Origin of the sequence: Stenotrophomonas sp. SY1, assembly GCF_021202945.1 — a bacterium.
Classification (GTDB): domain Bacteria; phylum Pseudomonadota; class Gammaproteobacteria; order Xanthomonadales; family Xanthomonadaceae; genus Stenotrophomonas.
Genome location: NZ_JAJOYR010000001.1, coordinates 1,318,975 through 1,375,150 on the forward strand (window position 1 = coordinate 1,318,975; position 56,176 = coordinate 1,375,150).

The following is a 56,176-nucleotide window of genomic DNA, read 5'->3' on the forward strand; positions in this document are numbered from 1 at the left end:
TCTGCGCAAGGGCATGTGGCCGCTGCTGGCGCACCTGGTGATCCGCAGCGCCACGCTGGCCGGCGTGGCCTGGCTGGCCTGGCGTTATGGGCAGCTGCAATGGCAGGCGGCGGCGTTGCTGGCCCTGGCGCTGCTGACGCCTTCAACCGGTTTCATCATGGATTCGCTGTCGCAGCTTGGTCTGGACGAGGCCGAACGGTTCTGGGTGAGCAGCAAGGCCATCGCTGGCGAACTGCTGGCGCTTGCAGCTTTGTTCGTGGTGCTGCAGGCCGGTGATCCGGTGCACCTGACGCTGTCGAGCATGGCGTTGCTGGCGATGATCGTCGGCCTGCCGCTGTTGTTCATCGGCCTGGGCCGCTGGGTGGCGCCGCATGCGCCGGGCTCGGAATTTTCGCTGCTGGTGATGGTCGGCATGCTTGCCGCGTACATCACCTATGCACTGGGCGTGTACTACCTGGTGGGTGCGTTCATCGCTGGTCTGGTGGCGCGCCTGCTGCAGCAGCGCATGCCGTCACTGGCCTCGCACGAGAACCTGCATGCGTTGCGTCTGTTCGCATCGTTCTTCGTGCCGTTCTACTTCTTCAACTCGGGCACCAAGGTGCCCAGTGAGGCGTTGAGCTTCGAAGCACTGGGGCTGGGCTTGGTGATCACGCTGGTGGTGCTGCCGCTGCGTATCGCGGTTATCTGGCTGCAACGGCGGATGCTGTTCGGTGAGAGTTTCCGCTCCAGCCTGCGCGTGGCGCTGGCGTTGTCGCCGACCCTGATCTTCACCCTGGTGCTGGCCGCGATCATGCGCGAGCGCTTCGAAGTGCCGGCAGTGCTGTTCGGTGCGTTGCTGCTGTACGCGGCACTGACCACGTTGCTGCCATCGCTGGTGTTCCGTCGGCCGATGGATGTGGATCCGCTGCGCAGTGACGCCGCTGATACGGCCGAGCAGCCCGTTGATATCGAAAACGTAAGAGATTCCGGTAATGCGACGCACGGCGAAGAACCTGAGACGCAACGGCACTGAATCACGCTGAGACCCGACTATCATCGGCCCCGGAAGCGCGGCACAGCAACGTCGCGCGCAGGGGAAACCGGTGGATCGCGACAGCTGGCAGCAGGTGCGGGAACTATTCGATGCCGTGTGCGAACTGGATTCGTCGCAATGGCGGACCGAGCTGGCGCGCCTGAGCGCCGATCCGGCCGTCATCGCTGAAACCCTGGAGTTGCTGCACGCCCAGACACTGGATCTGGGCAATGCACGTGAGCCGCTGGAGCGCATGCTGGCCGAGCCGATGGGCTCGGAACTTGTCGAAGGCGACAGCGTCGGCCCGTGGCGGTTGTGCGAACAGCTGGCAAGTGGCGGCATGGGCATCGTGTTTCGTGCCGAGCGCGCCGATGGTCTGTACGCACAGGAAGTGGCCATCAAGTTCCTGCGCGGGAAGCCCGGGCCACGCGTGGCCGAACGTCTGGCTGCGGAGCGACGCATCCTGGCCGCCCTGCATCATCCCAACATCGCGCGCCTGTACGACGGTGGCACCACGCCGGCAGGGCATCCGTATCTGGTGATGGAATATGTGCGCGGCGAGCCGTTGGACGTGCATTGCGCGCGGCAGCGGCTGGATCTGCAACAACGCGTGACGCTGTTCCTGAAAATCTGCGGTGCGGTGCAGGCCGCACATGCGCGGCTGGTGCTGCATTGCGACCTCAAGCCGTCCAACATCCTGGTGCGCGCCGACGGCGAGCCGGTGCTGCTGGATTTCGGCGTCTCGCGTTTGCTGGAAGGCGAGGACAAGGCCAACCGCGCGCGCTTCTTCACCCCGGCCTATGCCGCACCGGAGTTGCAGGCCGGGCAGGATGTTGGTGTCACCAGCGATGTGTTCAGTCTGGGCATCGTGCTGGCCGAGCTGCTGGCCGGCAGCGGTGGCAAGCGCCAGGCAGCGGCCGCCGGCCATGCTGCGCAGGCGCCCAGCACGCTGGCCGTTGCCGACTGCACCTGGGCACGCGCGCTGCGTGGTGACCTGGATGCCATCGTCGTGCGCGCCGGTGCCTTGCCGCCGGAACAACGTTATCCGTCGGTGGAGGCCTTGGCCGCCGACATTCGTCGCTGGCGGCAACATCGGCCGGTGCAGGCGCGCAACGGCGGCCGGTTCTATCGCGGCGGCCGTTGGCTGCGCCGCAACTGGAAGGGCTGCGGTGTGCTGCTGGGCGCGCTGTTGCTGGCCGGCGCTTTCGTCTGGCGCCTGGCGCAGGCGCACGCTGCGGCAGAGCGCGAGGCCAAGGTGGCCGAACAGGTCAGCGCGTTCCTGGTGAGCATGTTCGAAGCGGCCGATCCACGACAGAAGGGTGCGCGTGCCGGTGAGGATATTTCCGCGCGCGAAGTGCTGGACCGCGCCGCTGACCGTGTGGACACCGAGCTGGATGCGTCGCCGGAAGTGCGTGCCCGGCTCAAGGGCGTGATCGGTCTGGCCTACCGCAACGCTGGTGATCTGGTGCGCGCGCAGCCGATGATGCTGCAGTCCGCCGAGGCACTGGCCAAGGCCGGTGGCGAGAAGAACCTGGACGAAGCCGCCAAGCAGTTCAATCTGCTGGCCGGCAGCTACGCCAACAACCGCAATGGCATTGAGGGCGCGAAGATGGCGCGGCGCGCGTTGGCGCTGCTGGGCGAACAGCCCGCCGATAGTTTCCGTGTCGCCCAGTCTTACAACTCGCTTGGCCTGTCGATGCTGTCCGAACAGCGTTATGACGAGGCCGAAGCCGCATTCCAGCAGGCGCTGAAACGGCATGAGCTGGCCCGACGCGATCAGTTCATCGGCGTGTCGTTGGACAACCTCGGCATGCTGTACCGGCGCAAGGGTGACCTGGCCGCGTCTGCGGCGGTGTTTGATCGTTCCACGCCGCTGTTCCGGCGCATGTTTGGAGAGATGTCCTATGAGTTCTGGACCAGCAACACCGAACGCGCGCTGCTGCTGCTCGACCGGGGTGATATCGACCAGGCTGTTGCCACATTGCAGGCCAATCTCGCCCGTGCACCGAAGATATTCGGGGAGCACAGCGTGTACTTCATCAGCGAAAACAACCGTCTTGCGTTGGCCTTGATCCGCAAGGGTGACTACGTCCGCGCACGCCCGTACGTGGAAACCGCATTGCGCCTGTCCGCGCAGGTCATGGGCACGGACAGTTACAACTACTCGGCCATGCTGGAAACGGCAGCGTTGCTGGCAGAGGCCAGCGGCGATGCGGCGGTCGCTGAGAGCGCCTATCGGGAGATGCTGATCACCCGCGAACAGGCGATAGGTCGCAACCACCCCGACACCCTCGACGCCACCTTGCAGCTGGGTCTGTTCCTCACTCGGCACGGCAAGGCGGAAGGCGATGCCTTGGTGGAACGCGCTCATGCGCAATGGTTGCCGCGGATTCCCGCTGACAGCGCCAACGGCGTCCGTCTACGGCTGGGTTGGGCCGAGTGGTTGATGGCCAAGGGGCGCCTGCAGGAAACGGCAGCCGCACTCGATGCGCTGCAGGAGGCTGCGCAGAACAGCCCCTATACGGCGCTCGAGCTGCAGGTGCAGCTGGCAGAGTTGACGCAACTCCAGGGCGGTGATGCTGCCAGCGTGCAACGCTGGCAGCGCGTCGTGACGTCCGCAGAAGCGCTCTACGGCAAGGATTCGGTGCTTGTGGAAGGTTGGAGGAAACGCCTGCAGGCAGCCCGGGTGCAGCCGCCTTCGCAGCAGTGATGCAGCGTGTCCTCGACGTAGCCGATGGTCGATGTTGCGCACGATGGGGAGCTCGCGCGGCCGCTGCCATTGCTTCCGCAACGGGTGCCGCAAAGTGGGCGGGCAGGGTGCCGGCGCGCCTGCCAGCTTGCCCACGGGCGGCTCGGCGGGCTAGGGTCGGTGGCATGAACATGAAACCCTTGTCCTCGATGTTGTTGACGCTGGCATTGGCCGGCAGCGTTGTTGGCGGCGCTCATGCCGCTACCGTTTCCGCCGATGCCGCGCCCGCCGACCAGTTCATGGCGGCGCTCGCCGGGCACTGCGGCCAGGCGTTTGCCGGGCGCGTGGTCGCCAATCAGCCCGCTTCCAGCACGCCGGACCCGTTCGAGGGCAAGGAGCTGGTGATGCACGTGCGCGGTTGCGACACACCAACCCGCGAACTGCGCGTGCCCTTCCATGTGGGTCAGGACCACTCACGTACCTGGGTGCTGACCCGTACCGACGATGGCCTGCGTCTGAAACACGATCACCGCCATGAAGATGGCAGCTCCGACGCGGTGACGATGTACGGCGGCGAGACCGCCGACGCCGGCACTGCGGTCCGCCAGGCGTTTCCGGTGGATGCCGAATCGGTGGCCACGTTCCAGCGCGAAGGCCTGTCCGGCTCGGTGCAGAACACCTGGGCGATGGAAATCCTGCCGAAGCAACGCTTCGTCTATGAACTCTCGCGCCCGGACGGCCGTCTGTTCCGCGTCGAGTTCGATCTCACTACGCCAGTTGCGCTGCCGCCAGCGCCGTGGGGCAGCGAGGGGGCGTGAACAGCGACGTGCCGGTAGAGCGGAGCCATGCTCCGCTGCACCGGTCGGCGATGACGCGGCAATGATCTGGACCGGGATGAAGTCCCAGCGCTCTTGTCACGCAGGATTGTTGACGCGGCCGAAGCATCGGATTCGGCATCACGCTGCAGCAGCGTGATGCCGCGAAGCGGGCAATGCATCCGCTGCGCAACACCGGCAACTGCATGAGCCGCTGACGGCGGTTGGTGGCAGCAACCAGACCATTTCGGCTTCGCGACTGATGCCGCTTCTCCAGGCAGATCTCAACCCGCGCAGCAGCCGGGACGTCATCCCGGCGTGCGCGTGCCGATGCAGCTGCCTGCTCCGATCAACGGGTGCCGAAGCGCGCCCGGCAGCCGCCGTTCACCCACAGGCTGTTGCCGTTGTAACCCCAGGTGCGGCCTTCAATGCACTGGGTGTTGGACAACTGCTGGATGACCACCGGCCGGCCCTGGCGGCGATCCCATGCGCACGAACGCATGCGATTGCCGTCGCTGGCGCACTCCACCATGTAGTTCGACCCTGACCCCCAACCACCGCTGTTGCCGCCACCCCAGCCGCCACCACTGCCTCGGCCTTCGGCGAATTCGGCGCGGCAACCACCGCTGACCCAGACCCGGCCATTGCCACTGCCCCAGTTGCGGCCTTCGATGCACTGGGTGTTGGACAGTTGCCGTACCAGCGTTGCACGGCGCCAGCCGGTGTTGCACACGCGTTGGCGGCTGTCGTTGCTCTCGCAGCGGATGGTGCCGAAATTGCCGCCGTTGCCGCCGCCCCAGCCGCCGCCACTGCCGCGACCTTCGGTGAACTCGGCGCGACAACCGCCGCTGACCCAGACACTGCCGTTGCCGCTGCCCCAGTTGCGGCCCTGCACGCATTGCGTATTGGAGAGCTGGCGTACCAGCGTGGCACTGCGCCAGCCGGTGTTGCACACGCGCTGGCGGCTGTCGTTGCTCTCGCAGCGGATCGTGCCGCCGTTGCCGCCCCAGCCACCACCGGAGTTGCCTCCACCCCAGCCGCCTCGGCCTTCGGCAAATTCGGCGCGACAACCGCCGCTGACCCAGACACTGCCGTTGCCGTTGCCCCAGTTGCGACCCTGCACGCATTGGGTCTTGGAGAGCTGGCGTACCAGCGTGGCGCTGCGCCAGCCGGTGTTGCACACACGCTGGCGGTTGTCATTGCTTTCGCAACGGATCGTGCCGCTGCCAAAGCCATCAGTGGATTGGGCGGCGGCCGGGAGGGCGCTCAGGGCCAGCGGCAGGGCCGTCAGCAGGCCAGAAAGCAGGAGTGGAAGATTCATGACGGCGGGCCTGTTCAGTTTCAGGTGCCGAACTATAGGGGCAGGCGCGCTTAAAACGGTGTGACCGCCCCGAAATTTGCCCCAGCCCCCGCTGGGCCGCAAAATACGGGGCTTGATCGGCCTCCGGCCGGTGCCAAGAAAATCTTTCCGGTTCATAGCCGGCATCCCCTGCGGAGTTTTTCCATGCGTACCCATTTCTGCGGCCTGGTCGACGAGACCCTGATCGGCCAAACCGTGACCCTCGCCGGCTGGACCGACGTGGCCCGTAACCAGGGCGGCGTCTGCTTCATCGATCTTCGCGATCACGAGGGCATCGTGCAGGTGACGGTGGAGATCGACAACGCGGAAGTGTTCGCCGTGGCCGCCTCGCTGGGCTACGAGGACGTGCTGCAGGTCGAAGGCGTTGTGCGCGCCCGCCACGCAGTCAACGACAAGATGCGCACCGGCAAGGTGGAGGTGATCGCCACCGCCATCACCATCCTCAACAAGGCCGCGCCGCTGCCGTTCCACGCCCATGAGAACCCGGGCGAGGACACCCGCCTGAAGTACCGCTACCTGGACCTGCGTCGCCCGGAAATGCAGCGCATGCAGCGCACCCGCATCAAGCTGGTGCAGGCGCTGCGCCGCCACCTGGACGCACGCAGCTTCCAGGACATCGAAACCCCGATCCTGACCAAGGCCACCCCGGAAGGTGCGCGCGACTTCCTGGTGCCGGCGCGCATGCATCCGGGCGAGTTCTACGCCCTGCCGCAGAGCCCGCAGCTGTTCAAGCAGATCCTGATGGTGGCCGGCTTCGACCGCTACTACCAGATCGCCCGCTGCTTCCGCGACGAAGCCCTGCGTGCCGACCGCCAGCTGGAATTCACCCAGCTGGACATGGAATTCGCCTTCGTGCGCGAGCGCGACGTGCAGGATTTCGTCGAGGACATGATCCGCTCCGTCTTCAAGGAAGTGGTCGACGTGGAACTGGCCGAGCAGTTCCCGCGCATGACCTGGGCCGAGGCGATGCGTCGCTACGGTTCGGACAAGCCAGACCTGCGCATCGCGCTGGAGCTGGTGGACGTGGCCGAACTGGTCAAGGGCAGCGAGTTCCCGGTGTTCACCGCCGCTGCCAATGACGCCGACGGCCGCGTGGCCGCGCTGCGCATCCCCGGCGGTGCCACGCTCAGCCGCAAGCAGATCGACGAATACGCCGCCCACGCCGCCAAGTACGGCGCCAAGGGCCTGGCTTACATCAAGGTCGCCGACAACGGCGAGATCAGCTCGCCGATCCAGAAATTCTTCGCTGAAGACGCTTTTGCCGCGCTGCTCAAGCACATCGGTGCGGGCAATGGCGACATCGTGTTCTTCGGCGCCGGCGCCTACAACAAGGTGTCCGACTTCATGGGCGCGCTGCGCCTGAAGGCCGGCAAGGACTTCGGCCTGGTCGCCGCCGGTTGGGCACCGCTGTGGGTCACCGACTTCCCGATGTTCGAGTGGGACGAGGAAGAACAGCGCTATGTGGCCCTGCATCACCCCTTCACCGCCCCGGCGGTGGACGACGTGGCCGACCTGCGTGCCAACGCCAAGACCGCCGTATCGCGCGGCTATGACATGGTCCTCAACGGCAACGAGATCGGTGGCGGCTCCATCCGTATCCACCGTCCGGAGATGCAGAGCGCGGTGTTCGAACTGCTCGGCATCGGTGCCGAGGAGGCCCGCGCCAAGTTCGGCTTCCTGCTCGACGCGCTGAACTACGGCGCACCGCCGCACGGCGGCATCGCCTTCGGTATCGACCGTATCGCTGCGCTGATGGCCGGCACCGAATCCATCCGCGATGTGATTCCGTTCCCGAAGACCACCGGTGCGCAGTGCCTGATGACCGACGCACCGTCGCCGATCGCCGATGTGCAGCTGGCTGAAGTGCATATCCAGGTCCGCCCGAAGAGCAAGGAATGAGTGGAGGAGGAGTGAGAAACGAGGGCGGGGCCGCGGCAATGCCGGGGTATGTGTGTCTGCTTGCTCTCACTTCTCACTTCTGATTCCTCGTTTCTGCCGCATGAACATCCGCCGCGCGACCCCCGCTGACGCCGCACTGCTGTGCGAACTGGCCGAACGTACCTTCGTGGAGACGTTCGGTCACCTGTACCCGCCGCAGGACCTGGCCGACTACCTGGCCAGTGCCTATCCGGTGGACTTGCAGCGGCAGCAGTTGGAATCGGGGGAGTACGCGGCGTGGCTGCTGGAAGTGGAAGGGCAGGCGACGGGCTTCGCGTTCGCCGGTCCCTGCGGCTTGCCGCATGCCGACGTGCGGCCCGGTGACGGTGAGTTGAAGCGCCTGTATGTCCTGCGCGATCAGCAGAATGGCGGCCACGGCGGGCAGTTGTTTGCCGCGGCGCTGCAATGGCTGGAGTCGCGTGGCGATGGCGCGCTGTGGATCGGCGTGTGGTCGGAGAACTTCGGTGCCCAGCGTTTCTATGGCCGCCATGGGTTTGAGAAGGTAGGCGCCTATGAATTTCCCGTGGGCAACGTCCGCGACAACGAGTTCATCCTGCGCAGGCCCGCGCCCAGGCGGTAGCGCCAAGCCATGCTTGGCAGGAGTCCGGGCAGTCCGCTTGAGCGGCCGCTGATGTCGGGATTGCGCTGAACCGCATCCCAGTCTGCAGATATCCAATCCATTGGCGCTCGCCACGCCAATCAGCCAGACTGCACCCATGTGGCCATCGCCCCCCTCGCGCCATCCTCCCGTGCTGCTGCTGCACGGCATCTGGAATACCCGCTCCTGGCTGATTCCGCTGGCGTGGCGGCTGCGTACCCAGGGTTTCAAGGTCGAGATATTTGGTTACCCGAGCGTTTCCGGCGGTCCTGGGGTTGCCGTGCCCTTGCTGGTCGAGCGCCTGCGCGGACACGGCCCGGTCAATCTGGTCGGGCACAGCCTTGGTGGGTTGGTGGCGCTGGAAGCGCTGCGCCAGGCACCGGAACTGGAAGTGCCGCGCGTGGTCTGCCTGGGGTCGCCGTTGTGCGGCAGCGGCACTGCACGCACGTTGGCCGAACACGGTTGGTCGGCAGCGCTCGGGCGCAGCAGCGAGCTTCTGCTGCAGGGCCTGCCGGAGTGGCACGGCAATGCGCAGGTCGGGTTGATCGCCGGCTCCGTGGCCCACGGCCTCGGGGCGCTGATGGGGGCTTTGCACGGGGATTCGGACGGCACCGTGGCGCTGGACGAAACCTGCCTGTCCGGGCTGGCCGACCACTGCATCGTGCCGTCCAGCCATAGCGGGCTGGTGCTGTCGCAGGACGCGGCGACATTGACCGCCGCCTTTCTGAAGCTGGGTCGTTTTCCGGCCGAGGCGGTTCGTCGCGGTACGTGACGGGCCTGGACGGGGGATCGGGTAGAATTCGCACCCTGTTCCTGACAGATGCACGGTAAATCCCATGGGTAGAGGCCCCTCCATCGAAAACCGCAAAAACGCGTCTGACGCGAAGCGCGGCAAGATTTTCACCAAGATCATCCGTGAGATCAGCGTTGCTGCTCGCGGCGGTGGAGGCGACCCCAACAACAACCCGCGCCTGCGCGTGGCCATGGACAAGGGCCTGACCGCGAACATGTCCAAGGACGTGATCGAACGGGCCATCAAGAAAGCCACCGGTGAGCTGGAAGGCGTCGAGTACGAAGAGATCCGCTACGAAGGCTACGCACCGGGCGGCGTGGCGGTCATCGTTGACTGCCTCACCGACAACCGCGTGCGTACCGTGGCCGACGTGCGTCATGCCTTCAGCAAGTGCGGCGGCAACATGGGCACCGAAGGCTCGGTGGCCTTCATGTTCAAGCGTCTGGGCGTGCTGACCTACGCACCGGGTGCCGACGAGGAAAAGATCACCGAAGCGGCCATCGAGGCCGGCGCCGACGACATCGTGGTCTACCCGGATGACGGCTCCATCGATGTCATCACCGCGCCGGAATCGTTCCAGTCGGTGAAGGACGCGATGGCAGCGGGCGGGCTGGAGCCCGACCACGCTGAAATCACCTTCCGCGCCGAGAACGACATCGCCGTGGACGCCGACACCGCGCCGCAGGTCAAGAAGCTGCTGGACATGCTCGAGGACCTGGACGACGTGCAGGACGTGTACTCCAACGTGGACCAGGCCAGCCTGGAAGGCTGACCCCGTCCCGGCAGGTGAGACGGCGCACTGCGATGCTGCGCGCCGTTTCTCCACCACAGGCCCTTACATGACCCGCATTCTCGGCATCGACCCCGGCTCGCAACGCACCGGCGTCGGCATCATCGACATCGATGCCAGCGGCAAGGCGCGGCACGTCCATCATTGCCCGCTGGTGTTGCTGGGCGCGGCGGATTTTCCGCAGCGGCTGAAGCTGCTGGCGCACGGGCTGCACGCGTTGATCGAGGAATACCAGCCGCAGGAAGTGGCGATCGAGAAGATATTCATGGCCAAGAACGCCGATTCGGCGCTGAAACTGGGCCAGGCACGCGGTGCCGCCGTGTGTGCGGTGGTGATGCGCGACCTGCCGGTCAGCGAGTACGCCGCTACCGAGATCAAGCTGGCTGTGGTTGGCCGCGGCGGCGCGGAGAAACAGCAGGTGCAGCACATGGTCGGGCTGATGCTCAACCTGCACGGCAAACTGCAGGCCGACGCCGCCGATGCGCTGGCGGTGGCCATCACCCACGCGCATGTGCGCGCCACGGCCAACCGGCTGGGCGTGGATGTGCGCCAGGCTTGGAGTCGCAAATGAGGTTTTTCGGATGATTGGACGACTGCGCGGCATCCTCGCCTACAAGGCACCGCCGTGGCTGGTGATCGACGTCAATGGCGTCGGCTACGAGCTGGAGGCGCCGATGAGCACCTTCTATGACCTGCCCGATGTCGGTCGCGAGGTGATCCTGTTCACCCATTACGCGCAGAAGGAAGACAGCGTGTCGCTGTACGGCTTCCTGCGCGAGGGCGAGCGGCGGTTGTTCCGCGATGTACAGAAGGTGTCCGGCATCGGCGCCAAGATCGCGCTGGCGGTGTTGTCCGGGGTCAGCGTCGATGAGTTCGCGCGGCTGATCCAGACAGGCGACGTCACCGCACTGACCCGCATCCCCGGCATCGGCAAGAAGACAGCCGAGCGGATGGTGGTGGAATTGCGTGACCGCGCGGCCAATTTCAGCGGCGGTGGCGCGCCGATCGCAGGGCAGCTGGGCAACGACCCGGTGTCCGAGGCGACGGTGGCTTTGCAGCAACTGGGCTATAAACCGGCCGAGGCAGCAAAGATGGCGCGCGATGCGGCAACCGATGGTGACGATGTCGCCACGGTGATCCGCAAAGCGTTGCAATCGGCGTTGCGTTGACCTTCCACGGCGCATGACGCCAACCTGAGATCACCATGTCCCACGCTCCTTCTTCGTCTGAAACCGCCGGGCACGGCCACATTCCAGGTGCCGCCAGTGGCATGGCCCTGATCGTCGGGGCCATCGGTGTCGTCTTCGGCGATATCGGTACCAGCCCGCTGTATACGCTGAAGGAAGCCTTTTCCGAGCACTACGGGCTCAACAGTGACCATGACACCGTGCTGGGCGTGCTGTCGCTGGCGTTCTGGGCACTGAACATGGTGGTCACGCTCAAGTACGTGACCATCATCATGCGCGCCGACAACGACGGCGAGGGCGGCATCATGGCGCTGATGGCATTGGCCCAGCGCACCCTGCGCAATGGTTCACGCACGGCCTATGTGGTCGGCATCCTCGGCATTTTCGGCGCTTCGCTGTTCTTCGGTGACGGTGTCATCACACCGGCCATTTCCGTGCTGGGTGCGGTGGAAGGCCTGAAGGTCGCCGCCCCGGGGCTGGGTCACTTCGTGGTGCCGATCACCCTGGTGGTGCTGGCGGCGGTGTTCGCCGCGCAACGCTTTGGTACCGAAAAGGTGGGCAAGGTGTTCGGGCCGGTGATGATCATCTGGTTCCTGTCGCTGGCGGCCATCGGCATCTACAACGTGATCGGTACGCCGGAAGTGCTCAAGGCGTTCAACCCGATGTGGGCAGCACGCTTCTTCATGGAGCATGGCTGGCACGGCATCTTCATCTTCGGCGCGGTGGTGCTGGCGGTGACCGGCGGCGAAGCGCTGTATGCGGACATGGGCCATTTCGGCGTGCCGCCGATCCGCCATGCCTGGTACTTCTTCATCCTGCCGTGTCTGGTGCTGAACTACCTGGGGCAGGGCGCATTGGTGCTGGAGCGGCCGGACGCGGTGGCCAACCCGTTCTTCGAGGCGGTGCCGCAATGGGCGCTGTATCCGATGATCATCCTGGCCACCATGGCGGCGGTGATCGCCAGTCAGTCGGTGATCACCGGCGCATTCTCGGTGTCGCGCCAGGCCATGCAGCTGGGTTACATCCCGCGCATGCGCATCCTGCATACCTCGCATGACACGATCGGTCAGATCTACATCCCGGGCATCAACTGGGGCTTGGCGGTACTGGTGTTCGGGCTGGTGCTGGCGTTCCAGAGCTCCAGCAACCTGGCCGTGGCCTACGGCATCTCGGTGTCCGGCACCATGCTGATCGACACCCTGCTGCTGGCGCTGGTGGCACGCGCGCTGTGGCCGCGTGCGCATCACGGCATCCTGGCCTTGTGCGTGTTGTTCTTCATCATCGACCTGTGCTTCGTGATCGCCAACGGGGCCAAGTTGATGCAGGGCGCCTGGTTCCCGGTGGTGCTGGGCCTGGTGCTGTTCACGATGATGCGCACCTGGCGCCGTGGTCGTGAGCTGCTGCGTGATGAAATCCGCAAGGACGGCATCCGTCTGGATACCTTCCTGCCCGGGCTGATGCTGGCGCCGCCGGTACGGGTGCCGGGCACCGCCGTGTTCCTGACCGCCGATCCGACCGTGGTACCGCATGCGCTGATGCACAACCTCAAGCACAACAAGGTGCTGCATGAGCGCAACGTGTTCCTGCACGTGGAAACCTGGCCGGTGCCGTATGCGCCGGAAGGGCAGCGTCTGAAGATCGAGTCGGTCGGCGAGGACTTCCATCGCATCTACATCCGCTACGGTTTCATGGAGACGCCGGATGTGCCGCTGGCGCTGATGCGTTCGTGCGACCACGGCGGCATCTACTTCGACCCGATGGACACCACGTACTTCGCCAGCCGCGAGACCATCGTGGCCAGCGCCAACCGTGGCATGCCGATCTGGCGCGACAAGCTGTTCGCCTTCATGCACCGCAATGCCGCCCCGGCCACCGGCTTCTTCCGGATTCCGGGCAACCGACTGGTGGAGCTGGGCGCGCAGGTGGAGATTTGACCGCCGGAAACCGGTATGGAAAGGCGGCAGAGCGCAACGATTGCCGTGGCTGTCGCCGCTTTCTCGTTCTATTCGCCGGTTACTGGACGTAACATAGTCCGATGACTGACGATCGCCTCATCGGCGCCGGTGCCACCCGCGAGGACGAGGCCGCCGATGCCAGCATCCGCCCCCGTACCCTGGCCGACTATCTCGGCCAGGCGCCGGTGCGCGAGCAGCTGGATATCTACATCCAGGCCGCCAAATCGCGCCGCGAGTCGCTGGATCATGTGCTGATCTTCGGCCCGCCCGGGCTGGGCAAGACCACGCTCAGCCACGTCATCGCCAATGAGCTGGGGGTGAGCTTGCGGGTGACGTCCGGCCCGGTGATCGAGAAGGCCGGCGACCTGGCGGCATTGCTGACCAACCTGCAGCCGCACGATGTGCTGTTCATCGACGAAATCCATCGCCTCTCGCCTGTGGTCGAGGAGGTGCTGTACCCGGCGATGGAGGATTTCCAGATCGACATCATGATCGGCGAAGGCCCTGCTGCCCGCTCGATCAAGCTTGATCTGCCGCCGTTCACGCTGATCGGCGCCACCACCCGTGCCGGCCTGCTGACCGCGCCGCTGCGTGATCGTTTCGGCATCGTGCAGCGGTTGGAGTTCTATTCGGCCGAAGAGTTGACCCGCATCGTGCGCCGCTCGGCGGGCATCCTGGGCATCGATTGCAGCGCCGACGGCGCTGGCGAGATCGCGCGCCGCGCGCGTGGCACGCCGCGTATCGCCAACCGCCTGCTGCGCCGCGTGCGCGACTACGCGCAGGTGAAAGCCAGCGGTCACATCGATCTCGCCGTGGCCGAGGCCGCGATGCGGATGCTCAAGGTCGACCCGGAAGGCTTCGATGAACTGGACCGGCGCCTGCTGCGCACGATGGTCGAGTATTTCGATGGCGGACCGGTCGGCATCGAGTCGCTTGCGGCCGCGCTTTCCGAGGAGCGGGGTACGCTGGAAGACGTGGTCGAGCCCTATCTGATCCAGCAGGGCTTCCTGGTGCGTACCGCGCGCGGCCGCATGGCCACGCACAAGGCGTACCGGCACATGGGGCTCAAACCCAAGGCGGCACCGGCGGACCTGTTCGCGGAGCAATCGGATGATTGAAGCCCGGTTCAGTTGGCCGACACGCATTTACTGGGAAGATACCGACGCTGGTGGGGTGGTCTACCACGCCCGCTACGTGGCCTTCATGGAGCGCGCGCGTACCGAATGGATGCGGGACCTCGGCTACGGCCAGGAATCCATGCGCAGCGGCGACGGCCAGGTGTTCGTGGTCCGCGCGATGACGCTGGACTTCCTCAAGCCGGCCAAGCTGGATGATGCGCTGACCACCACGGTGGAACTGCTGCAATGCCGGCGGGCCAGCCTGCTGATGGAGCAGGCGGTCATGCGCGGGGAGGAAGTGCTGGTCACCTCCCAGGTACGCCTGGCGGCGGTCGGCGCCCGTGATTTCAAGCCGCAAGCCATTGATGAAACGCTGTACGCAACACTCAAACCCCTACAAACCAAACTCGCGTAAGTAAGACTGAGGAAGATCGGATGATCGCTTTGCTTCTGGCCCTGCAGGCCACCGTGACCGAGGCGTTGCCGGCCGATGTAAGCGCCGCTGCCGCGCAGACCGTGGCACAGGCCAGTCATGGCGGTGGCATCAACTACCTGGACCTGATGATCAAGGCCAGCATCCCGGTCAAGCTGATCGTGCTGCTGCTGTTGGCCGGCTCGTTCATCAGCTGGGTGATCATTTTCCGCAAGGCACGCGTGTTCAAGGCGGCCGATCGTGAAGCCGACGACTTCGAAAACCGTTTCTGGTCCGGTGCCGACCTGGGCAAGCTGTACGCCTCGGCCACCGACCGCAATCGTTCGGTGAACGGTCTGGAAGCCATTTTCGAGTCCGGTTTCCGCGAGTACACCCGCATGCAGAACCGCCGTGGTCTGGACGGTCGCAACCAGCTGGAAGGCGCGCAGCGCGCCATGCGTACCACCTACGCCCGCGAGGTGGATGGGCTGGAGCGCAACCTCGAACTGCTGGCCAACATCGGTTCCACCGCGCCTTACGTGGGCCTGGTCGGTACCGTGTTCGGCATCATGGTGACCATGCACGACATGATCAGCAGCGGTGAGCAGGCCGGCATCGCTTCGGTGGCGCCGGGTATCTCCGAAGCACTGTTTGCCACCGCCATCGGCCTGTTCGTGGCGATCCCGGCGGTGTGGGCCTACAACCGTTTCACCACCCGCGTGGAGCGCCTGTCGGTGCGTTACGAAACCTTCGCCGAAGAGTTCAGCTCCATCCTGCAGCGCCAGACCGGCGCTGATGAGTAAGCGCATCCGCGCTTTCCTCTGACCGCAGGAGCCCATACATGACCGCCGCCATACCCCGCCGCAAGCGCCGCAAGCTCAAGTCCGAGATCAACGTCGTGCCGTACATCGACGTGATGCTCGTGCTGCTGATCATCTTCATGGTGACCGCGCCGCTACTGACGCTCAGCTTTGAAGTCGACCTGCCCAGTTCCACCGCCAAGGCGCTGGAGAGCCGGCAGGACCCGGTGATCGTTTCGGTGCGTGCCGATGGCCAGCTCAGCCTCAAGCTGCCTGAAGCCAAGGAGCCCGAGGCGATGGACCCCGGTGCGCTGCAGGCGCAGCTGAGCGCGCTGGCCTCGCAGGACAAGGAACTTCGCGTGATCGTGGCCGCCGACAAGACCGTGGCCTACGAAAAGGTCGTGTCCGCGATGGATGTGATCAAGGCGGCGAAGATCGAAAAGGTGGGTCTGGCGACCGATGCACGCTGATTCCCTGCCGCCACCGCGTCAGACCAGCAACGAGTGGGGCCTGCCGGTCGTTCTCGCACTGCTGGTGCACCTGCTGGTAGCTGCGATCTTCATCATTGCCTGGCTGTGGTCGCCCTCGCGCAATACCGAAGCGGCCGCCGGCGACCCGGCGGTGGAAGCAAGCCTGCAGCTGTCCTCGGCCGAAGCCTCGGCGGCGCGGCAGGCGCTGCGTGCCTCGGAAAAACTGCCTGACCTGCCCGAGCCCGTGGAAGAAGTGCCGCCGGAACCGGTGCCTGAAGACACCATTCCGCCGCCGCAGCCCATTCCCGAGCCGCGTCCGCAGGATGCGCCGACGCCGCAGCAACACAATGCGCAGGAACGCATCGCGCAGCCGGACAACGTGGACCAGGAGCGGGTGAGTGCGCTGGCTATCTCGCAGGAAAAGGCCAAGCAGGAACAAGAAGCCAAGCGTCGCCAGGAACAGATCGATCTGACCGAGCGCAAGCGCGTGGAAGAGGCCGAGCAGAAGCTGCGCCTGGCCAGGCAGCAGGAAGAGGCCGACCGCCAGAAGAAGCTGGCCGATGCGCAGCGCACCGCCAACGAAACCGCGGCCGAGCGCGAACGTCAGCAGAAGATCGCCGAGATCCGCCGCAAGCGCGAGCAGGCCGAGCGCGAAGCCAAGCAGGCCGAGCAGCGTCTGCGCCAGGTGGCCGATGCACGTGCGCGTGCGCAGGGCAGCTCTTCGGCCAGTACCGCCAGCAGCGGTCCCAGCTCGCCGGCACCGGGGCAGGGCGGTACCAGCAATGATCTGACCGCCAAGTACGCCGCGGCGATCCAGCAGGCAGTGCTCAACCAGTGGGTACGGCCGGATTCGATTCCGCGTGGCCAGCGGTGCCGCCTGACCATCCGCCAGTTGCCCGGCGGTGAAGTGATCCGGGTCGAGTTCTCGTCCAGTTGTCCGTATGACGAAGCGGGGCGGCGTTCGGTCGAGGCGGCGGTACTGCGCGCCCAGCCATTGCCGTATCGTGGTTTCGAGCAGGTGTTCCAGCCGAGCCTGAACTTCAATTTTGAAGCACAGGACCGCTGAGACCTGCCGGAATTGCGGGATCTGGTCATGAAAGGAATGTAGGTTTCAGGGGAAACCTTTCATTTCCGGCGAAATCCGGCCCAGGGGCTGGATTTCACGCGCCATTCGTTCACGATTGCGAAAATATTCATCCGCCTGCTGCTATCCCTCTCTGTCTTCGACCGTACTGTTGAGCGCCTCATGAAGAAACTGCCCCGTTGGCTGGTCGCCCTCACTGCCCTGTTGTTGCCGCTTGCGGCGATGGCACAGCAGAAGGGGCTGGAAATCGACATCATTGGCGGCAACGCCTCGGCGCTGCCGATCACCGTCGTGCCGATGCCGTACCAGGGCGCCGCTGGCGCACCTGCGACCGACGTGGCCGCCGTGGTACGTGCCGACCTGGACCGTTCCGGCCAGTTCCGCAACCTGCCTGAAGCGCAGATCGTGCAGCGCCCGGTGCGCGGCAGCGAAGTGGAATACCCGACCTGGCGTGCGCTCAAGCAGGATTACCTGGTCGTCGGCCGCGTGCTCGACGCCGGTGCCGGTGCCTACCGCGTGGAATACGAACTGTTCGACGTGGCCAAGGGCGAGCGCGTGCTCGGCCTGGCAATGACCGCACGTTCCAACGCCATGCGCGACGTTGCCCATCAGATGGCCGATGCCATCTATGAAAAGATCCTCGGCGTGCGCGGCGCGTTCTGGACCCGCATCGCTTACATCACCGCCAGCGGCAGTGGTGCCAACATGCGTTACGCGCTGATGGTGGCCGATTCGGATGGCTACAACCCGCAGACCATCGTGCGTTCGGCCGAGCCGCTGTTGTCGCCGAGCTGGAGCCCGGACGGCCGCAAGCTGGCCTACGTGAGTTTCGAGCGTGGCAACTCCTCGATCTACGTGCAGGACATCGCCACCGGTGGCCGTGAGCTGCTGACCAGCTTCCGTGGCATCAACAGCGCGCCGTCGTTCTCGCCGGATGGTCGCCGTCTTGCACTGGCGCTGTCGCGCAGCGGCAACCCGGAAATCTACGTGATGGACCTGGGCAGCAAGCAGCTCACCCAGTTGACCAACCATTTCGGCATCGACACCGAGCCGACCTGGGCCGCTGATGGCAACTCGGTCTACTTCACCTCCGACCGTGGCGGGCGTCCGCAGATCTACCAGGTGTCGGCAAGCGGTGGCAGCGCCAACCGCGTGACATTCCAGGGCAACTACAACGCCAAGGCAACTGTATCCTTCGACGGCAAGAAGATTGCCGTGGCACAGGGTGCAGGCAACAGCTACAAGATCGCGATGATGGACAGCAGCCTGGGGTCGGCGCGCTGGAGCACGTTGTCGCCGGGTTCGCTGGACGAATCCCCGAGCTTTGCCCCCAATGCGAGCATGGTGCTGTATGCCGCGCGCGAAGGTGGTCGCGGTGTGTTGTATGAAGTATCTGCTGATGGTCGCGTGCGTCAGCGCCTTGTTCTTGCGGATGGCGATGTACGGGAACCGGCATGGGGCCCCTACCGCACCGCGCGTTGAGAAAGTGTTAATATCCGGACCGGATTAATCCCAAAATTGGCCTAGGAGCCTTTAGGTATCGCCATGAACAAATCCACTCGTGTTTTGCTCGTCTCGCTGTTGTCGGTCGTTGCACTGGCTGGCTGCTCGAAGAAGGTCAAGGAACAGCCGGCTCCGCCGGTCGACAACGGCCCGGCCACCCAGCCGACCGCTCCGTCCACCTCTGGCCTGTATGGTCCGGGCGATCTGGACACCGATGCCTGCCTGCGTCAGCGCGTGGTCTACTTTGACCTCGACAAGGACGAAGTGAAGTCCGAGTTCCAGCAGATCATGGGCTGCCATGCCAAGTATCTGCGTGACCGTCCGTCTTCGCGTATCACCCTGCAGGGCAACACCGACGAACGCGGCAGCCGCGCTTACAACCAGGCTCTGGGCGAGCGTCGTGGCAATGCCGTCAACTCGGCACTGCAGGCCAACGGTGGTTCGGCTTCGCAGCTGACCGTCGTGTCCTACGGTGAAGAGCGTCCGGTGTGCACCGAGTCGAGCGAGTCCTGCTGGTCGCAGAACCGTCGCGTCGAAATCGTCTACACCGCGCAGTAATCGATGCGTACCGGCATCATCAAGCTGATGCTCGTGGTTGCGGCAGCCTTCATGGCTGCCGCACCCGCTTATGCGCAGCGACAGAGCCTCGCTGACCGGGTTGGCGCGCTGGAACAGCAGGTCAACAACAGCCAGGCAAACACTGACATGCTCAACCAGCTGCAACAGCTGCGTAGTGAGATGCAGGCGTTGCAGGGCACGATCGAGCAGCTCCAGCATGAGAATGAACAGCTGAAGCAGCGCAATCGTGATCAGTACCTTGACCTGGATGGGCGCTTGAACCGCCTGGAAGGCAATGGCACCGCAACCGGTGCACCGACCGCCTCGGCTACACCGGCAACGCCGGCAGCCAAGCCGGCAGCGTCGGCCGAACGCCCGCCGACCGTGCGTGGCGATGCCAGCAGCCAGGCCGCTGCCGGTGACGAACGTGCGGCCTACAACGTGGCTTTTGATGCACTGAAAGCTGGCAAGTACGACGACTCGGCCCAGCTGTTCCAGAGCTTCCTGGAGTTGTACCCCAATGCCGCGTACACGCCCAACGCGTTGTACTGGCTGGGTGAAAGTTATTACGCAACACGCAATTTCAAGATGGCCGAGGCCCAGTTCAACGAGCTGATCGGTCGCTATCCCACCCACGACAAGGCCGCAGGCGGTTTGCTGAAGCTGGGCCTGTCGCAGTACGGCGAAGGCAATGCGCAGTTGGCGCAGCAGACGCTGGAACAGGTGGTCTCCCGTTTTCCCGGCAGTGATGCGGCCCGTACCGCGCAGGATCGTCTGCAGTCGATCCGGCTTGGCCAGCAACTGCGTTGATTGGAGCCGCAACCGCGCCGACGCGGTGCGGTTGATGTGCAGATGAACTCTCCCGCCGCCGCTGTCCCCAGCGAGATCGTGCAGTCGCCGTTGCCGCGACTGAAGATCACTGAAATTTTCCTGTCCTTGCAGGGCGAGGCCGACACGGCTGGCTGGCCTACCGTGTTCGTGCGCCTGACCGGCTGCCCATTGCGCTGCCAGTATTGCGACACCGAGTACGCCTTCCATGGCGGCACGTGGTGGGATATCGACGACATCGTGACCGAGGTGCTCAAGCAGGGTGTGCGCCATGTCTGCGTGACCGGTGGCGAGCCGCTGGCGCAGAAGCGCTGCCTGATCCTGCTGCAGAAGCTCTGCGATGCGGGTCTGGACGTGTCGCTGGAAACCTCCGGTGCGCTGGACATCAGCGCCGTCGATGCGCGTGTATCGCGCGTGGTCGACCTGAAGACGCCGGATTCGGCAGAGATGGGCCGCAACCGGCTTGAGAACATCCCCTTGCTGACCGCCCGCGACCAGCTCAAGTTCGTGCTGTGCAGCCGTGGCGACTACGAGTGGGCCAAGTCGATGTTGTTCGAACATCGTCTGCATGAGCGTTGCATGGTGTTGTTCTCGCCGAGCAAATCGCAGATCAGCGCGCGCGAGCTGGCCGACTGGATCGTCGCCGACCGTCTGCCGGTGCGTTTCCAGATGCAGCTGCACAAGATTCTCTGGGACGACGCGCCCGGCCGCTGACGCCGAGCCGCGCGTTTCAGGATGATGCACCGCCGCGGCGGTGCGATGCTTCAAACCCCGGCGCGGGACAGCGTGCTGGCATTCCTTCCCCAACCGGATCAACTCATGAAGAAGAAAGCAGTCGTGCTTCTTTCCGGCGGCATGGACTCGGCCGCCGTTGTCGCCATTGCCCAGGAACAAGATTTTCAGGTGTACGCGTTGAGCGTGCGCTACGGCCAACGCCATACCTCGGAACTGGAGGCCGCCGCACGCGTGGCCGCCGCGCTCGGTGTGGCCGGGCACAAGGTGGTCGATGTCGATCTGCGCAGCATCGGCGGATCGGCACTGACCGATGACATCGATGTGCCTGAAGCCGGCGGCCAGGGTATCCCGGTCACCTACGTGCCGGCGCGCAACACGATCATGTTGTCGCTGGCGCTCGGCTGGGCCGAGGTGCTGGGCGCCAACGACATCTTCTGCGGCGTGAATGCGGTGGACTACTCCGGCTACCCGGATTGCCGGCCGGAGTTCATCAGCGCGTTCCAGGCGCTGGCGAACCTGGCCACCAAGTCCGGGGTGGAGGGCGCCGGCATCGTTGTGCATGCGCCGTTGCAGTACCTGAGCAAGGCACAGATTGCCGCCGAAGGTCAGCGCCTGGGCGTGGACTTCGGCCTGACCGTGTCCTGCTACCAGGCCGATGCCGACGGACGGGCCTGCGGCCAGTGCGATGCCTGCCGCCTGCGCGCGGATGGTTTTGCCGCTGCCGGCATGGCCGACCCGACCCGTTACGCCTGAATTCCGATTTGACGATTGTTGCGCTAGAATACGCGCCCCGGCTGCGGCCGGGTCTTTGTTTGGGCCGTTAGCTCAGTCGGTAGAGCAGAAGACTTTTAATCTTTTGGTCGAAGGTTCGAATCCTTCACGGCCCACCATAAAAAACAGAGAGTTACAGAGCAGAAAAGGCACCGTTGATCGGTGCCTTTTTCGTTTGGTGCCTACTTGGTGCCTACATTTGATTGCCTAGGCGGCCGGCTTCCACTCGTTGCGGACCCACGCCTGGACGGCTGACTGACGCCACCTGACGCTGCGTCCGATCTTCTTGGCCGGCGGCGGAAAGTCACGGCTGGCCATCATCCGATAGATGCTGCTCTTCGAGAATCCGCATTCGGCTTGCACCTGCTTGAGTGGGATCAGCGCGTCCACGGGCAGATTGACGTCGGTCGTGGGCAGGTTGTTGTTGATGTTCATACGTTGTTCCTCGCTGTGTACTGAGCCTTGCTGGGCATTGCCGGACAGATTGTTGCCACTGGGATTCTCCGGGGACGAGAAGGCACTGAATGCCAATGCATCACTCGCCTGGGTCGTCATCGGATGGCCCGCTCGGCGGCAGCCGCCAGTGAGTGATGTCGTGGTCCTCTTCGCCGCGCCATTTGCCGAACACCGCCTCCTCGCGGCCGACGTGCCACAGCATCAGTCGCCTGCCATTCGTTGGGGCGGTTGCAATGGGGCGCCACCCGGTACTGGTGTGATCGTTCATCGCTTCTTGGCCTCGGCTATGAACTCCTGCAGCTTTTCCAGAAGGAACTCTGTCTCTTGCCTCCACCGGCGCGAGTCGGAGTGATTCAGGTACTTGGTGAGGTAGAGCAATTTCTCGAGCGGCTCAATCAACCATGCCGCGCTGAAGGGGAGAACGGTTCGAGGATCTCTTGGCGGGGGAGGAGGCGGCATACAGTCCGGCCCCGCCCAGGTCAGGCCGATCTTGCAGTGCCGGCACTCGCCGGTGCGCCTATCGAAATCATGTTCGCGTGCTGGCTTGGAAACGGTCGGGTTCTCGAACAGGGCACGTACCACCAGGCCGCGTCGCTGTGCACTGAAGACGATGTTGGCGTTGGCCAGCACCCAGCAGCCAGGCGACAAGTCATCCTTGCGCCTGTACTCCCAGCGCACGGCATGCGCGGAATACAGCTGGGTCATCAGGATGTCCGCCCACTCGCGCACGCGGGACGCCTCCACGGGACCGCCTTCCGGGTCGATGAGGCGCATGCTGGCGAGGACGGCTGCGACGGGTGACGAGGCTGTGGTGGCTTCCATTACGGCGATTCCGCGCTCAGGCAGTTGTTGTGTCATTCAATCCAAGTTCCAGCTGATGGGGCGGCGCCGATACCAGAGCCCGGACAGGTAGCGCGGCTTCGGTCCCGGCAGCTCTGCGCCTCGCATTCGCGGCCCACGCGAGAAGGCGCCAGTAGAACGCTCCGCCATCCCGCGCGCTGCGACGCGAGCGCGCTTCGCTGAGGAGAACCCGAGCCGTGTGCTTCGCCTGGTTTCCGTCACGCATCGCTCGCCTCCTGCGGGCTGTCAGCCACCAGTGCGACGAGCGCACCGGGTAGCCCCGACTGATGCTGGGCACGGCGATTAGCGTCGCCGTAGGCGACCAGGCAGATGGGGCCGCCACTGTTGCCGCGTGCACGCGTCCCGTCCGGATAGTGGAAGTTAGGGCCGCCGGGCAGGAACAGCACGCCAGAGGCATGCGGCCACACCCAGCGACGGGACTTGCCGGTCTCCCTGCGAGCGAACGCCAGGGCAATGCCGTTCGCATGCTCAGCCAGCCTCTGCAACCACGCCTTGGTGTATTGCCCGAACGGCGGGTTGCACCACACGCAGTCATGCCAGTTGGTGGTCAGTCCATCCTCCGGTAGTTCGATGTGCTTCGCGGCAGTGGGCCACGGGCGCGGCGATGGAGCTGCGCACGGATCAAGGTCGAACGGGCCAAGGGCTTCGGTCATGCGAGGTGGCCGCAGCCACACGTGGATGGCAGCTGCGGGGCGAGCGGCATATGGGGGCATACCATCAGCCATTACGTCCCCATGCGGACGCACCGCGAGAGCATTTGCCGCCCGCATGGCAGAATGCGGCGAAACAGGGGGATGCGATGGCCAATGAGTTCTGTCCGCTGGCTGCGGATTGGGGGAACTGGGCAGATTGGGCGGGTGTTATCGTGGCGTTGATCGCAGCGGTGGCCACGATCTGTGCCGTTCGTGTGGCTCTCAGGACCAGCCGAGAAGCGGTCAACGAGGCCAAACGCATTCGTGACCAAGACAGAGTGCACAACGCGGACGCTGCGCGTAGCCGCGCTGAGGCTCGCATGATTGTCATGGACCACGAGCTCTACGTCCTGGGTGGAAAGCTGAAAAGGATCAAAGACTCGCTCTCGCCGGCCGTGCTTTCCGGGGATCCTGCAAGGCTGGGTAGATGGATTCGCGGTCAGGTTCCTAGCTCTCCGCTGCCAATGCTGGAAAGGTATGCCGGAGAGGTTGATTCCATTGGGAAAGAGGATGCGGCCGTGCTCTTGTCTATACTTGCAGGCTGGTACGCAATGCAAGATGAGCTCCGAGCCGTGCATTGGGACTCTCCTGACACGTTTGATATTGAAGATGTGCAAAGCGCGACGTGTGGAGCCTACGAGATGATTCTGGACATCATGCGAGACGGTCGCGAGGTCACCAGAAAATGGTCCCAGCGTATTCGTCCGAACCTTCCAGATACCGACTTCTGACGGACGATTCACGCGGCTTCGTTCATTGCGGCTATGTCCATCTCGTCTGCGGCTTCGCGCGACTGATACTTGGTCTGATTGAGGACGTTGGCGCTGTACACCGATTTGGCGGGGAAGAACGAGTGCCGCCGCTGGTTCTGCTACCGAATGTGTTCGCAACGCCACAGGCGGTAAATCGCGACTGTTCAGTCGAGGGGGGGCGTGCGTGTTCAGATCAGCCCGCAATTGCTGCCCGGCGTGCGGTGCGCGGTGAGCGACGTGGTTGGGGTCAGCCATTGCGCTGCTCTATCAGGAAGGTGGGATCGACGGCCCAACCGGCCTCGCGCGCACCGAGGAGGCGCAGCTCGTTGGTGTCGAATTCGTCCAAGCCGAGCAGTCGCGCAGCCTGGTCGATGTGGTTGGGGGAGAACGGACGCTGTCCGCTGAACAGGTCGTAGACGTTCTGTTTCGTGCACCCCCAAGCGCCGGCGAGTTCCTGCATGCGCTTGCCTTCCTCCTGCAGGTGTCGCCGAAGCAGGGCACGCACGCTGTTGACCGATCGCGGCACCCGGATCGGCCGACCGCCTGCGGCCATGCCGTTGTTGGCGGCTTGTCGGCGGGCTTTCATGCTGCCGCCTTCGCGCGAGCAGGCACTGAGTCGAGATTCGCGCGAGCAAGGGCAGCGATTGGCGGTGGGCTGACGCTGTTGCCCACCATGCGCACAGCTGCGCTGTTGGTGAGCAACGTCCCGTCCGCCGTGCGATCGATGATGCAGGCAGAGCGAAGATGCGCCGCTCATGCATGCACCTTGCGGGGCTTGCTATAGCCGGCACCAGGCACGACCGGGATGCCACGGAAGGTGATGGGACCGGCTTTGTGCGGCTCGCTCTGGACCTTGCCGCCTGCTGTTCCATCGGCCTTGCGGCGCTCGTTCTCGATCCTGTCTTGCTCTTTGGCATGGCGCCGATACGCAGAGTTGAGGGCGCGCAGAAGGTGGCGGTGATCACCGGGGAAGATGTCCACTTTGCTCGGGGCTTTCCCGGCGCTGGCCATGTAATCCACCAACGTCTCTACCTTCTCGCGGACGCGCTTGCTGCGTTCGTCAGAGAGCGCGTGGGTGGCGAGGTCGACTGCAATTGTGCTCATGGACGAACCTCCAGGAATGCCAGGTCATAGATGACGCATCGCGCCCGGGCCGCCGGTGGGGTGCCGGCGTCGACCACGGGATGCAGGGGGACAACCGCAGTTGCCCGGGCGCATGCGTCGGGGGAAACCGAATAGGAGCCGTCAATCACGGCATCGACGGCATTGAGGGCGGCCTGCCAGCGCTCCTGGGAGAAGTCCTGCGTGAGCGCGATGGCGACTCCGGCGGAGCAGTCGGGCACACGTTCGGTAGCCCGGAATCCGTTGAGGACAGTGGAGGCGATGGTGGTGCGCAATCCCCAGTCGTTGTGCTGCGCGAACTCGTAGACGGCGAGCGTGGCGCAGAAGCGCGGATCGACGATCTTCAAATCGGCCGGCACGGTGACGCCGCCGTCAACGGTTTTGAGGGGCTCGACAACCGGCTCAGGGGCCTGAGTCGCTGCGCAGGCGCCCAAGAGCAGCAGCGTGGCAAGAGCGACTGCGCAGTTACGGCTGCGGGCAAGGCTTAAGCGGTGGGGCTGGCTGCTGGTGCTTTGAAACAGGGGCATGTGCTGCATCCGTCAGTGGCGACGGGTGCAGATTACCAAATGGTAAACGGAAAGCAATACCAGATGGTAAATATCTTGTTTGCCGGTCAACCGGCGGGGCGTTGACCTACGCCAGAGGCGTGCCCTTGCTGTCGTGTCGGACGGTGAATGCCTGGATGAGCCCCAGCAAGTAGAGCGCGACAAACAGCGCTGCGAAGAAGAGGGGTTCGGCGACCAACATCAGGAGCAAGGCGATGATCTTCAATGCGCCGAGTCCGAACTTGCCGATGTAGAAATCGTGAAAGCCAAGGGGGCCAAATAGGATGGCCAACACGATGTAGAGGGTCCGGCTGCTGGGGGCTAGCTGCGTCGGCAGGGTGGATTGCTGGCCTATCTCAAACACTGGCGCGGCGAGGTCAACGGGGACTCCCCCGGGGCCGGTGATTACGTGGCCCGATGGCGCCGGCGACCTGGCTTGCCGCTGGGGGGCTCCGCAACCAGGGCAGGCCGCAGCCTGATCACTGATCTGCCGCCCACATTCCTTGCAGCTCACCAAAGCCATGTTCGTCCCTCAGTTGAAGCGGTCGATCCTGTTACGCAGGTAGACCTTGCCACCAATGGTGGCGCCAGGTGGCATCGGAAATGCCGGATACAGCGCCGAGTTGGCGCTCACGATGTACACCGCATTGCCTCGGTCCTGCAGGCCTTTCACCTGCTGACCGTTGCCCGTGTTGATGAGATAGATGCCGTCACCGTCGAAGGTTTGGACACCAGAGTCCACCAGAAGCGATTCGCCAGGCTGGATGATGGGCAGCATCGAATCCCCGCGACCAGTTACCAGCACCAAGCGCCCAGGAGAGGGGACGAAGCCGACGATGGAACGGATGTAGTTCGATGTGAAATCCATCGACCTAATCACCTCCGGGTAATCGTCATTGATCCGTCCATCCCCCATATCCGCGTCTCCATCCAGTTGCTGGACGTGAACATAGGTCGGGTTGGTCGCAGTCTCTGCGACTGGCGCGACGCGGCTGGGGCTCGGCTCATTCTGCGTCGCAGAACTCAGGTAGCCAGCGGGCATCCCGGCGGCGATTTCCAGAGAGGCAGCGCGCTTCTCGCCGAATGACTTGCGCTTCAGAAGGCCCGACAACTCGCCTTGATTTATGCCAGTCGCAGCAGCGAACGAGGCTTGGCTGCCGGCATGGTTCTCGTTTATCCATTGCTGGAGCCGCTCGCGGCGGGTGGCAACTGCGGGGGTGTCGTCGGTGCGCATACAAGAAGTCTCCATTACCCATCAGTAATTCACCAAACGGTGTTGCAATCGCTTTACCATCTGGTAAAGTCTCGGCGCATGGAGACCCTACGCACCTACCTCAGCACCTTGGCGCCGGACGAGCAGGCGGCGTTTGCCGTCAAGGCCGGAACAACGATCGGCTAACGCTCCGACCGTTCTGCCGACCACGTCAACCAGTTGCGACGAGCGCACGAACAGCGTGCAGGCCGTGGAGGCACTGGCAGCGACGACGCCATCGACGTCGAATTCGCGGTCGTCCAATGACCCTGACCCGCGCGCTGCTGATGCGCTGTGGACGCTGTGGCAGCAGATGACAGCCATGTTCCCGGGCACGTGGAGCCGGCAGAACGGGGCCGCACCTTTCGACGACGAGGCGCACCTCACCACCGCCGGCGAAACCTGGTTGCAGGTCATCTCTGGCATGACGCCTCGGCAGTTGTCCGCCGGCCTTGCCGCATGCTTGCGCAGCGGGCTGCAATGGCCACCGAATCCACCACGCTTCCGCGCCATGTGCTTCGGGCTGCCGTCGTTGGCGCAGGTGCAGCAGGAGATGGCGCCAAGCAAGATGCAATGCGGATTCACGGTGCTGGTGCGCTCGATCCTCGATCTGCACGTGTACAACGCCGCCGATGATGGCTTCCAGCAGCAGCGAATGCTGACCGACGCCTACGACCGCGCGGTGGCCCACGTCATGGAGGGGGGCGAGGTGCCTGCCGCGGTGGCCGCGCTGGAGGCGCCGAAGGCCGACGATTTGACCGTCCGCAACCCTGATGCAGCGCGCGAGGCTATGCGACAGGCGGCGGCGGAACTCGGCTTTGGGGGTGCGCATGGAGCTGGCTGACGTGCGCGTGTACCAGCGGCAGCTACTGCTGCACGTGCTGACTCACCACGGCGAGAGCACGGCGGCCGAGGCACTGGAGCTCATGGGCAACATTGCGCTGGACCAGGGCGCGCCTCGCGACGCCATACTCGTCTCGACGGCCGCCGTGTCAGGGCTGTTGCGCGAACTGCACAGCAACCTGCTGGTGGTCCGTGGGGAGAACAGGGGTGACACCAGGAACGGCCGCATGGTCGCAACCTGGTCAGTCACGGACGCCGGCCGCATCGATACGCGCCCTGTCCCCGGCGCAGTTGGCGGGAACGCTGTGCAAGTCCGTGAAGCGCCGGCCGTGCAGGCTGTGGATGAGCGCCGATCGCGAGGCGGGCTCACGTTGCCGCAGCTCATGGGCCTGCTCACCATAGAGTTCGACGCGATGCTCAGTGAGATGGACCGCGAGCACCAGCAGGCCCAAGAGCGCGCCCGCCGCGAGTTCGAGGGATTCCGCCAGCGCGCGCTGCGCGTGTGGGGCGTCTCCGAGGCGAGTGCCTGATGGCCGGCAAGTCGAGCCCAAGGCGCGCGCTGCGTTACGCAAAGCCGGAGGACATGCCCGAGGGCATGCGCAAGCTCTACAGCGCCGGGAACAGGGTAGCTCCCGCCGCTGCTGGTGCTGCGGTGCGTGGGTACCGCCCCTGCGTAGGTACCCACGAAGGGGCTGGCACAGCGGCGGCGAACAGCGCCGCTCCGGCGCGTGGACGGACGCGCCACGTTGCCGGTGAGATGAACAAGACCGAGCGAGCGTATGCAGACTTGTTGCTGGGGATGAGACAGCGGGGCGAGATCCTGTGGTTTGGTTTCGAGTGCTGGACCTTCCGCCTTGCCAAGGACACCAGGTACACACCGGACTTCGTCGTCCAGCTGGCCAACGGAGAGTTGCAGCTGATCGAAGTGAAGGGGCGCGCCAAGGGCGGGCGCTACTTCGCTGAGGACGACGCGAAGGTAAAGGTCAAGGTCGCTGCGGCCACCTTCCCGATGCTCCAGGTCATGGTTGTTTGGCCGAATGGCAGCGGCGGGTGGGAAGAGGAGAACGTAGGTTGGAGGGAGGTCTCAGATGACCGTTGAGATGGGGTCACAGCAGATGATGATCGGCGCGGCCGCTGTTCGCCGCGACGACGTGGGCCGCTGTTGTCTGAACGACGAACGGGACGGGCGCCGCAGCGCCGCTCCAAGTTTCCCCGCGCTCACACCGCTTCCTTGAGGTAGGTCCAGCAATGAACATTGAATTCGAAAGCCTCGACGAAGCCAGCCACCATCTGTACCTGTTGGGCGAGTCCGGCCCGATCCGGTGCTTGGTCGACGGGAGCATCTGGGAGGTGTGGCAGGACGGCAGGTCCACGCTCGTGGGCGAGTGCCCGGCGGTATGAAGCTCGGGGGAACTATCGTCCAGCGCGTGCTGCCTTGTGGGGACTGCGGAAGCCCTGACGTCAGAGTCAAGGTGCGCCAGGGCAGGGCAGGTGCTGGTGCTGCATACGTACGTTGCAGCGGCTGCAATGCGTCGGGTCCACTGTGCATGGGAGCGAATGCACGCACCCAAGCGATGGAGGCATGGGCTCGTCGTCCGGCGGTTCGGCCAATCACCCTTGACGATGCACCGCGCGGGTCAGCCGTTGCTGCGAGAGGTCGTGAACGGGACATGCAGCGCGATCCGCTGGAGCTGATTGCTCGCATGGTGGTGGGAGGGAGCTACCGGATGCCCACCGAAGGCCGGGCGACCACCATGCAGCTGAGCGCCGCGGACGTGGCTGGCGCCGTAGGCATGATGCGCGACCCGGTGGCCAAGCAAACGGTCATGGCCGTCGCTTTGCGTGCAGACGGGCCGCAGCTGCTCCAACTCGGGAGGGCGGCGCTCCGGCGCGTGCTTCGGCAGTACTTGCGCGCTGGTGGAGGCGCGCCGCTGCAGATGGATTCACCAGCAGACCGCTGGCGCGCACGGCTGGTGCTGCAAGACGCCGTGCACGACCTGGTGTGGCCGGAGAAGCGCCGGTCATCGCGGGAGGCCGCGCGCGCTGTAAAAATGCGGAAGGGCGCGTACCTAGCGGCGTATCGCATCGCCTCGGGAACGCTGCAGCAGGCCCTTGAAGATGGGCGAATGCAGTTTCGGGCGCGATTGTTTGGCGGCGCCTGACTTAAGTACATCCGTAAAACCGGCCGGCCGCCGCTGTCGGCATTGCTGGCGAGCTGCTGCGAGCCTGCAGGGCGCGGGCCGGTGCGGGTCGCGCGCTGGTGACCCGCATTCCGGTCAATGACCAAGTTGCCGAGTTGATCATCGACGATCGTGAGGGCCGCCATCTGTGCACGATCCGCAGCGACGGACTGGTGCAATCAGGGACCTGTACTCGTCGGAAGCAACTGCAACCGATGCGCTACGAGACGCAAGGATTCTCCTTGCTACCAGAGCCGCGCTCTGAAGTAGTTGGCCAAAGATATCAGCATCGATCTGATCCAACGCTTTCCAAGATCAGACTCGACGGCGTGCTATCAAGAAACGCGTGGCGAAGATATTGGCTGATTCTTTGGTCAGCAACGCCGGCACCAGCGAGGAGACTCATCGGCCGACCGGGCTGCTCGCCTCCAGTAGTACCAGGACAGCTTGCTTGATGTGTGCATTCCGCTCCCGGAATGCCTTCAACAACCTACGTTCGATCGGATCATCGATCAACTCTGCGTCCAAAGCGTTGATGCCGTCAGACGAAAGCCTTGCCTGGCCGCGCCCGGTGGCCAGCCACTCCCATGCAACGTTGGTTAGGTGCGAGATCTCTTCAAGCCTCTCGCCAGAAGGCCGCGCACGATTGGCTTCACTCTCCCAGTTAACGACGGCTGTTCGGCTTATTCCTAGTCGCTTGGCAAGATCAGTTTGGGTTAATCCTGCGCGAACGCGCGCGGTGCGAATTCGTACACTCAGCTTCATGCTGTGCTCCTTCTTCCATGAAAGGCAGGGAGTTGCCGTCCACGTTTCGATTGTCAATAACTGCTGACATGACAACAATATTGACCTAAGTCGGTAACTTTAGCTAACAGCTTACTTGCAAGTAATTGTTGCGCAAGGCGGTGCACGACAACCTGTTAGGGAAATTGACAGGGTATTGGCGATTCCAAGAGTTGTGACGCGCCATCCATGAGTGCGATGCTCGTCGAACAGGCCCGAATGGATCGGAGGTCGCGTGACAGAGTCGTTGTTCCGCAGGGAGGCATTGGAAGCCAAACGTCGTGGCTGGCTCGGCGAAATTTCGCTCGTGCAGCCATTGCGTCTATGGATGCTGACGTTGGGTGCGGTGCTCGCAGCAATGGCGATCGCAGTGTTCCTCACTCTGGGGAGCTACACGCGCCGCTCCACTGTGACCGGGCAACTGATACCGGCGATGGGGCTGGCCACTGTGATGGCGCCTGCCAACGGCGTCCTTTCCAGACTTGACGTCACGGAAGGCGGGCGAGTGAATGCAGGTCAGATGCTGGCTGTTGTGACCGTGCCGCGTGCAACCATGACCGAGGGGGATACGCTAGTTGCGCTCGAGCAAAGATTGGCACGTCGCCGCGAGGGCTTGATCGAGGGGCAGGATGCTCAACATCAACTGCTGGCTGCGCAGAGCGCCGGTTTCCTCGCGCAACTCACCGCCGCCCAGCGGGAACTCAAGCAGATCGAGACCGAGGTGGACACCCGCCGGCAACAGATAGGAATTGCCGAGGAAACCCTACAACGCCTGCGTCAGTTGGAAGACCAGCGGTACGTTAGTGTGTTGCAGATACAGCAGCAGGAATCGAATGCCCTGACGTGGCGAGGGGAAATGCAGGGTCTGCAACGCCAAGCCATCGCCACTCGCCGTAGCATCGCGCAGTTGGAGCAAGGACTCCGGGAGCTTCCGAGCCAAGCCAAGGCCGCCGATGCCGGTCTGGAGCGAGAGCTCGCTCTGCTGGAGCAAGAGCAGCTGGAAGCGCAGGCGCGCGGCGCTCTGACCATCAACGCGCCAGTCGAAGGCCTAGTGTCTGCACAGCTGGTCAAGCCAGGTCAGGCAGTGCAGGCTGGCCAAGCCTTGTTCAGCCTGCTACCGGGCGATGCCAAGTTGGAAGCAGAACTGTTGGTACCCAGTCGATCAATCGGCTTTATCGAGCCTGGTGATCGCGTGCTGCTGCGTTACCAAGCATTTCCCTATCAGAAGTTCGGGCATCACGAGGGTAGCGTCTCCCGTATCAGTCGGAGCGCACTCAATAGCGGCGAACTAGGGGCGCTCGTAGGCAACGCACAGAGTGGCGAGCCACTGTATCGCGTCAGCGTTGCGTTGCAGAAGCAAGTCGTGACTGCATACGGAAAGGAGGAAATGCTGAAGCCTGGAATGCTGGTCGATGCGGCCATCCTGGGTGAGCGCCGCCAGCTAATCGAGTGGATCTTCGAGCCGTTGTATTCGCTCAAGGGAAATGTGGGCAGCGGCTGATCATCAACGAAGGAAACTAACTACCAGATGCATCCGGCTCCACGCGCAGTGGGTGCATCAATGCAAATGAAGTGGCGAATTGAGAACGCTACTCGGAATGGGATACGTATGTGTGCATGTTCGAGATCCTGGGGCCGATAGTGGCATCCATGGGGCCAATTGCTGCGCCGTAGCTGGTGTCGACCGCCAAGTCTGTGGACGCAGGGACGAATTCGGGGTTCCCCCGAACCGTGACGCAGAGGAACTGCGTCTTTCACTTAAGGAGAAGTTTGATGCGTGAGCTTTCTATGTGTGAGATGGAAAACGTTGATGGCGGAATCATCCCCGCGATCGCTGCTGGCTTCATGGCATACAACTACGTGGTGGCGGTCTACTCTGCGACTCAGATTGCCACTGCGGCTGGCGTCGTTGTTGGTGCCGCGGCTACCACGGCAGCTCTCACTAACTAAGGGGAAAACTAATGAATCCTTCCATTCGCGAGCTGAGCTTCGCTGAGATCAACGAAGTTGATGGTGGCGTTGTACCATTGATCGCTGTTGCCGTTGCCTTTGGCAAGGGCTTTGCTGTTGGCGGTGCCGTCGCTGCAGGCGTATTGACTGTGGCAGACGCGCTCGGGGTTGTTGACGTAATGTAAGCAAATTAGCGGGATGTGGGCGCCGCCTGCATCCCGTTTCTAGGGAGCTTGAAATGAGTGGAACAACGCCAGGGTATGATCGAAAGAATGCGTGGTTGTACGTGAATGCTGTGGCGGTACTGCTATTGGCCAGCGTGGTCCTGCTTGTGCGAATTCTCATTGGCAATCCTCCGGACTACGTGACCAACTCATTCGCATCGGGATGCCTATTCTTCGTGTGCGCTGTCGTTTCTGTTGCATCACTCGTGGGGCTGAAGAAGTCAGCGGTTCGTGGCTTCTATTTGCTGGCCGCGCCTCTCGCATCATTTATTGCTGCTGCGTACGTCTCGGGCTTTCCAACAAAGGCCATTCTGATCTTGTCAGTCTCTTGTTTCATGATGCTGGGCATCGTCTTCTTTATGGGCGACAAAGCTGATCAGAATTCGAAAGAGCACAAAATTAAGATCAAGCTTCCTTGGTAGGTGCTTGACGAATTTGCTCGGCGTGCTTGGTCCGGCGATCCTGGGCGCGCGTCGATAGTAGCGGTCTGCGACTGGAAGTCAGATCGCCTCTTCCGTTGAGATCGAACTGCACTCGGATTTGATTCGATACCTATGGCGGCAGTCAGGCAGGCTTGTGTGGCTCGATAAGAGATTGGCCGCGCAGTTTGCGCCTTACGGGGCAGTCTGCTCAATGGTACTGCGGAGGTCACCGTATTCAGTGGATTGCTTTTAACGCTGATGGAGCATTGGGATGAATCGAATCGTGTTGTGCGCCAGTGCCATGCTAGGCCCTTCCGGATTGGCTCGAATGAGGCATTCCGTAATCCATGGCTGCGTGGCTGACTGATCCAAGCATGTCAAGGACGATTCTTCAATCAGAGGCCGCTGAGTGCGGCCTCGCCTCCCTTGCGATGGTCGCCGACGCACATGGCATGCATGTTGGACTTTCCGAGTTGCGTCGTCGGTTCTCGATGTCGCTCAAAGGTGCCAAACTCAGCCACCTTATCCACATCGCGCAACAGTTGGGCTTCACCACGCGTCCGCTGCGGCTGGAAATGGAGGACCTCGACAGCTTAAAACTACCCTGCATCCTGCATTGGGACCTTAATCACTTCGTGGTGCTGGCGAAGGTGAGCAATACCAAGGTGACGGTCCTCGATCCCGCTATCGGTGAGCGCAAGCTGTCCCGATCGGAAGTATCTGACCACTTCACTGGAGTGGCGCTGGAGTTGTCGCCGGGTGTTGACTTCAAGGCGCAGAAGGCCGCGCCATCGGTTTCAGTAAGGCAGCTGACTGGGCCTGTGCGTGGCCTACGACGGGCGTTGATGCAGATCATGCTGCTGTCGGTGGCGCTGCAGGTGTTCGTGATCCTCGCCCCATTCTTCATGCAGTGGGTGGTCGACCAGGTTTTGGTCTCTGCGGATCGCGATTTGCTGACGGTTCTAGGGCTCGGCTTCGGTCTGGCCTTGTTGCTGCAGATCGGCATTGGTCTGCTGCGCGGCTGGTCAGTGGTCTACCTGTCATCGCGGCTGGGCCTGCAATGGATGGGCAATGTGTTCGCACACCTCGTGCGGTTGCCGCTGGAGTTCTTCGAGAAGCGCCACCTGGGCGATGTCACCTCGCGAATGTCTTCTGTGCAGGCGATCCAGCGGACCCTGACCACCAGCTTCGTCGAGGCAATGATTGATGGCCTGATGGCGATTGTGACCTTGGGTCTAATGCTGATCTATAGCTGGAAGCTGGCACTGGTGACGCTGCTTGCCGTAGCTCTCTACTTTGGCATCCGTTGGTTGGCTTACCAGCCGCTGCGCGACGGTACCGAGAGGCAGCTGATCGCGGCCGCGAAACAGCAAACCCATCTCCTGGAATCCTTGCGGGGAATGCAGAGTCTAAAGGTGGCAGGTGAGGAGTCCGGGCGGCGCTCAACCTACAACAACCTGATGGTCGATACCGTTAATCATGAAGTGCAGCTTGCGCGGATGGGACTGGGGTTCAACAGTGCCAGCCAGCTGGTGTTCGGGATCGAGCGTGTCGCAGTGATCTGGATCGGCGCGGTGCTGGTGATGCAGGGTGCTTTTTCTGTCGGCATGCTGATCGCGTACTTGGCCTACAAGGACCAGTTCGCCGGTCGCATGTCGGCGTTGGTCGACAAATTGGTCGAGTTCCGCATGCTGCGTCTGCATGGTGAACGCTTGGCCGACATAGTGCTCACCGTACCAGACGATGCAGTCAAGGCGGTCGAGCTACCCCCGCCACCTGACACGCGCATCGAGGTTGAGGGTCTGTCGTTCCGTTATGGGCAAAGCGAACCTTGGGTACTGAAGGACTGTAGCTTCAAGGTGGAACCTGGCGAGGCCGTGGCGATCATCGGTGCTTCGGGCTGCGGAAAGAGCACGCTGGTCAAGTTGTTGCTGGGTCTGCTGGAACCAACGACGGGTACCATCCGGATCGGTGGCTACGATTTGCGTAAAGTCGGGCCGCGCAACGTGCGAGCGGTTGTGGGTGCGGTGATGCAGGATGACCAGCTGTTCGCCGGAAGTATTTCCGACAACATCTCGTTCTTTGATCAGGATCACGATCAGGCCCGCATCGAAGCCGCTGCACGAATGTCCGGTGTGCACCAAGAGATCACGATGATGCCAATGGGCTACCACAGTCTGATCGGTGACATGGGCAGTTCATTGTCAGGAGGCCAGCGACAGCGCGTGATCCTCGCCCGGGCGCTCTATCGCAACCCGCAGTTGCTATTTCTTGACGAGGCTACAAGCCACCTGGACGTTGCGAACGAGCAGCTGGTCAATGCCGCCGTGAAGCAACTGAATGTCACCAAAGTTATCATTGCTCACCGGCCGGAGACGATTGCCAGCGCAGACCGTGTGCTGGTAATGCACGAGGGCAGAATCGTTCAGGAGCAAAGACTCACGCCGCAGCCAGGGCGACAGCCGGTTCCGGAACCAGAATCCACCTGACATTACGTGTTCCGCATGGAATGCATCACACAGTCGATCAGCATTGACTGGCCGCTGAGCAGTACGATCAGGAGCGGTTACATTCTCAGGTGCTGTCAACTTCACCACTGGCCGACATTGGTCTCAGCCAGAGTCCTCTGCTGTTGGACCCATACGAGCGTCGGTGATCAGCTCATAGGGCGTCCGTGCCTGGGTTGTCGGGCAGACGTGTCCTCTCTGTTTGATGGCCACTATCCAGCTGATTCGCGTTCCGTACTGATGCTGCTGCGCGGTCGAGAGTGCGCTGATCGCACGTGACTGCGGTAATACTATTACCGCAGGTGCCGCACTCGTCGAATTATGGTAGGTCGAGTACACGCATGGCGTGGAAGGGAATCGCACGTGCAAGCCATTGACGTGTCGCGGTTTCCGACTGATAGCGCGCCGCGCGCGCGGCGTTCACAGAATTACAGTTTGCGCGAGCCGAGAACGACTGCGGTAATACTATTACCGCACTTGCAACGGGAACCAGAGTTGTTGTCCACTTGGTACCGTGGGCGGAGGTTCCAATAGCCCAATGTGCAGTACCGCGATGCAGTGCTCGGGACGTTCTGCATCAACGGTTTCGAGGCCCCGTCAGCAATGGCGGGCCCTTCTGCATTCTCTGGGATGAATTGCCCGAAGAAGCCCGGACGCTGGATGTTCGGTTGCTCGAATTGAACAGGGCGATGGCTCGATACCTGCAAGCATCGAACCACCATCGCAGTACACGCGTATCAGCCGCGTGCCGTTGACCTGAGCCCTGCCGCTCTCCGGAGAGCGCGTGCAGTTTGCTTAACAAATGTCGCAATAGCTGAGACTTGAACACAAAGACCATTTTCCCTTGGCCAGGCGGAAAGACCCGTTTGGCGAAGCACCTGCTGCCGCTAATCTACGAGCGGCCCCACACCTGTTACGTCGAAGCCTTCGCTGGCAGTGCCGCCATGTTGTTCGAGCGCACACCGGCGAAAGTGGAAGTCCTCAATGACATGCATGGCGAGTTGGTGCGCCTTTATCGTGTCGTTAGCAATCACCTGGATGAGTTCGTTCGCCATTTCCGCTGGTCGCTTACCAGCCGCGAGATGTACCGGTGGGCGCAACTGCAGGACGTTGAGACCTTAACGGACATCCAGCGAGCGGCGCGTTTCTACTACCTGCAGAAGTTGAGTTTCGGCGGGAAGGTTGAAGGCCAGACGCTGGGCGTAGGTCCAACGGCAGCCAAGCGCATCAATCTGTTACGGCTCGAGCAGGACCTGAGCGACGCACACCTGCGGCTGCAAGGCGTCGTTGTGGAGCAGCTCTCCTGGGAGCGCTGCATCGAGAAGTACGACCGAGCGGGAACGCTGTTCCTGCTTGATCCGCCGTACTGGCAGACAACTGGCTATGGCCAAGCGTTTCCAATGGAGCAGTACGAGCGCCTGGCCGAGATGATGGCGGCGTTGCAGGGCAGGGCGATCCTCACCATCAACGACCACCCCTCCATGCGCGCGGTGTTTGATCGCTTCGAGCGGACCAGCGCACCAATCCGATACACCGTCGGCGGCGGTGCGGGCGTGCAGCGGACGGAACTGATTTACACAACCTAACCGGGGCATTGTCCCCGGCAACTCTCTGCCCGTCTCCCGACCGGATCAACCATCGCGCCAAGCCGGCAGCGAGGCGGGCACTCATTGCTTAACCGGGAGGACGCGCAATGCCGAACCGGACAACCCACGGGGGGAACATGCGCGACGAGATGATCGGTACCGTTGTTGGTGCGGCGGCCAAGACTGTTCCACCCGCCACGGTGGCAGGTGCAGTCGTAGCGGGTCGGAGCCTCGACAACATCGTGGTGATCCTGACGATCATCTACCCGGCGCTTCGGCGGCGACGTAATAGGGGAGTGGCACCCCCTTTAAGTTCACGGCGGGGAACACGACGATCCCCGCCAGCCGAGCGTCAATCCGTGTCTGAGACGTTTTGCCGGGTTAGACCGAAAGTGCCTTCAGATACTCGGATTTCAGGTGAGGAGGTGAACATGTCAACCCAATTGGCACGCTTTGCAAGGACGTTCATCGTTGGCGCTGGCGAGGTCAAGATCTTCAACGCTTGCAGTCAAGCGCAGATCACTTCCGGCTCATTGACTGTATGCACGTTCGTCATTGGGAGAGTCAGGCCAAAAGGCCAGACATCAAGCTACTACCTGTTTGCGCATGTATCCGATTCCTGCACGTTCCGGTCTCTCGAAAAGAACTACAAGCATGCGTTGCATGAGAAGGGAATTGGCGCGGCTGAGGTCGAAATAGTCGCAATCCGAACTGCCCCGGACACGCAAGTACGAAGTGGCAAAAACTATGGCGTTGACACGACAGAGGCTGCTTATCACTTCGCCGATAGTGTCAGTGGTCAAGGGTTCCAGCACATGTATGGAGTCACGGCACAAGCAACGGGAAGAGGCCCCTTCATCAATGAATGTGTCGTGGATATTCCAGGACAGAATCGTGCAATCTCGGTCGGGCGCAAGCAGGGAGTCTTCGACAAGATTGCTGCATGGTGGAAGGACGCCGTGTGATGTGGCTGCGACAGTAGTCGCTCATGTGTTTGGCGGGCACTACCCCTCGTGGGCTTAGAAGTTGCCTTGCAACTCGCCCTCGGGATGCACGCCCAGTCGCACCAGCCAAGCGGCCACCATCTCGATGATCGAGACCTCGTCTTCCGGGTACTGGTCGATTAGCCGCTCCTCGACCTCGTCGCAGGCGCTCCAGAACGCCTCGCTCTCGCCCATCTCGGTGAGGGCGTGGCGGATCTCGTTGAAGGCGAGTTCGTAGTCAGCCGCGCGCGTCGTCATCTGGTTTCGCTGCCTCAATGGCGCCGATGGCCTCGGCGATGTCGCGGACCTGGTCATGCAGCCAATCCCGATCGGCCACGGCGACCTTCATTTCTATGACCTCAACCTCGCCGGCCATGGCCTCGATCACGTCGCCGGGCATCGAGTTGCCCATCTCCACGCGCATACGGGCCGCGAGATCCTGCAGCCAGTGGTCGAGCTGTTGGCGGGTCATCTTGGCCATGGACACATCGTAGGCGCGGCCGGCGTTATGCTCGGGTCAACCGGAGGTGACGTGTGTGCTATTCAGCCCAGATCGAAGCCGACTACATGAAGCTCCTGCGGTCGTTCGGGCCGATCATGAGCCTGAAAGAGTTCGCGGAGCTTTGGCTCCGTGACAATGGCAAAGAGCGCCGTCGGATTCCCAAGGCCATCGTCGACGAAGTCGGGCCGTTGTTGCCCCCTGAGGTGCAGGCTAACTTTACCGCCGGCGCTGCAGCGGACGAGCAGGATTGGCAGCAGGAGTTGTTCAAGCAGGCCCGGCGGGTGGCCGACAACGAGCGGAAGCTGGCGACGAAGTACACGAAGACCGCCGAGAAGGAGGTTGGCATCGGCCAGCGCAAGGTGGAACAGCTCAAGGGCTGGATACAGGACCTGCACCGGGATAAGCTGGAGCCGCGCGACTGGCGATTCTTCCCCCAATGGTGGGCCCCGGTCCTCGTCCGGGAGGGCGACGGGTACGCCATCAAGCCGATGCGCTATCAGTTGCGGAAGCCTGGTCTGCCCGCCAGCTCTGACTGGGTCGGTACCGGTGCGACCAGGCGCATGTCCGGGACCTACAACGCCCGGCGCGACAACCTGGAGCGCTATTGGCGCAACCAGTTCGGTCGTAAGCATGGGCTGATTGTGGCATCGCGGTTCTACGAGAACGTGGACGGTCCGGATGGGAAGTCCCACAGGCTGGAGTTCACGCCGCGAACGGGCGAGCCGATGCTGGTGGCCTGCCTCTGGGATCTCTGGACCGACCCAGCCGGACAGGAGCCTGACATGCTCTGCTTTGCGGCCGTCACGGACGAACCGGAGCCAGAAGTGCTGGCCGCTGGCCATGATCGAACGGTCATCAACATCAAACCCGAGCACATCAAGGCATGGCTCAACCCGGACGGTACCAACCTTCAGGCGCTCTACGACATCTTCGACGACAAGCGACACCCATTTTACGAGCACCAGGTTGCGGCATAAGATCAAACCAGTACTTGCGAGGATTGCAACGGATGCCCCAGGTTGATTATCGCGAATCATTGCGCGAGATGGATGATGCGCTCGCGGTTTTGGTAGCGATGGTGCCGCAAGCTCAGCGCGTTCCTTTTCATCGCCATTTTGTGTATCGGTACGTTGAACGCCTACCTGTCCAGGCAATTGTCCAGAAGCTTGCCCGCTTGCCGTCTGGCCTGCGGGCTGCCCAAGTCCTCTTGGGGGCCGGGTTTTTCCAGGAGCAGGGGGCTCTTCAGCGCATGCTCGATGAGCTGGTTGACGACGTGTTGTTTCTCTCCATTCCACTATTGTCTGGGGAATGGGAGAGCATCCATGACAACTTCTTGGATGCTTTTTTCACAGAGGATTTTGACCCCGCCACTGGGCAGCCAACGGCTCAGGATCGGCCAATGGTGCCGCGGAAGAAGATTCGTGCCTATATCGCGCGATCGAAACTTGGAGGTGCCAATCCGAGTGGCCAAATTGACGCGGGACGAACCCTGAGCAAGGTCTATTCCGGATTTGTACATGCGGCATCTCCACACATCATGGAATTGTACGGCGGTGATCCTCCCCACTTTCATACGGCCGGAATGCTTGGGACGCCTGGAGAGCAAGGGCACCAGGATGACATGGGCAACTACTATTATCGTGGCCTGTCGGCCTTCGTGGTGGCCGCTCATGCTTTTGGCAACCGGCCACTTTTTGACCGCTTGTACGCATTTAGCACGGGTCTCGGGGATGTGGTGGGCCGGCGCGACCAAGGCAGGTCGCAGTGATGCTCTTTGGGCGGTGCGAGCGGGCAGCATGTCCTACTGACTCGGAGCGATACCGAGCCACGGTTCCGTACGTGCAGGTCACTCGGGCGGACGGTTGGCGTGCGCTCCTCGGGTCCGCTCCTCGTGGAGCTGCGATAAGGCCCAATTGTCCCTACTACTCGGTGCCAAGGCTGTGATAACCCTGAAGGTCGCGTCGGGAATGGTCTTCCTGCCCGCCGGCCATTGGTGATCGCGGCGAGGCACGCTTATTCGGGCGGCCACCCAGCGCTCGATAAACCGCTTGGCGCTGAGAATCCCCCCACGGTGGATGGCCTGGATGTGGCTGCCGAGGAAGTTCAGGTGGATCTGCATCGGGACCGCGCCTTCGGCAGGGGTTATGTAGGCAATCACGCCGTAGTTGTACATCAACAGCGGGGCGGCTGGCGTGCCGGCCCAATGGCAGGCCTTCGGGAGATTGGGGCGGGTCATGCACGGAGGCTATGCCTGTCCAAGTTCAAATCCTGCGACGGACAGCACTAAAGGCTGGTCGCGCTTGGTGCGATAGCCAAGCGCCAGCATGTAGCCATGACGACATGCAGAAGGGCCCGGTGGGCACGAAGGAGAGCGGCTTCCCTGTGGGAGCAAGCCAGGCAGGTGGATTCCCTGGCGACGGGTGACTGGCGGGCACGCCAGAGGGCAAGGGTGGGTGCCGATAGGCTAAGGCGGGAGGCGTCGAAGTTCGAGGCGATCGCTGCCCGGCTGGACCCGCAGGGCCCGGACACCTGATCAAAGCGCTAGGCTGATTTCATAGTCATGCTGGCCGCGCTGTGCGTTGCGCGAGGTCGATGACCACCGCGCTGACCCCAGTGAGGAGCCCGTAGAGTGCGTTGATGGCTGCGCGCTTCTCGGTGTCGTATTCGTACTTATTGTAGTGCCGCTTCTGGACGCCACTTAGACCATGGGATTGCAGGTGCCCGCGCACCTCTTCGGAGTAACCGAGGGCGGCTAGCCGGGTCTCGACAGTGCGGCGTAGGTCGCCAGGCGTGAACGCGCGGCCCTCCAGTTCCTCGGCGGCAGCCATATCGGCTACCACGCGATCCAAGGCCCCGCGAAACACGTCATAGGTGGCGGCGTCGACTCCGTCGGAGATGGTGAACAAGAACTCGCCAGCCCTCTCGCCGCGCATGGTGGCCAAGGCGTCCTCGGCCTGCTTGATGAGAGGAACGACATGGGCCCGGCCGTGTCGGCGCCGGCCCTTGATGTCCAGGATTCGCACAGAATGGTGGTCCAGGTCGAGGTCAGCCGTGACCAGCCGAGCCAGCTGGGAAATTCGTTGCGCCCCCGTCAGCAGGTGAAAACGGAGCATCGCCCCCCGAGCGTCCGACATGGCGGCAATCCGCTGCCAGTACGCGCGCAGTTCGGCGACCGACAGGGCATGTTCGCGCGGGGTGCCGCTGTCGATCGTGGACAGATCCTGGGCCGGATTACGCGAGAGATTCAGGGCCCGGAGCGAATCCGGAGCTGCTGCATCCTGCTTGGCACGAATTGCTGCCGCATACGCCGCGCGCAGATAGGAACGGATCTTCCCGGCCTCGCGCAGCTTGTCCGCTCTCACAAGGCGGGACAGCACCGGGATAAGGTCGTCGAGTTCCAGTTCGCCGGCGGGCCTTGCCCAGAGAGCCGGGAAGGGTTTCTCGATATGCAACACAATGGCTTTACGGACATTGCCGGCGCTGATCTTGCCTGCGATGTCTAGACTGTCCGCGTACGCTTCCATCATGGCCCCGAGCGTGGCGGAGTTGACAGCGTTAGCCTCGGCATCCGCCAGCGCGCGAGCGCGCACAGCCTCCGCTTCGTCGGCGGCCAGGGCGCGGCGAAGGTCGCGATCACCAGCCTGGTACCTGCGGGACAGCAGGGCAGCTGCAGACCGGGCTTCGGCGAGCGTGAGCGTGCTTCCCAAGGAGAGCCGGTCCTGCTTACGATTGGGGCCGGTGTACCGGTAGTAGAAGCCAATGGCCCCCGAAGCAAGCTTCCTGGCCTGCAGCACTCCGGCGCCGTGAGTTGCGGCATCGTTCGCCCATTCACCTGTCGTGAGTGCCGCAAGTCCGCGCGCTGTGAGCTGTCCCTTTCCCTTCGCCATATCGTGCCTACTTGGTGCCTACTTTCAGTGGGAACGCAGGGTGCCAGTTGGGACCGAGGGAAACTGTAAGGTTTGGCGAATCAGCGGCTTACGTCTCGCGATGCGACCCTCGGGGTCTAGTTGAGACGTGGAACCACGGACTTTTAATCTTTTGGTCGAAGGTTCGAATCCTTCACGGCCCACCAGCATTGCCAAGGGCTCCAGAGCGATCTGGAGCCTTTTTTGTGCTCCGAATCGGGGCCGCCGCTCCGCAGTTGACTTTGTCAGGCTGGTGCGCGCCCTCACGCCGTCACATGGCCTAGAAGGGCACGCAGAGGCGCGCCGCGTGTCGCTGCCCGGTCTTGGGCCCGTTCGGAGTCGGGCGTTTGTGCGCCGCCATGTGCTCGGTGCGATGTTCCTGCCGCCAGGCCATCACCCCGGGCAGGTCGAGGGCATTTCGTTGCGCGGCTTGTGGCCTTGCAGGTACCGCATCGGCCGCTTTCTGTTGGTGTCAAAACAGAAGCGGCCACAAAAACGCCGTCATGGAAGGAAAGTAGGGAAGGCCGTGGCGTGCGCCGGGCCTGGCCGGCCTACTTCAGCAACGTCTGGACATCGACGATCCGCACGTCGTGCATCTGGTCGAGATATGCATCCAGATATGCCTTGTGCGACGCGCCGACGAGCACCAGCGTGCGCATGCCCGGGGTTGGACCCATCAGGTCGCGGATGTTCGCTGCCATGCGCAGATTGCGCGTTTCCCACGAGGTGACGTATAGGCGCCCGTAGCCTTGCGGCGAGGGCTCCTCCAAAGCAGGGACTGTGCCTGCACCGTTTCGAAGAGCATCCATCCTGCCAGCAGCGTGCCGATCAAGATGCGCCGTCTCCAATTCTCCTGAATCCCATGGCTCCCCGATGAAGCGCTTGGCCAGCTCAAGGTGCGCAGGTTCCATCCCGGCTGATGCTTTGTCGATGTGTGGACGAGCAATCCGGCTGCGTTCCTTGTGCGGAGTGGCCGGTAACCTCGGATGGTCCGGCCGTCGTGGAATTGTGTCGCGCAACGCGGCATTGCATCTGCTGGTTCGGATGCGAGGGGCTGTCGGTGTTCCCGGAGCGTGGCGTCGCCTGCGGAACTGCTGCCGGCTTGTTCATTTGATCTGATTCACAAGCGCCCTCATTCCAACTGCTCTCCTGCTTGCGGGAGAGCGGCTCCGTTCCTCATGCCCAAGCACGGCTCGAGGCGGCTGGCTCCAGTCGCACTGCTTCTGCGGGAGCGGCGATATGGTCCTTGATCACGCGTATTGCCCTGCCAGCAGGACTTTCGTCGATGCCATCCGCATCGGGCACGGGACTGAGGTACATTCGGCGGCCAGTACTACTGCAACGAAGGTGTGGTAATGGCGGCTCCGTTACGTGATGCACCCTACATCCTCGTCCTGGAGGACGATGCCGAAATGCGCGAGGACGTGGTATTGCCGGGCCTGCGCGATTACGGTTTCGCGGTCGATGGCGTTGGCACCGCCGCAGCGCTGTACGCAGCGCTGGAAGGCCGGACTCCGGACGTGGTGATCCTGGATGTTGGTCTACCCGACGCCGACGGATTCAGCGTGGCGCAGGCGGTACGCGCCCTGCTGCCGCGAATCGGCGTGGTCATGCTGACCGGCCACGGTGCGGTCACCGAGCAGGTGCGTGGGCTCAGCCAGGGCGCCGATGCCTACCTGGTCAAGCCGGTCCAGATCGAGCTGCTGGCTGTATGCATCCACAGCCTGTTGCGGCGGCTGCATGGCCGGGTTGCGCCGCTGGCGACGCAACGCTGGCATTTCGATCCGGAAGGCTGGTGCCTGATGTCGCCGCAACGTCGCCAGGTGGCGTTGACCCGGACCGAACAGCGCATGGTGAGTTGTCTGGCTGCTTCGCTCGGGCGGCTGGTCACGCGCGAGCAACTGGTCGAAACGATGACCGACAATGTGCACGACTTCGACCCGCATCGGATTGAATCGCTGGTGCATCGACTGCGCCGGAAAGTGCTGGAGCAGACCGGCGAGCGCCTGCCGCTGACGGCGGTGCACGGCAAGGGCTACGTGCTCGAAGACCAGAATCGGCCGATCGCCGTCGGCGAGTGATGGCTCAGGCCACCGCTGTCTCGTCCGGAGGCGGCGGCAGCAGGATGCGGAACGTGGTGCCGTGGCCCGGCGTGCTCTCCACGTGGATGTCGCCACCGGCATTGAGCACCATGTCGTGGATGCCGGTCAGGCCCAGGCCGGTACCGCCGGCGCCGGATTTTGTGCTGTAGAACGGATCGAAAATCTGCTGCAGCACCTCCGGGCGCATGCCGTGGCCGGTATCGGTCAGGGTTAGCGCTACGGACTGGTCGTTACTGCGTTGCAGCCCGATGCGGAATTCGCCGCCATCGGCCATTGCATCACGGGCATTGGCGGCGAGGTTGAGCAGCATCAGCTCGAATTCGCTGTGATCGAAATGCACCAGCAGCCCCGGTTGTAGTTCGGGCAGGTGCAGGCGTATCGAGGACGGTAGCAATTGGCGCAGCATCGGTTGCAGGTCGTGCAGCGCCTGGCTGATATCGAAGCGCTGCGGACGGGCTGATTCGGGACGGTTGAAGGCCAGCAGCTTGTGGGTGATCTGCATGCCGCTGGCGGCGGCACTGGCAATGCGGGTGAGGTTGCGGTCGATGGCCTGTTCCATCTCGACGCGGCCATTGATGGACAGGATGCGATCACGCTGCCCGGCGTAGCCGGATATCAGGCCAAGGATATGGTTGAAGTCATGCGCGATGCCGCTGGCCAGGCGGCCGGTTGCCTGCATTTTCTGGGCGTGGATCAGCTTGGCGCGGGTGCGTTCGCGTTCGAGCATTTCGTGCTGCAAGGCCTGCCGCTGCTGGATGGATTCGGCCAGGCTTTCGCGCAACGCGGTGACGGTGCGGTCCAGTACCAGCGTGACCAGTACATAGCCGAACAGCACCGAGGGCAGGTGGCTGTAGGCGCGGCTGATGGGCTCGCCGTTCGCCAGCAGGCGCTGCGCATCGACCACGAAGCCGCTGCCGGCCACGAACAGCAGCGCGAGCAGGATCAGCCACAGGGCGCGCCGGCCCAGTACCAGCCCGCCGATGATCAGCAGCAGGAATTGATCGATCTGGTTGCCGGCAAGGGTCGAGAAACCCATCAGCAGATGATTGATCTCCTGGGCCAGCAGCAGCATCGCCAGATAGAGCGTCACTGCCCTGCGAAAGTAGCCACGACGGATCATCACCACGCATACCAGCGCCAGCACCGCCATGCACAACGCCGGCGCCATCAGCAGATAGCCACCGGCAGGGACGCCACCGGATGCCAGGAAGTAGACCCAGCTGGCAGGGATGGTCAGGCCCAGGGCCAGGAACAGCACCTGCAGCGTTGGCGCGTTGCGTTGGTCGACCGGATCGCTGATGGGTGCGCTGCGCAGCCATCGGCATAGGGAAATGCGGCGATGCATGGTGAGGCGGCTGATCCTGGCAGAAGGGACGACAGCAGCGCGTGGACGTGAGAGCGCCGGGCGGGGTTGGTGAGTATTGGGTGAGTGAAGCGTGCGTGACAAGCCAAGCCGGCCAATCGTACGTTCGCCATGGACACGCGGGGCGCCAGCGGCGCACCGCCCGGTCGACAGGTCAGCCCAGGGGGGGGCTGCCTACACACACATGACATGCGCAACGCAGTGGCGGCGGCCCGATGACGGCCGTACGGGAGCCGCTGGGCGTCGCTCACCTTCAAGAACCGTAACGCGCTGGGAGAGGATTGATGAACAAGATCTACCGCCGGGTATGGAGCCAGGCCAAACAGGCCATGGTGGTCACCTCGGAACTGGCATCGACGCAAGGCCGCAGGGACGGCGGCCGGCGCACCGCCGGACCATCGTTGCACGCAGTGGCCTGGACGTTCGGCTTGGCGGCGCTGACGCCCGTGTTGCATGCCGAGCAGATCACCATCGAGCGCACCGACAACGCCTGCATCGCCCGCGCCCAGGACGGCAGCGTGCTCAAGCAGGTCGATTGCGCGCTGTTCGAGCAGGCAGCGGGCAGCAGCGCAGCGCCGGCAGCGACGCGCAGCGCATCGGTCACTCCGCAGGCCGTGTCCGGCAGTGGCTACTTCGTCGCCGACGGCGACGCAGATGGCAGCGATGACGCCTCGGTCACAGGGCAGGGTGCCATTGCCATCGGCCGCAATGCCAAAACCGTGACCTGGGATGATCCGGAGGTGGGTACGTTTGCCGCCGACGGTGCCGTTGCCATCGGCGACACCGCCATGGCTCAGGGCCTGCGTTCGGTCGCCCTGGGTTTGAATGCCGGGGCCTGGAAGAACGCCAGCACCGCGCTGGGCGGCAACGCGAATGCGTTCGGCATTGGCAGCACCGCCGTCGGTGAGAACAGCCTGGCCTACGGCCATTCCACCGTGGCGATGGGCCAGTCCGCGATGAGCTTGGGTTTCGGCAATACCGCCGTGGGTGCCGCAGCCAAGGCGAGCGCGGACCAGGCGGCAACGGCGCTGGGTGCGTTGAGCGAAGCCAATGGCAATGGCAGCACCGCGGTCGGCGGCCAGGCCATCGCGCAGGGCGAGGGCAGCCTCGCGATGGGGTTTGACGCACAGGGTGGCGGTGAGGAGTCGATTGCGTTGGGCGGGCACAGCCGTGTCGGCAACGGCAGTTCCGGGGTCGGCATCGGCGCCAACGCAGTTGCGCTGGGCGACGGTGCCGTGGGCATCGGCAAGAATGCGCTGGCTTATGGCAGCAACACGGTCGCGACCGGGCGCAATGCCGCCGCACAGGGCGAAGGCGCGGTTGCCATCGGTGGCAGTGAATGGACCGATCTGAACGGCGACGGCATGCCGGACATCGGCGAGGCAACCCTGGCTGAAGGCGCCAATGCGATCGCACTGGGCAGCCGCGCCGGTGCCAGTGGCGACAATGCGCAGGCCGTTGGCGCGGCCAGTACCGCACTTGGCGAAAACAGTACCGCCACAGGCGCGATGAGCATGGCGTCGGCCGCCAACAGCACCGCCACCGGCGCGCTGAGTGTTGCCAATGGCGCCGACAGCAGCGCCTACGGCTATCAGGCCGATGCCGAAGGCGATTACTCCACTGCCATCGGCAGCAGCAGCCTGGCACTGGGTGTTGGCGCGCAGGCCGTTGGTGTCGGCGCCAATGCGTTGGGCGACTACAGCATCGCCAACGGCTACGGCAGCGTGGCCCAGGGCGGCGGCAGCGTGGCCAGTGGCAACCTGGCACAGGCGTTGGGTGCCAACAGCATCGCGACGGGCTACAACAGCGTGGCCAATGGTTCCAACAGCGTGGCCATCGGGCCAAACAGCACCACCGTCGGCGCCTTCTCCACCGCGGTCGGCATGCTGGCAACCACCAATGGTGCCTACGCCGCTGCGTTCGGCAGCGGCAGCGCCGCCGATAGCTGGCAGAGCAGCGCCTTCGGTACCAACGCCTGGGCCAAAGGCTGGTATGGCACCGCAGTGGGTTCGGCCAGCACGGCGGACATGATGGGCACGGCGCTGGGAACCTACAGCTATGCCAGCTTTGCCTCCACCTCGATCGGCTACCGCTCGGTGGCCGGCTTCATCGACCTTGATGTCGATGGCAATCCGATCGCCGCTGGCGCCGGTACGGCGGTCGGCAACGAAGCGGTGGCGCTCGGCAACAACGGCACGGCAGTGGGCATGAACACGCTGGCGGGCAAGGACGCGGACAGCCTCACCAATGCCGACAACACCACGGCAATTGGTACCGAAGCGTGGGCAACCGAGGATGGTGCCACCGTGGTTGGCTACAACAGCTACGCGCAGGCCTTGAACTCGAGCGTGCTCGGCTCCAACACCTGGACCACCAAGGACGCGGAAAACAGTGTCGCTCTGGGTTCGGGTTCGCTGGCCGACCGCGCAAATGCGGTGTCGGTGGGTGCGGCGCAGGACTGGACCGATGCGGCCGGCGTGGTGCATGCGGCCATCGACCGCCAGATCACCAACGTCGCTGCCGGTACCCAGGCCACCGATGCGGTCAACAAGGCACAGCTCGATGCACTGGCCGACAACGTCGGCGACGCCAGCGACTACTTCGCAGTCAACGGAGCCGACGATGGCAGTGACCTGGCGGTGGCCAGCGGCAGCAATGCCGTTGCCGTTGGCAGCAATGCCGCAGCCAATGGCATTGAAAGCAGCGCCATCGGCTATCAGGCCAATGCGTTTGGCGACAGCAGTCTTGCGCTGGGCAGCAGCAGCCTTGCCCTTGGCACCGGTTCGGCAGCTTTGGGTACTGGCGCCAACGCTTTGGGCAACTACAGCATTGCCAATGGCTACGGCAGCCTGGCCGGTGGCCTGCATTCGATTTCCATTGGTTTGAATGCCACCACGCAGCACACCAGCGGCGTCGCGGTTGGCCCGAACGCAACGGTGCTGGGAGGCGCGGCAACCGGCATCGGCAGCGGCGTCAGTGTCAACGGCTTGCAGTCCACCGCAGTGGGAGCGGTCAGCCTGACCAAGGGCGTGCAGACCACCGCCATCGGTGCGCTGTCCACCGCCCAGCAACTGGGTGCCACCGCCGTGGGCGCCGGCTCGTGGGCCAAGGATTCGCACGCTTCTGCGTTCGGCACCAACAGCCAGGCCGATGCTTTCGGCACTGCGTTGGGCGTGCGCGCCAATGCCGGCATCGCCGGAGTGGCGATCGGAGCGGACAGCAAGGTCGGCCGCGAGGCTGTCGCAATGGGCTCCAACGCCAAGGCCAGCGGTACGACCAGCATGGCCTTGGGCACCAAATCGCTGGCCGGCAAGGATGCCAGCAGCGTAAGCAGTGGCAACTACACCACCGCAGTCGGTGGCGAAGCCTGGGCGACCGAGGACGGTGCCACCGTTGTGGGTTACAACAGCTACGCGCAGGCGTTGAATTCGAGCGTGCTGGGCTCCAACACCTGGACCACCAAGGCTGCCGAAAACAGTGTCGCGCTGGGCTCGGGCTCGCTGGCCGACCGCGCAAATGCGGTATCGGTGGGTGCGGCGCAGGACTGGACCGATGCAGCCGGCGTGGTGCATGCGGCCATCGACCGCCAGATCACCAACGTCGCTGCCGGCACCGAGGCGACCGATGCGGTGAACAAGGCACAGTTGGATGCACTGGCGGGCAGCTTCGGCGATGCCAATGACTACTTCGCCGCCAACGGTGCTGCTGATGGCAGCGATGTTTCCCTGGCCACCGGCGACAACGCGGTTGCTGCCGGTGCCAACAGCATGGCTGCCGGCATCGACAGCAGCGCTTACGGTGCGCAGAGCAGTGCCCTGGGTGACTATTCCACTGCGTTGGGCAGCAGCAGCCTGGCGCTGGGAACCGGCGCTTCGGCAATCGGCAATGGCACCAATGCCCTGGCCGATTACAGCACCGCCAACGGTTACGGCAGCGTGGCCAACGCCACGTCGAGCACCGCCATCGGCGGCACCTACCAGGACTTCAGCGGCAACCTGGTGACCACGCTGGCCGATGCCCACGGCAGCACTGCCGTCGGTGCCGGCGCACAGGCCATGCACCAGAACAGCCTGGCGGTCGGTTCCGGCAGCCAGGCACTGGGCACCAACGCCACGGCGCTGGGTTCCGGCTCGCGCACCGCTGGTGCTTTCGCCACGGCGGTGGGCTTCTCTGCGATGGCCGACAACATTGCCGCCACCGCGGTCGGTGCTGGTGCCTATGCGACCGGCCTGCGTGCCACTGCGATGGGCAACAGCGCCTATGCCTCGCGCGATGCGACGGCGATCGGCGCAGGTGCGATTGCCAGTTCCGGCAACACCTTTGCCGGGGGTATCGGCGCAAGTGCCACTGGTGCGGCCAGCGTTGCCATCGGCGGTCAGGCCTCGTTCTTCCGGTCCTCGACCACCGCGTCGGGCTTCCACGCCACGGCGGTAGGCTCCAGCGCGGCGGCCACGGAAACCGACACGGTAGCCATCGGCGTCAACAGCGTTGCCACCGCCGAGCAGGCCACCACGATGGGCGTGGAAAGCGCCGCCGAGGGTGTGGCATCCACTGCGATGGGCTACAACACCTACGCGATGAAGGACGGCTCGCTGGCGCTGGGCAGCAATGCCTGGGCCCACAACGTCAACAGCACGGCGATTGGCCTGCAGAGCGCTGCCAAGGCCGACAACAGCGTGGCCTTGGGTGCCGGCTCGCTGTCCGATCGTGCCGACACGGTGTCGGTGGGCGCGGCGCAGGCGTGGACGGACGACTACGGCAATGTCCATGCCGCCATTGATCGGCAGATCACCAACGTTGCTGCCGGCACCGAACTGACCGATGCGGTCAACAAGGGCCAGCTAGACCAGGCCATCGCAGGAGTGGGTGGCAGCGTCGGCAATCTCGATGCCAGCGCCTTGAAGTACGACGACGCGGCAACCAAGGACAAGGCCACGCTGGGCGGCAGCGCCGGTACCACGCTGGCCAACCTCAAGGCCGGCACGAACGCCGATGAGGCGGTCAATGTCGCGCAGCTGGAATCGGTGGCCACCGCGCTGGGTGGCGGTGCGGGCCTGGGCGCGAACGGCATGCTGGTCGCGCCGGTTTACAACTTCCGGGGCGGTAGTTACGCCAATGTCGGGGCGACCTTTGATGCGATCGATGCCGCTTTTGGCGGACTGCATGACCGGGTAACCCAGCTGGAAGCGCGGCCGGGCAACGGCAATGGCAACGGCAACGGCAATGGCAATGGCAATGGTGGCCGACCGGGCACCGGTGCCGGCCTGGCGCTGGGCGATGGCAGCCACGCGCAGGACAGCAACGACATCGCAATCGGCAACGGCTCCACGGTGGGAGCCGCCAACGGCACCGCGCTGGGCACCAACAGCAATATCGACGCAGCGGCGAGCAATGCGGTGGCGGTGGGCGCTGACAGCACTGTCACCGCCAGTGGCGGCACTGCGCTGGGTCAGGGCGCTTCGGTTGGCGCCGAAGGTGCGGTGGCGATCGGCCAGGGCTCGGTGGCCAACGAGGCCAACACGGTGTCGGTCGGCAGCGCCGGCAGCGAACGTCGCGTGACCAATGTCGCGGCCGGTGTGAACGCCACCGATGCGGCCAACGTGCAGCAGATGCAGGCCGGTGATGCCAAGACATTGGCCTCGGCCAATGCCTACACCGACACCACCGCGACGCAGACGCTGACCAAGGCCAACAGTTACACCGACAGCCGCTACCAGGCCTTGAATGACGAATTCACCGGCCTGCGCAACGACATCGGCTATCGCCTGGGCAAGATGGACGAGCGCCTGGACCGCCAGGGCGCGATGAGCTCGGCAATGATGAACATGTCGATCAACGCTGCCGGTAGCCGCAGTCCGCGCGGTCGCATTGCCGTGGGTGCCGGCTGGCAGAACGGCGAAAGCGCGCTGTCGGTCGGTTACGCCAAGGCCATCGGTGAACGCGCCTCGCTGTCGATCGGCGGCGCCTTCAGCAGCGACGACAGTTCGGCCGGCGTGGGCTTCGGCATCGACCTGTAACCCACATCCGCGCAACGCCGGAACCTCGTGCAACGGCAGGTGCATCGCACCTGCCTGCGGCGGGCTGGCAGGCAACTACTTCATTGAACCGTCAACGCGACGACGGTGCCGGGCGTGTGGACACGTGCGGCCGGTGTCGTCGAATCACCCGCAACCGGAGAGAGAGAATGAAAAAACACACCCGAGTCATCGCCAGCGGTGCGCTGGCCACTGCCGTGATCGCCGCACTTTCGGCATTCGCTTCCAACTACAGCGGAACGCTGGGCAACGTGTCCGGCGCCACCGCGAGCGTTGCTGCGTCGTCGACGGTGAGCGCGGCCACCGCTGCGGCCGCGACCGGCCGCAAGCAGCTGCCGTCCGGCGTGGCGGAACAGGCCAGCTTCGACCGTTTCATCATCAAGTTCCAGGACGGTTCGGCAGCGCAGCGTAGCCAGACCACGCTGCTCAATGCAGTCAATTCGGCCGTGGGTCGCGCGGGCGTGGCCAGTCTGCGCAGCGCCGCCAACGGCACGCAGAGTGCATTGACTCCGCGCCATCTGCGCAGGATGTCGCAGGGTGCCGATGTGATCCGGTTCTCGCACGCGTTGAGCCACACCGAAGCCCAGGCGCTGCTGCAGGAACTGCGCAAGGACCCGAGCGTGGTGTATGCGCAGCCCGACTACCTCAAGCACGCAATGAGCACCACCGACGATCCGGAACTCAGCCGGATGTGGCATTTCAACAACCCCACCACCGGCATCCGCGCACCGTTGGCCTGGGACACCAGCAAAGGTGCCGGCGTACTCGTGGCGGTCCTGGACACCGGCTACCTGGACCATCGCGACCTGGATGCCAACATCGTTGCCGGTTACGACTTCATCGGCTCCTACGGGCAGAGCGCGGATTACCCGGACGTGGCCGGTGACGGCGACGGCCGCGATGCCGATGCGCACGACCCGGGCGACTGGACCGACGCGAGCATGCCGTGGTGCGGCCGCAACAGCGACAGCTCGTTCCACGGTACCCACGTCGCCGGCACGGTTGCCGCGGTCGGCAACAACACCACTGACGTGGTTGGTGTGGCCTATGAGGCCAAGGTGCAACCGGTACGCGTGCTTGGTCACTGCGGCGGCTTCACCTCGGATATCGCCGACGCCATCACCTGGGCTTCGGGTGGTGCTGTGGCCGGTGCGCCGGACAACAGCAGCAACCACGCCGAAGTGCTCAACCTGAGCCTGGGCGGCGGCGGGTCCTGTGCCAACGACCAGGTCACCCAGGCCGCGATCGATGGCGCCATCAGCCGTGGCGTGACGGTGGTGGTGGCCGCCGGCAACAACAACGCCGACGCCGCCAATTTCTCTCCGGCCAGCTGCAAGGGCGTGATCACGGTGGGCGCCAACGGCGTTGACGGTGCCAGGTCGTGGTTCTCCAACTACGGCCCCACGGTCACCGTGACGGCACCGGGTGGCAATGCGAACAGCGGCACCTCGCCGGACGATGCGTGGATCTGGTCGCTTGGCAACACGGGCACCAAGGCACCGGTGGCCAGCCCGGCCGGTGATGCGGTGGTGCCGAACATCGGTACGTCGATGGCCAGCCCGCACGTGGCCGGCATCGTCGCGTTGATGCAGAGCGCGGCGGTAGCGTCAGGCAATCCGCCGCTGACGCCTGCACAGGTACGCACCATCCTGCGCCGCACTGCCAAGCCGTTCAGCGTCGCGCCGCCGACCAGCATGTCGATGGGCGCGGGCATCGTCGATGCCGCCGCCGCGGTGGCCGCAGCCTCGCAGCCGATTCCCGAAGACACCTCGGTCCTGCTGGACAACCGCAAGGCCGTGGCCAACCAGGCCGGCGGAGCTGGTGAAGGGCTTGTGTACTCGATCGTGGTTCCGGCGGGAACCAGCAGCTTGAACCTGCGCAGCTACGGCGGCACCGGCGACGTTTCGCTGTATGTCTCCTACGAAGCGCAGCCGACGACGGTGCTGTACGACCGCAAATCGGCCAAGCCGGGCAATAGCGAAGCGGTGGTGATCACCAATCCGCAGCCGGGTACCTATTACCTGCGCATGGTCGGTGAAAAGGCGTTCACCGCTGTCAGCGTGATGGGCCTGTATCAGTAAGCCAGCCGCACAACGGGTTGCTGAAAGTGGAAGGGGGCAGGGCAACCTGCCCCCTTCCTGTGGCGCGCTGTGCATGCACGCCGCGGTACGGCAGGGTTGGCGTGACGGAATTGTGACCAGGACTACCGGCATGAGCCGGGCTGCGCCGAAGCGCCGGATAAGGGGCAAATGGCTGCGTGGGCACGGTCCTATGCTCCGCAGTATGGGGAGTATTGCTGGCACTGAACGGCAGGCAGGCCTACCATGGGCGTTCATGTCGCTTGCCTGTGCTGTATCGGGCGGGCTTTGTTTCCTGGCGGGGGAGCGCGGTTGAGCCAGCAGATCACCCAACTTCTGCATCGTTGGCAGCAGGGCGACCTGGATGCCCGCGAGCATCTGTTCGAAGCGTTGTATTCGGATCTGATGCAGATTGCCAGGCACCGTCTGTCTCACCAGAGCGGTGGCACCTTGCAGCCTGCGGCGCTGGTCAACGAATCGCTGATGCGCCTGCTTGGCGGCAATGCAGACTACAAGGACCGCACCCACTTCATCGCCATCGCGGCATTGAAGATGCGCTCGGTGCTGGTGGACCACCTGCGTGCGCGTTCGGCCGACAAGCGCGGCGGTAATGCCGAGCAGCTGACCCTGTCCCATGCCAACAACATGGTCGACGAGGACGCCATCGGCTATGAGGTGCTTGCATTGCACCAGGCATTGAACCAGTTGGCGGAGATGGAGCCGCGCGCGGCCAGCACCATTGAGCTGACCTACTTCGGCGGCATGAGTCGGGACGAGATCGCGCTGGTGCTGGGTGTATCGGCGCCGACGGTGGATCGCGATCTGCGCTTCGCTCGCGCCTGGTTGAACCGCCAACTCCGCTGACGGCCATGCCGCGCAGGAGGACAGCATGAGCGTGGAACGCTGGAAGCAGGTGCGTGATCTGTTCGATGCGGTCTGCGAGCTGCCGCGCGAACAATGGCCCGATGTACTGGCCGAACGCTGTGACGATGAGGCGGTGCGCGAGGAAGTGCTGCAACTGCTGCGCTCGCAGACCGCCGGCCTGAGCCGCATCAGCAACCGGCTCGACACCGCGCTTGCCCGCGCGCTGGCACCGGAAATCGGCGAGGGCGAGCGGCTCGGCCCGTGGCGGCTGACCGAACGCATCGCCCAAGGCGGCATGGGCACCGTATTCAAGGCCGAACGGGCCGACGGTCTTTATCAGCGCACGGTGGCGATCAAGCTGCTGCACGGCCTGCCCGGGGCACTGGAAATCGAACGCCTCGGTGGCGAACGGCAGGTGTTGGCCAGCCTGCAACTGCCGCACGTGGCTCGCCTTTACGACGGCGGCACCACCCCCGATGGCCATCCCTATCTGGTGATGGAATTCATCGATGGGATTCCGCTGGACCGCTGGTGCAGCGAACGGCAGCTGGGGCTGGAGCAGCGCCTGCACCTGTTCCTGGATATCTGCGCCATCGTGCAGTCCGCGCACGAACGGCTGGTGCTGCATTGCGACCTCAAACCGCCCAACGTACTGGTGTTGCCGAGTGGCCAGCCGGTGCTGTTGGACTTTGGCCTGGCGCGGCTGCTCAACGAAGCCCTTGATGGCCAGGATTCGGGATACTGCACGCCCGC

Annotated in this window: 57 protein-coding genes, 1 tRNA gene and 1 pseudogene (2 of these 59 running past the window's edge); 42 read left to right on the forward strand and 17 right to left on the reverse strand. The window is 63.9% G+C overall.

The genetic code is table 11. The annotated features are described in order from the left end of the window. From LR961_RS05340 to LR961_RS05350, 3 genes are all read left to right on the forward strand, one after another. Positions 1-1,012, forward strand: the 3' portion of a protein-coding gene (locus LR961_RS05340) for a cation:proton antiporter (RefSeq protein WP_232147386.1). The gene continues 224 nt to the left of window position 1, outside the view; 1,012 of the gene's 1,236 nt are visible here — the last part of the coding sequence; the start codon falls outside the window, past its left edge; it ends in the stop codon at positions 1,010-1,012. Positions 1,013-1,082: 70 nt separating this feature from the next. After that, a complete protein-coding gene (locus tag LR961_RS05345; RefSeq protein WP_232147387.1) occupies positions 1,083-3,722 on the forward strand; it encodes a serine/threonine-protein kinase in 2,640 nt (879 codons plus the stop codon). 188 nt (positions 3,723-3,910) lie between these two features. After that, positions 3,911-4,519 carry a hypothetical protein gene (locus LR961_RS05350; protein WP_232149212.1) on the forward strand — a complete coding sequence of 203 codons (609 nt, stop codon included), beginning with the start codon at positions 3,911-3,913 and terminating at the stop codon, positions 4,517-4,519. Positions 4,520-4,865: 346 nt separating this feature from the next. On the opposite strand, the gene LR961_RS05355 is transcribed toward LR961_RS05350, so the two are convergent. Then, entirely contained in the window at positions 4,866-5,837 is a 972-nt protein-coding gene (locus tag LR961_RS05355) for a DUF3011 domain-containing protein (RefSeq protein WP_232147388.1), read from the reverse strand. Positions 5,838-6,020: 183 nt separating this feature from the next. Here LR961_RS05355 and aspS point away from each other — a divergent pair, with 183 nt between their 5' ends. The 18 genes from aspS (at position 6,021) to LR961_RS05445 (ending at position 21,535) form a co-directional block, all read left to right on the forward strand. Further along, entirely contained in the window at positions 6,021-7,775 is a 1,755-nt protein-coding gene (gene aspS / locus LR961_RS05360) for an aspartate--tRNA ligase (protein ID WP_232147389.1), read from the forward strand. Between the two features lie 100 nt (positions 7,776-7,875). After that, positions 7,876-8,394 carry a GNAT family N-acetyltransferase gene (locus LR961_RS05365; protein ID WP_232147390.1) on the forward strand — a complete coding sequence of 173 codons (519 nt, stop codon included), beginning with the start codon at positions 7,876-7,878 and terminating at the stop codon, positions 8,392-8,394. A gap of 136 nt (positions 8,395-8,530) precedes the next feature. After that, positions 8,531-9,184 (forward strand): alpha/beta hydrolase, encoded by a 654-nt coding sequence (locus tag LR961_RS05370; protein ID WP_232147391.1) that lies wholly within the window; start codon positions 8,531-8,533, stop codon positions 9,182-9,184. Between the two features lie 64 nt (positions 9,185-9,248). Then, a complete protein-coding gene (locus tag LR961_RS05375) occupies positions 9,249-9,977 on the forward strand; it encodes a YebC/PmpR family DNA-binding transcriptional regulator (RefSeq protein ID WP_232147392.1) in 729 nt (242 codons plus the stop codon). Between the two features lie 67 nt (positions 9,978-10,044). Further along, entirely contained in the window at positions 10,045-10,566 is a 522-nt protein-coding gene (gene ruvC / locus LR961_RS05380; RefSeq protein WP_232147393.1) for a crossover junction endodeoxyribonuclease RuvC, read from the forward strand. A 10-nt stretch (positions 10,567-10,576) separates the two neighbouring features. Continuing rightward, complete coding sequence (gene ruvA, locus LR961_RS05385) at positions 10,577-11,164, forward strand: Holliday junction branch migration protein RuvA (protein WP_232147394.1); 588 nt, start codon at positions 10,577-10,579, stop codon at positions 11,162-11,164. A 35-nt stretch (positions 11,165-11,199) separates the two neighbouring features. Next, positions 11,200-13,116 carry a potassium transporter Kup gene (locus LR961_RS05390; RefSeq protein ID WP_232147395.1) on the forward strand — a complete coding sequence of 639 codons (1,917 nt, stop codon included), beginning with the start codon at positions 11,200-11,202 and terminating at the stop codon, positions 13,114-13,116. A 101-nt stretch (positions 13,117-13,217) separates the two neighbouring features. Further along, positions 13,218-14,255, forward strand: a complete 1,038-nt coding sequence (gene ruvB / locus LR961_RS05395; RefSeq protein WP_232147396.1) for a Holliday junction branch migration DNA helicase RuvB — start codon at positions 13,218-13,220, stop codon at positions 14,253-14,255. Beyond that, positions 14,248-14,670 (forward strand): tol-pal system-associated acyl-CoA thioesterase, encoded by a 423-nt coding sequence (gene ybgC / locus LR961_RS05400; RefSeq protein ID WP_232147397.1) that lies wholly within the window; start codon positions 14,248-14,250, stop codon positions 14,668-14,670. The genes ruvB and ybgC overlap by 8 nt, the downstream gene beginning before the upstream one ends. Before the next feature lie 20 nt (positions 14,671-14,690). Next, positions 14,691-15,470, forward strand: a complete 780-nt coding sequence (gene tolQ / locus LR961_RS05405) for a protein TolQ (protein ID WP_232147398.1) — start codon at positions 14,691-14,693, stop codon at positions 15,468-15,470. 38 nt (positions 15,471-15,508) lie between these two features. Further along, positions 15,509-15,937 carry a protein TolR gene (gene tolR, locus LR961_RS05410; protein WP_232147399.1) on the forward strand — a complete coding sequence of 143 codons (429 nt, stop codon included), beginning with the start codon at positions 15,509-15,511 and terminating at the stop codon, positions 15,935-15,937. Next, a complete protein-coding gene (gene tolA / locus LR961_RS05415; protein ID WP_232147400.1) occupies positions 15,927-17,003 on the forward strand; it encodes a cell envelope integrity protein TolA in 1,077 nt (358 codons plus the stop codon). Before tolR ends, tolA begins: the two co-directional genes overlap by 11 nt. 180 nt (positions 17,004-17,183) lie before the next feature. Next, positions 17,184-18,503, forward strand: coding sequence for a Tol-Pal system beta propeller repeat protein TolB (gene tolB / locus LR961_RS05420; protein WP_232147401.1), 1,320 nt, complete (start codon positions 17,184-17,186; stop codon positions 18,501-18,503). A gap of 63 nt (positions 18,504-18,566) precedes the next feature. Next, complete coding sequence (pal, locus tag LR961_RS05425) at positions 18,567-19,082, forward strand: peptidoglycan-associated lipoprotein Pal (protein WP_232147402.1); 516 nt, start codon at positions 18,567-18,569, stop codon at positions 19,080-19,082. A gap of 3 nt (positions 19,083-19,085) precedes the next feature. After that, complete coding sequence (ybgF, locus tag LR961_RS05430) at positions 19,086-19,892, forward strand: tol-pal system protein YbgF (RefSeq protein ID WP_232147403.1); 807 nt, start codon at positions 19,086-19,088, stop codon at positions 19,890-19,892. A 42-nt stretch (positions 19,893-19,934) separates the two neighbouring features. After that, positions 19,935-20,624, forward strand: coding sequence for a 7-carboxy-7-deazaguanine synthase QueE (gene queE, locus LR961_RS05435; protein ID WP_232147404.1), 690 nt, complete (start codon positions 19,935-19,937; stop codon positions 20,622-20,624). A 105-nt stretch (positions 20,625-20,729) separates the two neighbouring features. Continuing rightward, positions 20,730-21,398, forward strand: coding sequence for a 7-cyano-7-deazaguanine synthase QueC (queC, locus tag LR961_RS05440; RefSeq protein WP_232147405.1), 669 nt, complete (start codon positions 20,730-20,732; stop codon positions 21,396-21,398). Positions 21,399-21,459: 61 nt separating this feature from the next. Beyond that, positions 21,460-21,535: transfer RNA gene (locus LR961_RS05445), tRNA-Lys, on the forward strand. Positions 21,536-21,623: 88 nt separating this feature from the next. Here the strand turns inward: LR961_RS05445 and LR961_RS05450 are convergent. The 4 genes from LR961_RS05450 to LR961_RS05465 form a co-directional block, all read right to left on the reverse strand. Beyond that, positions 21,624-21,851 carry an AlpA family phage regulatory protein gene (locus LR961_RS05450; RefSeq protein WP_232147406.1) on the reverse strand — a complete coding sequence of 76 codons (228 nt, stop codon included), beginning with the start codon at positions 21,849-21,851 and terminating at the stop codon, positions 21,624-21,626. A 100-nt stretch (positions 21,852-21,951) separates the two neighbouring features. Beyond that, positions 21,952-22,140, reverse strand: a complete 189-nt coding sequence (locus LR961_RS05455) for a hypothetical protein (protein ID WP_232147407.1) — start codon at positions 22,138-22,140, stop codon at positions 21,952-21,954. Next, on the reverse strand, positions 22,137-22,730 hold the full coding sequence (locus tag LR961_RS05460; protein WP_232147408.1) for a hypothetical protein: 594 nt from the start codon (positions 22,728-22,730) through the stop codon (positions 22,137-22,139). Before LR961_RS05460 ends, LR961_RS05455 begins: the two co-directional genes overlap by 4 nt. Before the next feature lie 200 nt (positions 22,731-22,930). Then, entirely contained in the window at positions 22,931-23,386 is a 456-nt protein-coding gene (locus tag LR961_RS05465; RefSeq protein WP_232147409.1) for a hypothetical protein, read from the reverse strand. Between the two features lie 146 nt (positions 23,387-23,532). Between LR961_RS05465 and LR961_RS05470 the strand changes: the two genes are divergently transcribed. Next, positions 23,533-24,156 (forward strand): hypothetical protein, encoded by a 624-nt coding sequence (locus LR961_RS05470; protein ID WP_232147410.1) that lies wholly within the window; start codon positions 23,533-23,535, stop codon positions 24,154-24,156. A 268-nt stretch (positions 24,157-24,424) separates the two neighbouring features. Here the strand turns inward: LR961_RS05470 and LR961_RS05475 are convergent, their stop codons facing one another. The 5 genes from LR961_RS05475 to LR961_RS05495 form a co-directional block, all read right to left on the reverse strand. Next, positions 24,425-24,763: a helix-turn-helix transcriptional regulator gene (locus tag LR961_RS05475; RefSeq protein WP_232147411.1), complete on the reverse strand. Its 339-nt coding sequence runs from the start codon at positions 24,761-24,763 to the stop codon at positions 24,425-24,427. Between the two features lie 167 nt (positions 24,764-24,930). Next, a complete protein-coding gene (locus LR961_RS05480) occupies positions 24,931-25,281 on the reverse strand; it encodes a hypothetical protein (protein WP_232147412.1) in 351 nt (116 codons plus the stop codon). Further along, positions 25,278-25,826: a hypothetical protein gene (locus LR961_RS05485; RefSeq protein ID WP_232147413.1), complete on the reverse strand. Its 549-nt coding sequence runs from the start codon at positions 25,824-25,826 to the stop codon at positions 25,278-25,280. Before LR961_RS05485 ends, LR961_RS05480 begins: the two co-directional genes overlap by 4 nt. Positions 25,827-25,932: 106 nt before the next feature. After that, positions 25,933-26,208, reverse strand: coding sequence for a TM2 domain-containing protein (locus tag LR961_RS05490; protein WP_232147414.1), 276 nt, complete (start codon positions 26,206-26,208; stop codon positions 25,933-25,935). Between the two features lie 168 nt (positions 26,209-26,376). Beyond that, positions 26,377-27,078 (reverse strand): S24 family peptidase, encoded by a 702-nt coding sequence (locus tag LR961_RS05495; protein ID WP_232147415.1) that lies wholly within the window; start codon positions 27,076-27,078, stop codon positions 26,377-26,379. Positions 27,079-27,298: 220 nt separating this feature from the next. Here LR961_RS05495 and LR961_RS05500 point away from each other — a divergent pair, with 220 nt between their 5' ends. From LR961_RS05500 to LR961_RS05525, 6 genes are all read left to right on the forward strand, one after another. Then, positions 27,299-27,940 carry a hypothetical protein gene (locus LR961_RS05500; protein ID WP_232147416.1) on the forward strand — a complete coding sequence of 214 codons (642 nt, stop codon included), beginning with the start codon at positions 27,299-27,301 and terminating at the stop codon, positions 27,938-27,940. Further along, positions 27,927-28,469 carry a hypothetical protein gene (locus LR961_RS05505; RefSeq protein ID WP_232147417.1) on the forward strand — a complete coding sequence of 181 codons (543 nt, stop codon included), beginning with the start codon at positions 27,927-27,929 and terminating at the stop codon, positions 28,467-28,469. Before LR961_RS05500 ends, LR961_RS05505 begins: the two co-directional genes overlap by 14 nt. Positions 28,470-28,696: 227 nt before the next feature. Beyond that, on the forward strand, positions 28,697-29,038 hold the full coding sequence (locus LR961_RS05510; protein WP_232147418.1) for a DUF1064 domain-containing protein: 342 nt from the start codon (positions 28,697-28,699) through the stop codon (positions 29,036-29,038). Further along, positions 29,028-29,174: a hypothetical protein gene (locus tag LR961_RS05515; RefSeq protein WP_232147419.1), complete on the forward strand. Its 147-nt coding sequence runs from the start codon at positions 29,028-29,030 to the stop codon at positions 29,172-29,174. Before LR961_RS05510 ends, LR961_RS05515 begins: the two co-directional genes overlap by 11 nt. Positions 29,175-29,187: 13 nt before the next feature. Further along, positions 29,188-29,340: a hypothetical protein gene (locus LR961_RS05520; RefSeq protein ID WP_232147420.1), complete on the forward strand. Its 153-nt coding sequence runs from the start codon at positions 29,188-29,190 to the stop codon at positions 29,338-29,340. A gap of 269 nt (positions 29,341-29,609) precedes the next feature. Next, positions 29,610-30,101, forward strand: a complete 492-nt coding sequence (locus LR961_RS05525) for a hypothetical protein (RefSeq protein WP_232147421.1) — start codon at positions 29,610-29,612, stop codon at positions 30,099-30,101. A gap of 420 nt (positions 30,102-30,521) precedes the next feature. Here LR961_RS05525 and LR961_RS05530 read toward each other — a convergent pair whose 3' ends face one another. Next, a complete protein-coding gene (locus LR961_RS05530) occupies positions 30,522-30,884 on the reverse strand; it encodes a helix-turn-helix transcriptional regulator (RefSeq protein ID WP_232147422.1) in 363 nt (120 codons plus the stop codon). 253 nt (positions 30,885-31,137) lie between these two features. Between LR961_RS05530 and LR961_RS05535 the strand changes: the two genes are divergently transcribed. From LR961_RS05535 to LR961_RS05565, 7 genes are all read left to right on the forward strand, one after another. Further along, on the forward strand, positions 31,138-32,403 hold the full coding sequence (locus LR961_RS05535) for an HlyD family efflux transporter periplasmic adaptor subunit (protein ID WP_232147423.1): 1,266 nt from the start codon (positions 31,138-31,140) through the stop codon (positions 32,401-32,403). Positions 32,404-32,675: 272 nt separating this feature from the next. Beyond that, positions 32,676-32,852, forward strand: coding sequence for a hypothetical protein (locus LR961_RS05540; protein ID WP_232147424.1), 177 nt, complete (start codon positions 32,676-32,678; stop codon positions 32,850-32,852). 11 nt (positions 32,853-32,863) lie between these two features. Then, positions 32,864-33,037 (forward strand): hypothetical protein, encoded by a 174-nt coding sequence (locus LR961_RS05545; protein ID WP_232147425.1) that lies wholly within the window; start codon positions 32,864-32,866, stop codon positions 33,035-33,037. 53 nt (positions 33,038-33,090) lie between these two features. Then, positions 33,091-33,498 (forward strand): hypothetical protein, encoded by a 408-nt coding sequence (locus LR961_RS05550; RefSeq protein WP_232147426.1) that lies wholly within the window; start codon positions 33,091-33,093, stop codon positions 33,496-33,498. 374 nt (positions 33,499-33,872) lie between these two features. After that, on the forward strand, positions 33,873-35,987 hold the full coding sequence (locus LR961_RS05555; protein ID WP_232147427.1) for a peptidase domain-containing ABC transporter: 2,115 nt from the start codon (positions 33,873-33,875) through the stop codon (positions 35,985-35,987). An 839-nt stretch (positions 35,988-36,826) separates the two neighbouring features. Next, entirely contained in the window at positions 36,827-37,591 is a 765-nt protein-coding gene (locus LR961_RS05560) for a DNA adenine methylase (RefSeq protein ID WP_269670549.1), read from the forward strand. 431 nt (positions 37,592-38,022) lie between these two features. Beyond that, the gene (locus tag LR961_RS05565; RefSeq protein ID WP_232147429.1) at positions 38,023-38,556 is read left to right on the forward strand and encodes a hypothetical protein; all 534 of its coding nucleotides are present in this window, start codon (positions 38,023-38,025) and stop codon (positions 38,554-38,556) included. Positions 38,557-38,610: 54 nt separating this feature from the next. On the opposite strand, the gene LR961_RS05570 is transcribed toward LR961_RS05565, so the two are convergent. Together LR961_RS05570 and LR961_RS05575 are read right to left on the reverse strand one after the other, a co-directional pair. Continuing rightward, complete coding sequence (locus tag LR961_RS05570) at positions 38,611-38,832, reverse strand: hypothetical protein (RefSeq protein ID WP_232147430.1); 222 nt, start codon at positions 38,830-38,832, stop codon at positions 38,611-38,613. After that, complete coding sequence (locus LR961_RS05575; RefSeq protein ID WP_232147431.1) at positions 38,813-39,055, reverse strand: hypothetical protein; 243 nt, start codon at positions 39,053-39,055, stop codon at positions 38,813-38,815. Before LR961_RS05575 ends, LR961_RS05570 begins: the two co-directional genes overlap by 20 nt. Before the next feature lie 53 nt (positions 39,056-39,108). On the opposite strand from LR961_RS05575, the gene LR961_RS05580 reads away from it, so the two are divergent. After that, complete coding sequence (locus LR961_RS05580) at positions 39,109-40,053, forward strand: SOS response-associated peptidase family protein (RefSeq protein WP_232147432.1); 945 nt, start codon at positions 39,109-39,111, stop codon at positions 40,051-40,053. A 32-nt stretch (positions 40,054-40,085) separates the two neighbouring features. Then, positions 40,086-40,844 (forward strand): hypothetical protein, encoded by a 759-nt coding sequence (locus LR961_RS05585; protein ID WP_232147433.1) that lies wholly within the window; start codon positions 40,086-40,088, stop codon positions 40,842-40,844. Positions 40,845-40,922: 78 nt separating this feature from the next. Here LR961_RS05585 and LR961_RS05590 read toward each other — a convergent pair whose 3' ends face one another. The 3 genes and pseudogenes from LR961_RS05590 to LR961_RS05600 form a co-directional block, all read right to left on the reverse strand. Then, entirely contained in the window at positions 40,923-41,312 is a 390-nt protein-coding gene (locus LR961_RS05590; protein WP_232147434.1) for a hypothetical protein, read from the reverse strand. Between the two features lie 322 nt (positions 41,313-41,634). After that, complete coding sequence (locus tag LR961_RS05595; protein WP_232147435.1) at positions 41,635-42,963, reverse strand: tyrosine-type recombinase/integrase; 1,329 nt, start codon at positions 42,961-42,963, stop codon at positions 41,635-41,637. Between the two features lie 569 nt (positions 42,964-43,532). After that, positions 43,533-43,751, reverse strand: a pseudogene (locus LR961_RS05600) (DUF5694 domain-containing protein); the annotation flags it as partial. A gap of 585 nt (positions 43,752-44,336) precedes the next feature. Here LR961_RS05600 and LR961_RS05605 point away from each other — a divergent pair. Next, the gene (locus tag LR961_RS05605) at positions 44,337-45,062 is read left to right on the forward strand and encodes a response regulator transcription factor (RefSeq protein WP_232147436.1); all 726 of its coding nucleotides are present in this window, start codon (positions 44,337-44,339) and stop codon (positions 45,060-45,062) included. 4 nt (positions 45,063-45,066) lie between these two features. Here the strand turns inward: LR961_RS05605 and LR961_RS05610 are convergent, their stop codons facing one another. Next, positions 45,067-46,428 (reverse strand): ATP-binding protein, encoded by a 1,362-nt coding sequence (locus LR961_RS05610; protein WP_232147437.1) that lies wholly within the window; start codon positions 46,426-46,428, stop codon positions 45,067-45,069. A 302-nt stretch (positions 46,429-46,730) separates the two neighbouring features. Between LR961_RS05610 and LR961_RS05615 the strand changes: the two genes are divergently transcribed. The 4 genes from LR961_RS05615 to LR961_RS05630 all read left to right on the forward strand — a co-directional run. Further along, positions 46,731-52,463: an ESPR-type extended signal peptide-containing protein gene (locus tag LR961_RS05615; protein ID WP_232147438.1), complete on the forward strand. Its 5,733-nt coding sequence runs from the start codon at positions 46,731-46,733 to the stop codon at positions 52,461-52,463. Positions 52,464-52,630: 167 nt separating this feature from the next. Beyond that, positions 52,631-54,562 (forward strand): S8 family peptidase, encoded by a 1,932-nt coding sequence (locus LR961_RS05620; protein ID WP_232147439.1) that lies wholly within the window; start codon positions 52,631-52,633, stop codon positions 54,560-54,562. Between the two features lie 309 nt (positions 54,563-54,871). Continuing rightward, a complete protein-coding gene (locus LR961_RS05625) occupies positions 54,872-55,423 on the forward strand; it encodes an ECF-type sigma factor (protein WP_232147440.1) in 552 nt (183 codons plus the stop codon). Positions 55,424-55,448: 25 nt separating this feature from the next. After that, a protein-coding gene (locus tag LR961_RS05630) for a tetratricopeptide repeat protein (protein WP_232147441.1) crosses the window boundary here: on the forward strand, positions 55,449-56,176 show its start. 2,014 nt of this gene lie beyond the right edge of the window; 728 of the gene's 2,742 nt are visible here — the first part of the coding sequence; its start codon is at positions 55,449-55,451; its stop codon lies beyond the right edge, outside the window.

Bases quoted from the DNA above. Each gene is read 5' to 3' on its own strand.
- LR961_RS05350 (WP_232149212.1), top strand. From the start codon at position 3,911: ATGTTGTTGACGCTGGCATTGGCCGGCAGCGTTGTTGGCGGCGCTCAT.
- LR961_RS05355 (WP_232147388.1), bottom strand. From the start codon at position 5,837: ATGAATCTTCCACTCCTGCTTTCTGGCCTGCTGACGGCCCTGCCGCTG.
- aspS (WP_232147389.1), top strand. From the start codon at position 6,021: ATGCGTACCCATTTCTGCGGCCTGGTCGACGAGACCCTGATCGGCCAA.
- LR961_RS05365 (WP_232147390.1), top strand. From the start codon at position 7,876: ATGAACATCCGCCGCGCGACCCCCGCTGACGCCGCACTGCTGTGCGAA.
- LR961_RS05370 (WP_232147391.1), top strand. From the start codon at position 8,531: ATGTGGCCATCGCCCCCCTCGCGCCATCCTCCCGTGCTGCTGCTGCAC.
- LR961_RS05375 (WP_232147392.1), top strand. From the start codon at position 9,249: ATGGGTAGAGGCCCCTCCATCGAAAACCGCAAAAACGCGTCTGACGCG.
- ruvC (WP_232147393.1), top strand. From the start codon at position 10,045: ATGACCCGCATTCTCGGCATCGACCCCGGCTCGCAACGCACCGGCGTC.
- ruvA (WP_232147394.1), top strand. From the start codon at position 10,577: ATGATTGGACGACTGCGCGGCATCCTCGCCTACAAGGCACCGCCGTGG.
- LR961_RS05390 (WP_232147395.1), top strand. From the start codon at position 11,200: ATGTCCCACGCTCCTTCTTCGTCTGAAACCGCCGGGCACGGCCACATT.
- ruvB (WP_232147396.1), top strand. From the start codon at position 13,218: ATGACTGACGATCGCCTCATCGGCGCCGGTGCCACCCGCGAGGACGAG.
- ybgC (WP_232147397.1), top strand. From the start codon at position 14,248: ATGATTGAAGCCCGGTTCAGTTGGCCGACACGCATTTACTGGGAAGAT.
- tolQ (WP_232147398.1), top strand. From the start codon at position 14,691: ATGATCGCTTTGCTTCTGGCCCTGCAGGCCACCGTGACCGAGGCGTTG.
- tolR (WP_232147399.1), top strand. From the start codon at position 15,509: ATGACCGCCGCCATACCCCGCCGCAAGCGCCGCAAGCTCAAGTCCGAG.
- tolA (WP_232147400.1), top strand. From the start codon at position 15,927: ATGCACGCTGATTCCCTGCCGCCACCGCGTCAGACCAGCAACGAGTGG.
- tolB (WP_232147401.1), top strand. From the start codon at position 17,184: ATGAAGAAACTGCCCCGTTGGCTGGTCGCCCTCACTGCCCTGTTGTTG.
- pal (WP_232147402.1), top strand. From the start codon at position 18,567: ATGAACAAATCCACTCGTGTTTTGCTCGTCTCGCTGTTGTCGGTCGTT.
- ybgF (WP_232147403.1), top strand. From the start codon at position 19,086: ATGCGTACCGGCATCATCAAGCTGATGCTCGTGGTTGCGGCAGCCTTC.
- queE (WP_232147404.1), top strand. From the start codon at position 19,935: ATGAACTCTCCCGCCGCCGCTGTCCCCAGCGAGATCGTGCAGTCGCCG.
- queC (WP_232147405.1), top strand. From the start codon at position 20,730: ATGAAGAAGAAAGCAGTCGTGCTTCTTTCCGGCGGCATGGACTCGGCC.
- LR961_RS05450 (WP_232147406.1), bottom strand. From the start codon at position 21,851: ATGAACATCAACAACAACCTGCCCACGACCGACGTCAATCTGCCCGTG.
- LR961_RS05455 (WP_232147407.1), bottom strand. From the start codon at position 22,140: ATGAACGATCACACCAGTACCGGGTGGCGCCCCATTGCAACCGCCCCA.
- LR961_RS05460 (WP_232147408.1), bottom strand. From the start codon at position 22,730: ATGACACAACAACTGCCTGAGCGCGGAATCGCCGTAATGGAAGCCACC.
- LR961_RS05465 (WP_232147409.1), bottom strand. From the start codon at position 23,386: ATGACCGAAGCCCTTGGCCCGTTCGACCTTGATCCGTGCGCAGCTCCA.
- LR961_RS05470 (WP_232147410.1), top strand. From the start codon at position 23,533: ATGGCCAATGAGTTCTGTCCGCTGGCTGCGGATTGGGGGAACTGGGCA.
- LR961_RS05475 (WP_232147411.1), bottom strand. From the start codon at position 24,763: ATGAAAGCCCGCCGACAAGCCGCCAACAACGGCATGGCCGCAGGCGGT.
- LR961_RS05480 (WP_232147412.1), bottom strand. From the start codon at position 25,281: ATGAGCACAATTGCAGTCGACCTCGCCACCCACGCGCTCTCTGACGAA.
- LR961_RS05485 (WP_232147413.1), bottom strand. From the start codon at position 25,826: ATGCCCCTGTTTCAAAGCACCAGCAGCCAGCCCCACCGCTTAAGCCTT.
- LR961_RS05495 (WP_232147415.1), bottom strand. From the start codon at position 27,078: ATGCGCACCGACGACACCCCCGCAGTTGCCACCCGCCGCGAGCGGCTC.
- LR961_RS05505 (WP_232147417.1), top strand. From the start codon at position 27,927: ATGGAGCTGGCTGACGTGCGCGTGTACCAGCGGCAGCTACTGCTGCAC.
- LR961_RS05510 (WP_232147418.1), top strand. From the start codon at position 28,697: ATGAACAAGACCGAGCGAGCGTATGCAGACTTGTTGCTGGGGATGAGA.
- LR961_RS05515 (WP_232147419.1), top strand. From the start codon at position 29,028: ATGACCGTTGAGATGGGGTCACAGCAGATGATGATCGGCGCGGCCGCT.
- LR961_RS05520 (WP_232147420.1), top strand. From the start codon at position 29,188: ATGAACATTGAATTCGAAAGCCTCGACGAAGCCAGCCACCATCTGTAC.
- LR961_RS05525 (WP_232147421.1), top strand. From the start codon at position 29,610: ATGCAGCGCGATCCGCTGGAGCTGATTGCTCGCATGGTGGTGGGAGGG.
- LR961_RS05530 (WP_232147422.1), bottom strand. From the start codon at position 30,884: ATGAAGCTGAGTGTACGAATTCGCACCGCGCGCGTTCGCGCAGGATTA.
- LR961_RS05540 (WP_232147424.1), top strand. From the start codon at position 32,676: ATGCGTGAGCTTTCTATGTGTGAGATGGAAAACGTTGATGGCGGAATC.
- LR961_RS05545 (WP_232147425.1), top strand. From the start codon at position 32,864: ATGAATCCTTCCATTCGCGAGCTGAGCTTCGCTGAGATCAACGAAGTT.
- LR961_RS05550 (WP_232147426.1), top strand. From the start codon at position 33,091: ATGAGTGGAACAACGCCAGGGTATGATCGAAAGAATGCGTGGTTGTAC.
- LR961_RS05555 (WP_232147427.1), top strand. From the start codon at position 33,873: ATGTCAAGGACGATTCTTCAATCAGAGGCCGCTGAGTGCGGCCTCGCC.
- LR961_RS05565 (WP_232147429.1), top strand. From the start codon at position 38,023: ATGTCAACCCAATTGGCACGCTTTGCAAGGACGTTCATCGTTGGCGCT.
- LR961_RS05570 (WP_232147430.1), bottom strand. From the start codon at position 38,832: ATGACGACGCGCGCGGCTGACTACGAACTCGCCTTCAACGAGATCCGC.
- LR961_RS05575 (WP_232147431.1), bottom strand. From the start codon at position 39,055: ATGGCCAAGATGACCCGCCAACAGCTCGACCACTGGCTGCAGGATCTC.
- LR961_RS05585 (WP_232147433.1), top strand. From the start codon at position 40,086: ATGCCCCAGGTTGATTATCGCGAATCATTGCGCGAGATGGATGATGCG.
- LR961_RS05590 (WP_232147434.1), bottom strand. From the start codon at position 41,312: ATGACCCGCCCCAATCTCCCGAAGGCCTGCCATTGGGCCGGCACGCCA.
- LR961_RS05595 (WP_232147435.1), bottom strand. From the start codon at position 42,963: ATGGCGAAGGGAAAGGGACAGCTCACAGCGCGCGGACTTGCGGCACTC.
- LR961_RS05605 (WP_232147436.1), top strand. From the start codon at position 44,337: ATGGCGGCTCCGTTACGTGATGCACCCTACATCCTCGTCCTGGAGGAC.
- LR961_RS05610 (WP_232147437.1), bottom strand. From the start codon at position 46,428: ATGCATCGCCGCATTTCCCTATGCCGATGGCTGCGCAGCGCACCCATC.
- LR961_RS05615 (WP_232147438.1), top strand. From the start codon at position 46,731: ATGAACAAGATCTACCGCCGGGTATGGAGCCAGGCCAAACAGGCCATG.
- LR961_RS05620 (WP_232147439.1), top strand. From the start codon at position 52,631: ATGAAAAAACACACCCGAGTCATCGCCAGCGGTGCGCTGGCCACTGCC.